Source organism: Streptomyces sp. NPDC005496 (assembly GCF_042872045.1).
In the GTDB taxonomy this organism is placed as follows: Bacteria; Actinomycetota; Actinomycetes; order Streptomycetales; family Streptomycetaceae; genus Streptomyces.
In genome coordinates, this window is sequence record NZ_JBIAJQ010000010.1 from 169,999 (window position 1) to 225,854 (window position 55,856).

General features: G+C 70.3%; 50 protein-coding genes and 4 pseudogenes (1 of these 54 running past the window's edge). 26 read left to right on the forward strand and 28 right to left on the reverse strand.

The window, feature by feature from the left end:
- Positions 1–121: 121 nt before the first annotated feature.
- From ACFYQQ_RS28930 to ACFYQQ_RS28940, 3 genes are all read right to left on the reverse strand, one after another.
- A complete protein-coding gene (locus ACFYQQ_RS28930) occupies positions 122–823 on the reverse strand; it encodes an SDR family oxidoreductase (protein WP_355793653.1) in 702 nt (233 codons plus the stop codon).
- A 128-nt stretch (positions 824–951) separates the two neighbouring features.
- Entirely contained in the window at positions 952–1,479 is a 528-nt protein-coding gene (locus tag ACFYQQ_RS28935; protein ID WP_355793651.1) for a hypothetical protein, read from the reverse strand.
- Positions 1,480–1,665: 186 nt separating this feature from the next.
- On the reverse strand, positions 1,666–2,181 hold the full coding sequence (locus tag ACFYQQ_RS28940; protein ID WP_355795441.1) for a hypothetical protein: 516 nt from the start codon (positions 2,179–2,181) through the stop codon (positions 1,666–1,668).
- Between the two features lie 388 nt (positions 2,182–2,569).
- On the opposite strand from ACFYQQ_RS28940, the gene ACFYQQ_RS28945 reads away from it, so the two are divergent.
- Positions 2,570–4,183 (forward strand): FAD-dependent oxidoreductase, encoded by a 1,614-nt coding sequence (locus ACFYQQ_RS28945; protein ID WP_388905588.1) that lies wholly within the window; start codon positions 2,570–2,572, stop codon positions 4,181–4,183.
- A 106-nt stretch (positions 4,184–4,289) separates the two neighbouring features.
- Here ACFYQQ_RS28945 and ACFYQQ_RS28950 read toward each other — a convergent pair whose 3' ends face one another.
- The 4 genes from ACFYQQ_RS28950 to ACFYQQ_RS28965 form a co-directional block, all read right to left on the reverse strand.
- Positions 4,290–6,452, reverse strand: a complete 2,163-nt coding sequence (locus ACFYQQ_RS28950; RefSeq protein WP_388905591.1) for a SpoIIE family protein phosphatase — start codon at positions 6,450–6,452, stop codon at positions 4,290–4,292.
- Positions 6,453–6,530: 78 nt separating this feature from the next.
- Positions 6,531–6,917, reverse strand: a complete 387-nt coding sequence (locus ACFYQQ_RS28955) for an STAS domain-containing protein (RefSeq protein WP_355781048.1) — start codon at positions 6,915–6,917, stop codon at positions 6,531–6,533.
- A 73-nt stretch (positions 6,918–6,990) separates the two neighbouring features.
- A complete protein-coding gene (locus ACFYQQ_RS28960) occupies positions 6,991–7,296 on the reverse strand; it encodes an STAS domain-containing protein (RefSeq protein WP_355781051.1) in 306 nt (101 codons plus the stop codon).
- The gene (locus tag ACFYQQ_RS28965) at positions 7,296–11,465 is read right to left on the reverse strand and encodes a SpoIIE family protein phosphatase (protein ID WP_356240191.1); all 4,170 of its coding nucleotides are present in this window, start codon (positions 11,463–11,465) and stop codon (positions 7,296–7,298) included. Before ACFYQQ_RS28965 ends, ACFYQQ_RS28960 begins: the two co-directional genes overlap by 1 nt.
- A 567-nt stretch (positions 11,466–12,032) precedes the next feature.
- Here ACFYQQ_RS28965 and ACFYQQ_RS28970 point away from each other — a divergent pair.
- Complete coding sequence (locus tag ACFYQQ_RS28970; RefSeq protein WP_356240194.1) at positions 12,033–12,365, forward strand: hypothetical protein; 333 nt, start codon at positions 12,033–12,035, stop codon at positions 12,363–12,365.
- Between the two features lie 337 nt (positions 12,366–12,702).
- Entirely contained in the window at positions 12,703–15,165 is a 2,463-nt protein-coding gene (locus ACFYQQ_RS28975) for an NB-ARC domain-containing protein (protein WP_355783090.1), read from the forward strand.
- Positions 15,166–15,171: 6 nt separating this feature from the next.
- Here ACFYQQ_RS28975 and ACFYQQ_RS28980 read toward each other — a convergent pair whose 3' ends face one another.
- Together ACFYQQ_RS28980 and ACFYQQ_RS28985 are read right to left on the reverse strand one after the other, a co-directional pair.
- On the reverse strand, positions 15,172–16,071 hold the full coding sequence (locus ACFYQQ_RS28980; protein WP_355783087.1) for a PIG-L family deacetylase: 900 nt from the start codon (positions 16,069–16,071) through the stop codon (positions 15,172–15,174).
- A gap of 212 nt (positions 16,072–16,283) precedes the next feature.
- Positions 16,284–17,408, reverse strand: coding sequence for an NAD(P)/FAD-dependent oxidoreductase (locus ACFYQQ_RS28985; RefSeq protein ID WP_355783085.1), 1,125 nt, complete (start codon positions 17,406–17,408; stop codon positions 16,284–16,286).
- Positions 17,409–17,462: 54 nt separating this feature from the next.
- Here ACFYQQ_RS28985 and ACFYQQ_RS28990 point away from each other — a divergent pair, with 54 nt between their 5' ends.
- The 3 genes from ACFYQQ_RS28990 to ACFYQQ_RS29000 all read left to right on the forward strand — a co-directional run bounded on the left by ACFYQQ_RS28990 (position 17,463) and on the right by ACFYQQ_RS29000 (position 18,955).
- Entirely contained in the window at positions 17,463–18,155 is a 693-nt protein-coding gene (locus ACFYQQ_RS28990; RefSeq protein ID WP_355783082.1) for a TetR/AcrR family transcriptional regulator C-terminal domain-containing protein, read from the forward strand.
- 117 nt (positions 18,156–18,272) lie between these two features.
- Positions 18,273–18,572 (forward strand): DUF1778 domain-containing protein, encoded by a 300-nt coding sequence (locus ACFYQQ_RS28995; protein WP_355783079.1) that lies wholly within the window; start codon positions 18,273–18,275, stop codon positions 18,570–18,572.
- Positions 18,569–18,955 carry a fic family toxin-antitoxin system, toxin component gene (locus ACFYQQ_RS29000; protein WP_355783077.1) on the forward strand — a complete coding sequence of 129 codons (387 nt, stop codon included), beginning with the start codon at positions 18,569–18,571 and terminating at the stop codon, positions 18,953–18,955. The genes ACFYQQ_RS28995 and ACFYQQ_RS29000 overlap by 4 nt, the downstream gene beginning before the upstream one ends.
- A 229-nt stretch (positions 18,956–19,184) precedes the next feature.
- Here ACFYQQ_RS29000 and ACFYQQ_RS29005 read toward each other — a convergent pair whose 3' ends face one another.
- On the reverse strand, positions 19,185–19,949 hold the full coding sequence (locus ACFYQQ_RS29005; protein ID WP_355783075.1) for a hypothetical protein: 765 nt from the start codon (positions 19,947–19,949) through the stop codon (positions 19,185–19,187).
- Between the two features lie 252 nt (positions 19,950–20,201).
- Here ACFYQQ_RS29005 and ACFYQQ_RS29010 point away from each other — a divergent pair, with 252 nt between their 5' ends.
- The 3 genes and pseudogenes from ACFYQQ_RS29010 to ACFYQQ_RS29020 form a co-directional block, all read left to right on the forward strand.
- Complete coding sequence (locus ACFYQQ_RS29010) at positions 20,202–20,642, forward strand: ALF repeat-containing protein (RefSeq protein ID WP_355783072.1); 441 nt, start codon at positions 20,202–20,204, stop codon at positions 20,640–20,642.
- Between the two features lie 229 nt (positions 20,643–20,871).
- A complete protein-coding gene (locus ACFYQQ_RS29015) occupies positions 20,872–21,648 on the forward strand; it encodes a hypothetical protein (protein WP_355783069.1) in 777 nt (258 codons plus the stop codon).
- A gap of 2 nt (positions 21,649–21,650) precedes the next feature.
- Positions 21,651–21,755 (forward strand): annotated as a pseudogene (locus ACFYQQ_RS29020) (IS5/IS1182 family transposase); the annotation flags it as partial.
- Between the two features lie 19 nt (positions 21,756–21,774).
- On the opposite strand, the gene ACFYQQ_RS29025 reads toward ACFYQQ_RS29020, so the two are convergent.
- From ACFYQQ_RS29025 to uppS, 3 genes are all read right to left on the reverse strand, one after another.
- On the reverse strand, positions 21,775–22,407 hold the full coding sequence (locus ACFYQQ_RS29025) for a DUF2461 family protein (RefSeq protein ID WP_355783067.1): 633 nt from the start codon (positions 22,405–22,407) through the stop codon (positions 21,775–21,777).
- Between the two features lie 255 nt (positions 22,408–22,662).
- Positions 22,663–24,126, reverse strand: coding sequence for an oxygenase MpaB family protein (locus ACFYQQ_RS29030; protein WP_355791868.1), 1,464 nt, complete (start codon positions 24,124–24,126; stop codon positions 22,663–22,665).
- A complete protein-coding gene (gene uppS / locus ACFYQQ_RS29035; RefSeq protein ID WP_355791870.1) occupies positions 24,123–24,833 on the reverse strand; it encodes a polyprenyl diphosphate synthase in 711 nt (236 codons plus the stop codon). Before uppS ends, ACFYQQ_RS29030 begins: the two co-directional genes overlap by 4 nt.
- Positions 24,834–25,218: 385 nt before the next feature.
- Between uppS and ACFYQQ_RS29040 the strand changes: the two genes are divergently transcribed.
- Both ACFYQQ_RS29040 and ACFYQQ_RS29045 read left to right on the forward strand, forming a co-directional pair.
- Positions 25,219–26,667 carry an FG-GAP-like repeat-containing protein gene (locus ACFYQQ_RS29040; protein WP_356240203.1) on the forward strand — a complete coding sequence of 483 codons (1,449 nt, stop codon included), beginning with the start codon at positions 25,219–25,221 and terminating at the stop codon, positions 26,665–26,667.
- Positions 26,668–27,033: 366 nt separating this feature from the next.
- A pseudogene (locus ACFYQQ_RS29045) lies at positions 27,034–27,417 on the forward strand (AraC family transcriptional regulator); the annotation flags it as partial.
- Positions 27,418–27,457: 40 nt separating this feature from the next.
- Here the strand turns inward: ACFYQQ_RS29045 and ACFYQQ_RS29050 are convergent.
- Complete coding sequence (locus tag ACFYQQ_RS29050) at positions 27,458–28,741, reverse strand: DUF3533 domain-containing protein (protein WP_355793475.1); 1,284 nt, start codon at positions 28,739–28,741, stop codon at positions 27,458–27,460.
- A gap of 563 nt (positions 28,742–29,304) precedes the next feature.
- On the opposite strand from ACFYQQ_RS29050, the gene ACFYQQ_RS29055 reads away from it, so the two are divergent.
- Positions 29,305–29,574 carry a hypothetical protein gene (locus ACFYQQ_RS29055; RefSeq protein ID WP_355793477.1) on the forward strand — a complete coding sequence of 90 codons (270 nt, stop codon included), beginning with the start codon at positions 29,305–29,307 and terminating at the stop codon, positions 29,572–29,574.
- Between the two features lie 200 nt (positions 29,575–29,774).
- Here the strand turns inward: ACFYQQ_RS29055 and ACFYQQ_RS29060 are convergent, their stop codons facing one another.
- Positions 29,775–31,004: an MFS transporter gene (locus ACFYQQ_RS29060; protein WP_356240206.1), complete on the reverse strand. Its 1,230-nt coding sequence runs from the start codon at positions 31,002–31,004 to the stop codon at positions 29,775–29,777.
- A gap of 100 nt (positions 31,005–31,104) precedes the next feature.
- Between ACFYQQ_RS29060 and ACFYQQ_RS29065 the strand changes: the two genes are divergently transcribed.
- The 3 genes from ACFYQQ_RS29065 to ACFYQQ_RS29075 all read left to right on the forward strand — a co-directional run bounded on the left by ACFYQQ_RS29065 (position 31,105) and on the right by ACFYQQ_RS29075 (position 36,171).
- Complete coding sequence (locus ACFYQQ_RS29065) at positions 31,105–32,190, forward strand: DUF5937 family protein (RefSeq protein ID WP_355785515.1); 1,086 nt, start codon at positions 31,105–31,107, stop codon at positions 32,188–32,190.
- 602 nt (positions 32,191–32,792) lie between these two features.
- Entirely contained in the window at positions 32,793–33,563 is a 771-nt protein-coding gene (locus ACFYQQ_RS29070; protein WP_356240209.1) for an ABC transporter ATP-binding protein, read from the forward strand.
- A gap of 52 nt (positions 33,564–33,615) precedes the next feature.
- A complete protein-coding gene (locus ACFYQQ_RS29075; RefSeq protein ID WP_388905606.1) occupies positions 33,616–36,171 on the forward strand; it encodes an ABC transporter permease in 2,556 nt (851 codons plus the stop codon).
- A 413-nt stretch (positions 36,172–36,584) separates the two neighbouring features.
- Here the strand turns inward: ACFYQQ_RS29075 and ACFYQQ_RS29080 are convergent, their stop codons facing one another.
- Positions 36,585–37,466: an NAD(P)H-binding protein gene (locus ACFYQQ_RS29080; RefSeq protein ID WP_355786098.1), complete on the reverse strand. Its 882-nt coding sequence runs from the start codon at positions 37,464–37,466 to the stop codon at positions 36,585–36,587.
- A gap of 125 nt (positions 37,467–37,591) precedes the next feature.
- Between ACFYQQ_RS29080 and ACFYQQ_RS29085 the strand changes: the two genes are divergently transcribed.
- On the forward strand, positions 37,592–38,494 hold the full coding sequence (locus ACFYQQ_RS29085) for a LysR family transcriptional regulator (protein ID WP_355786095.1): 903 nt from the start codon (positions 37,592–37,594) through the stop codon (positions 38,492–38,494).
- Between the two features lie 180 nt (positions 38,495–38,674).
- Here the strand turns inward: ACFYQQ_RS29085 and ACFYQQ_RS29090 are convergent, their stop codons facing one another.
- A complete protein-coding gene (locus tag ACFYQQ_RS29090; RefSeq protein WP_355786093.1) occupies positions 38,675–39,424 on the reverse strand; it encodes an SDR family oxidoreductase in 750 nt (249 codons plus the stop codon).
- 156 nt (positions 39,425–39,580) lie between these two features.
- The gene (locus ACFYQQ_RS29095) at positions 39,581–40,012 is read right to left on the reverse strand and encodes an Rrf2 family transcriptional regulator (protein WP_355786090.1); all 432 of its coding nucleotides are present in this window, start codon (positions 40,010–40,012) and stop codon (positions 39,581–39,583) included.
- Positions 40,013–40,471: 459 nt separating this feature from the next.
- Here ACFYQQ_RS29095 and ACFYQQ_RS29100 point away from each other — a divergent pair, with 459 nt between their 5' ends.
- The 3 genes from ACFYQQ_RS29100 (at position 40,472) to ACFYQQ_RS29110 (ending at position 43,731) form a co-directional block, all read left to right on the forward strand.
- Entirely contained in the window at positions 40,472–41,302 is an 831-nt protein-coding gene (locus ACFYQQ_RS29100) for an alpha/beta hydrolase (RefSeq protein WP_355786087.1), read from the forward strand.
- Between the two features lie 110 nt (positions 41,303–41,412).
- A complete protein-coding gene (locus tag ACFYQQ_RS29105; RefSeq protein WP_356240215.1) occupies positions 41,413–42,420 on the forward strand; it encodes a sigma-70 family RNA polymerase sigma factor in 1,008 nt (335 codons plus the stop codon).
- Between the two features lie 114 nt (positions 42,421–42,534).
- Positions 42,535–43,731 carry an FAD-dependent oxidoreductase gene (locus tag ACFYQQ_RS29110; protein ID WP_356240218.1) on the forward strand — a complete coding sequence of 399 codons (1,197 nt, stop codon included), beginning with the start codon at positions 42,535–42,537 and terminating at the stop codon, positions 43,729–43,731.
- A gap of 164 nt (positions 43,732–43,895) precedes the next feature.
- Here ACFYQQ_RS29110 and ACFYQQ_RS29115 read toward each other — a convergent pair whose 3' ends face one another.
- Entirely contained in the window at positions 43,896–44,384 is a 489-nt protein-coding gene (locus ACFYQQ_RS29115) for a GNAT family N-acetyltransferase (RefSeq protein ID WP_355786933.1), read from the reverse strand.
- 411 nt (positions 44,385–44,795) lie between these two features.
- On the opposite strand from ACFYQQ_RS29115, the gene ACFYQQ_RS29120 reads away from it, so the two are divergent.
- Positions 44,796–45,350: a GNAT family N-acetyltransferase gene (locus tag ACFYQQ_RS29120; RefSeq protein WP_355786936.1), complete on the forward strand. Its 555-nt coding sequence runs from the start codon at positions 44,796–44,798 to the stop codon at positions 45,348–45,350.
- A 196-nt stretch (positions 45,351–45,546) separates the two neighbouring features.
- Here ACFYQQ_RS29120 and ACFYQQ_RS29125 read toward each other — a convergent pair.
- Positions 45,547–45,990: pseudogene (locus tag ACFYQQ_RS29125) on the reverse strand (transposase family protein); the annotation flags it as partial.
- 32 nt (positions 45,991–46,022) lie between these two features.
- Positions 46,023–46,742, reverse strand: coding sequence for a DUF6082 family protein (locus ACFYQQ_RS29130; RefSeq protein WP_355786939.1), 720 nt, complete (start codon positions 46,740–46,742; stop codon positions 46,023–46,025).
- Between the two features lie 519 nt (positions 46,743–47,261).
- Here ACFYQQ_RS29130 and ACFYQQ_RS29135 point away from each other — a divergent pair.
- Positions 47,262–47,639 carry a hypothetical protein gene (locus tag ACFYQQ_RS29135; RefSeq protein ID WP_355786942.1) on the forward strand — a complete coding sequence of 126 codons (378 nt, stop codon included), beginning with the start codon at positions 47,262–47,264 and terminating at the stop codon, positions 47,637–47,639.
- Positions 47,640–47,644: 5 nt separating this feature from the next.
- On the forward strand, positions 47,645–48,313 hold the full coding sequence (locus ACFYQQ_RS29140) for a nucleotidyl transferase AbiEii/AbiGii toxin family protein (RefSeq protein WP_356240221.1): 669 nt from the start codon (positions 47,645–47,647) through the stop codon (positions 48,311–48,313).
- A 186-nt stretch (positions 48,314–48,499) separates the two neighbouring features.
- On the opposite strand, the gene ACFYQQ_RS29145 is transcribed toward ACFYQQ_RS29140, so the two are convergent.
- Complete coding sequence (locus ACFYQQ_RS29145; RefSeq protein ID WP_355785828.1) at positions 48,500–48,847, reverse strand: STAS domain-containing protein; 348 nt, start codon at positions 48,845–48,847, stop codon at positions 48,500–48,502.
- A 235-nt stretch (positions 48,848–49,082) separates the two neighbouring features.
- Between ACFYQQ_RS29145 and ACFYQQ_RS29150 the strand changes: the two genes are divergently transcribed.
- Complete coding sequence (locus tag ACFYQQ_RS29150) at positions 49,083–49,520, forward strand: ATP-binding protein (protein ID WP_355785831.1); 438 nt, start codon at positions 49,083–49,085, stop codon at positions 49,518–49,520.
- A gap of 169 nt (positions 49,521–49,689) precedes the next feature.
- Here the strand turns inward: ACFYQQ_RS29150 and ACFYQQ_RS29155 are convergent, their stop codons facing one another.
- A complete protein-coding gene (locus ACFYQQ_RS29155) occupies positions 49,690–50,094 on the reverse strand; it encodes an ATP-binding protein (protein WP_355785845.1) in 405 nt (134 codons plus the stop codon).
- Positions 50,095–50,326: 232 nt separating this feature from the next.
- Here ACFYQQ_RS29155 and ACFYQQ_RS29160 point away from each other — a divergent pair, with 232 nt between their 5' ends.
- Positions 50,327–50,692: an STAS domain-containing protein gene (locus tag ACFYQQ_RS29160; protein ID WP_355785834.1), complete on the forward strand. Its 366-nt coding sequence runs from the start codon at positions 50,327–50,329 to the stop codon at positions 50,690–50,692.
- Positions 50,693–50,707: 15 nt separating this feature from the next.
- Here the strand turns inward: ACFYQQ_RS29160 and ACFYQQ_RS29165 are convergent, their stop codons facing one another.
- Positions 50,708–51,076, reverse strand: a complete 369-nt coding sequence (locus ACFYQQ_RS29165; protein WP_355785836.1) for an ANTAR domain-containing protein — start codon at positions 51,074–51,076, stop codon at positions 50,708–50,710.
- Positions 51,077–51,319: 243 nt separating this feature from the next.
- Entirely contained in the window at positions 51,320–52,171 is an 852-nt protein-coding gene (locus ACFYQQ_RS29170; RefSeq protein ID WP_355785839.1) for an aldo/keto reductase, read from the reverse strand.
- Between the two features lie 87 nt (positions 52,172–52,258).
- Here ACFYQQ_RS29170 and ACFYQQ_RS29175 point away from each other — a divergent pair, with 87 nt between their 5' ends.
- Positions 52,259–52,558: a hypothetical protein gene (locus ACFYQQ_RS29175; RefSeq protein ID WP_388905620.1), complete on the forward strand. Its 300-nt coding sequence runs from the start codon at positions 52,259–52,261 to the stop codon at positions 52,556–52,558.
- Between the two features lie 711 nt (positions 52,559–53,269).
- Here the strand turns inward: ACFYQQ_RS29175 and ACFYQQ_RS29180 are convergent.
- The 3 genes and pseudogenes from ACFYQQ_RS29180 to ACFYQQ_RS29190 all read right to left on the reverse strand — a co-directional run bounded on the left by ACFYQQ_RS29180 (position 53,270) and on the right by ACFYQQ_RS29190 (position 55,247).
- A complete protein-coding gene (locus ACFYQQ_RS29180) occupies positions 53,270–53,608 on the reverse strand; it encodes a MerR family transcriptional regulator (RefSeq protein ID WP_355793719.1) in 339 nt (112 codons plus the stop codon).
- An 825-nt stretch (positions 53,609–54,433) separates the two neighbouring features.
- Positions 54,434–54,608 (reverse strand): annotated as a pseudogene (locus ACFYQQ_RS29185) (nuclear transport factor 2 family protein); the annotation flags it as partial.
- Between the two features lie 168 nt (positions 54,609–54,776).
- Positions 54,777–55,247 (reverse strand): Lrp/AsnC family transcriptional regulator, encoded by a 471-nt coding sequence (locus tag ACFYQQ_RS29190; RefSeq protein WP_388905623.1) that lies wholly within the window; start codon positions 55,245–55,247, stop codon positions 54,777–54,779.
- Positions 55,248–55,342: 95 nt separating this feature from the next.
- On the opposite strand from ACFYQQ_RS29190, the gene ACFYQQ_RS29195 reads away from it, so the two are divergent.
- A protein-coding gene (locus ACFYQQ_RS29195; RefSeq protein WP_356168934.1) for a TIGR03619 family F420-dependent LLM class oxidoreductase crosses the window boundary here: on the forward strand, positions 55,343–55,856 show its 5' portion. 362 nt of this gene lie beyond the right edge of the window; the window shows 514 of its 876 coding nt (coding positions 1–514); its start codon is at positions 55,343–55,345; its stop codon lies beyond the right edge, outside the window.

Consider the following 55,856-nt stretch of genomic DNA (forward strand, 5'->3'; position numbering starts at 1 on the left):
CCGGCATCGCCGCAACAGCACGCGACGCACCGTACGCGCAGCTAGCGGGCTCAACGCCTCCGCGGGCCAGGCGTGATGGGACGGAGGGCCGTATGCGAGAGGTCTCCTCGGCAGGTCCGCCCTAGCGCACCACTTCGAGCGCCGCGCCGCTGCCGGGACGCACAAGTGTCGCCCCTTCGCAGAGCGCCCGCACGATCACGTCCACTGCCTCCGCGACGGGCAATCCCTGCGGCAGCGGGGGCGCTTGGCCCACGACGGCGCGCCCGGCGAAGCCCGTGTCCATGTGGGGCAGGTTGACCTCCAGCACGCTCACGCCCCGGCGTCGCTGCTCGCGGCGGACCGCCGTCAGCCAGGTGGCCAGCGCGGCCTTGGCGGCGGCGTAGTCCGCCATCCGGGCCGGTGCCGCCTCGGCGACGATCCCGGTGACGGCCGCGAGGACGCCGCCCTCGGGCAGCCGGTCCCCGGCGGCCCGCAGGAACGCCATGGGGGCCAGCGCGTTTACCGCCATCAGGTGTTCGGACACCGCGTCGTCCACCTCCCCGGCCGGGCCGAAGGCCGCGATTCCGACGCAGACGACGACGCCGTCCAGGCCGCCCAGTTCCGCCACCGACCAGTCGACGGTCTTCGCACAGGAGTCGGCGTCCCAGGCGTCGAAGGTGCGGGCGGGAGCGTCCTCGCAGGCCGCCGAGACACGGGTGAGGGCCTCGCGGTCACGTCCGGCCAGTGCCGTGCGGGCACCAAGGGCGTGCAGCCGCACGGCGAGCGCCGCCCCGATCTCCCCGGTGGCACCCGGCACCAGAATCCGTGCGCCTTGTAGGTCCATGCCCTGCCTCGCGTTCCGCGCCGATGACCTGCACTACATGTCTGTTCGTCCATCGGCCGTCGGCCGGATGCAGACGCGGGCACACCGTGTCCTCTTGGGACTGTGGCGGGGTCGCAGGGGTGGTGTGATCAGAAGTCAGAGATCCCGGGATCGTCCGCATTCGACGTCGGCCCCTGTGGTCCACGCCGGGCGGGTGGGGCCTGCCGCAGGCGCTGTGTACGGACGCGGCGCGCGTACTCCACCGTCACCGCTGCCGGGACACCCGCCAGGTGGAGGGAGGCCCCCACCGGGAGCACCCCCGCCCACAGCGTCGGGGAGACGTACGCGGTGCCGGACGTGCCGTCCACCAACCTCGCACGGACCGGGTGCGGGCGGACATCGCCCTCGACGGTCACGTTGAACGACGCGTTGTCGTCGTCTGAGGTGAAAGTGCCCGTGCAGGACGTCGAGGTTCCCGCGTTGGCGACGGTGTTGTCGTGGGTCCGGCAGTGGGTTTCGGTCACGGTTCCGGGCTCCCCCCACAACGCCGCCCGCAGCTCTGCGGTGAAGTTCGTCAGCACGAGGTAGGCCAGAAGCAGCCCGATCAGGCAGGCCAGCGCCAGCCACCACGCGGGTCCGTCATGCTCCGGTTGCCCATCGCGAACGTCCGCACCCATCCCCCACCCCCGTGGTCGCCGACGGACACCATGGTGACCGCTCCGCAGCACGCACGGAAGCGTTCTGTGAACGTGTGCCTGCAGGAGGCCGCTGCAGGGAGACGGTCACTGCAGCGCTTCGATGGCCCGGCCGACGAGGGCGCGGGGGATTTTGCCCCTCTATCTGAGGTTTCCGACTCTGTACGCCTATGTTTCATCCAGTGCGACGGCGGCTGTGTCAACAAAGGGCCTGATCAGCCGTATATAGCAGCGCAGGACCTCCTGGAACTCCCGGCGGTTCTCACCGCTGGCGTTCTCGGCCGTGGCCGCCAGAGCGGTGCCGAGTGTGCCTGACATGATCAGCAGGTTTGACGCTGCCACTTGAACTGCGGAAGGCCCTTCCAGGTCGATCAGGGTCACTGCCCGGCGTAGTCGCTGATGCCGGTCGCGGTGAGCGGTCAAGGCAGCGTCGTATTCGGTAGTTGAGAGACCGTTGACTCCTCGGAGTCCGTCAGCGACGGCCTGGGCACGCTCAATGAGATCCAGGTATGCGGCCCGCCGGGTCTGCCGGACACCTTCGCGGCGCTGAGCGGCGGACGCGTCATTGACCTGGATCCGAGCAGCATGGGCGTTGCCTCTGCTGGTGAGCCAACTCGCCAATGAGCTGGCCGTGATCGCCGTGACGCTGGTGAGGGCGGCGACGAGCAGCGAGTTGTCAGGCACGTCGAGGAGTCTTTCCAAGAAGACCTGCGCTAGCCGTCGATTCCGTCACCCATACCCGTTTGTCCAGGTACGCACTGACGCCGGCCTCACGGCCTCGGGGTAGTCCAGTGGCTACAGCGATCTGTGCCAGCGCTGAGCTGTGCGAACGCTCTTTTCGCCTCGGTGGAGTGTCAGGCGGGAACGACGGGCGTCCCTCATACGGCACCGGGTCGGGAGCGGGCCGGTCGCCGTAATAGACCTCGTCCGCGAGGCCGAAATTCGTCGGTCAGCACAGCCGTGCCGCAGGGAACCTCGCGTGCAGGCGGCCACGCAACGGCGCAATTACAATGAATCATGGACGATTGATTCATAAGGCGACAAAGCGGCAATGCGGCCGAAGGAGATACCGGTGAACCACGCGTCCGAATCACGTCTGCCCGCCCTGGGGACGCACCTTACCTACGCTCCCGCCCCGAGCCGCGCCGAGACGCGGGAGCAGCTCTCCAAGGCAACGTACGACCTTCTCGTCATCGGCGGCGGCATCCTGGGCATCTCGACCGCCTGGCACGCCGCGCAGTCCGGGCTGCGGGTGGCTCTTGTCGACGCCGGCGACTTCGCCGGTGCCACGTCCTCCGCCTCCTCCAAGCTCCTGCACGGCGGTCTGCGCTACCTGCAGACCGGCGCGGTGAAGCTGGTGGCGGAGAACCACTTCGAGCGCCGTGCGGTCTCGCGCCAGGTGGCTCCCCACCTGGCGAACCCGCTGACCTTCTACCTCCCCGTGTACAAGGGCGGCCCGCACGGCGCCGCGAAGCTCGGCGCGGGCGTGTTCGCGTACTCGGCGCTGTCAGCCTTCGGCGACGGCGTCGGACGCCTGCTCTCCCCCGCCAAGGCCCAGCAGGACGTCCCGGAGCTGCGCACCGAGAACCTGAAGGCCGTCGCCGTGTACGGCGACGACCAGATGAACGACGCCCGGCTCGCCCTCATGACCCTGCGGGCCGCCGTCGAGTCCGGCGCCGTCGTCCTGAACTACGCCGAGGTCACCGGCCTGCGCTTCACGAGCGGTCGGGTGACGGGGGCAGAACTCAGAGATCAACGCTCGGGGGACGAGTTCGGGGTGGATGCCCGCCTGGTGCTCAACGCGACCGGCCCGTGGGTGGACCACCTGCGCCGGATGGAGGACCCGAACGCGGCGCCGTCCATCCGCCTGTCGAAGGGCGCGCACCTGGTCCTCAAGCGCACCTCCCCCTGGAAGGCCGCGCTCGCCACCCCGATCGACAAGTACCGCATCACCTTCGCCCTCCCCTGGGAGGACATGCTGCTGCTCGGCACGACCGACGAGGAGTACGAGGGCGACCCCGGCGAGGTCGCGGTCACCGAGAAGGACATAGCCCAGATCCTGGACGAGGCCGCGCTGTCCGTGCGGGACCGACAGCTGTCCAGGGACCTGATCACGTACGCCTATGCAGGCCTGCGGGTGCTGCCGGGCGGTCCCGGCGACACCTCGAAGGCCAAGCGCGAGACGGTCGTCACGGAGGGCCGCGGCGGCATGCTGTCCGTCGCGGGCGGCAAGTGGACCACCTTCCGCCACATCGGCCGCACCGTGCTCACGAAACTGGAGACACTGCCCGGCCACCCGCTCGGCGAGAACATCGAGCCGATCAAGGAGCTGCCGAAGAAGCTGCCGCTCCCCGGCATCGCGAACCCGCGCGCCGTCGCCCACCGCCTGCTCATCGACCATCCGGCTCCGGGCCCGCGCATGGCCGCGGACACCGCCCGGCACCTGGCCACCCACTACGGCTCGCTGGCCTTCGACATCGCCCGCCTGGCGAACGAGGACCCGGCGCTCGGCGAGCGCGTCCACCCCGACGCCCCGGAGATCTGGGCCCAGGTCGTCTACGCCCGGGACAACGAGTGGGCCCAGACGGCGGACGACGTCCTGCGCCGCCGCACGACGCTGACGATCCGCGGGCTCGCCACGGACGAGATCCGCCGCAAGGTGGAGGACCTGCTGCGAGCCGAGTAGCCGCGCCCGGCCCCGATACGGGCAGCGCGGCTACCCGTATCGGCCGGCCCAGGATCCACCTCGGCCGGCCCCGGCGCCTGGAAATGCCTGCGAGAGGGACCCGCCGTCAGTCACCGAGGGCGGGTTTGCCGGCGGTGATGACCAGGGCGGCCTGGTCGTCCTCCACTTCCCGGCCGCCCGTGAAGCCGCGGACGTCCTGGGTCACGGCCCGGACGATGTCGGCTGCGCCCGCCCCGCGCGGGACGGAGGCCATGGCCGCGGCCAGGCGGGCCTCGCCGTACTGCTCGGTGCCGGCGGCCCTGCACTCGGTGATGCCGTCGGTGTACAGCAGCAGGCTCTCTCCGGGGCGGAGTGTGAGACGGCGGGCGGTGAGCCGGAACGGCAGGCCGGTGCCGAGCAGTCCCCCAGGTGCCTCGACGGTGTCGACCACGTGGTCTGCGTCCAGCAGCAGGGGCAACGTGTGGCCGGCTCGCACGAGTTCGACGGCGAGTCCGTCAACGACCGGTGTGAGATGGCCGTAGACGAGGGTGACGAAGCCGCTGTTGTGGTGCGCGTGGCGGTCGTTGAGGGCCTTGTCGACGGCCTTGACGATGTCGACCGGGTCGTCGAGCAGCGAGGCGACGGCGCGGGCGGTGTGGCGGACCAGGGCGGTGGTGGTGGCGGCCATGGCGCCGCGCCCGCAGACGTCGCCGAGGATGAACGCCCAGCTGCCGTCGTCCCGTTGGAAGACGTCGTAGAAGTCGCCGCCGACCTCCAGTCCTTCTCCGGCCGGGTAGTAGAAGGCGGCGAGCTGGGCGCCGGGGACGTCGGGCAGGTCGGGCAGCAGCAGGCCGGTCTGCAGGTCGCGGGCGAGGGCGGCGCGCTGCGTGTACTGACGCGCGTTGCGGGCGGCGGAGGCGGTGCGGCGGGCGAGTTCCTCCGCCAGGGCGATGCGGTGGCCGTCGAAGGAGTGGCCGTCCGTGGACAGCAGGGTGACGGCGCCGAAGGGCCGCCCGCGGTCCATGAGGGGGATGCAGATGTATCCGGTGACGCCCAGTTCGTGCCAGGGGCCGGGGGTGGCGGGGGTGCGGCGTGCCACTTCGGTCAGTCCCGAGTTCAGGACCCGCGTGAGGGCTTCGTCCTGGGCCGGTGAGCGGGCGGCGAGCAGGCTGCGTGCCTCCTCGCTTCGCGCGGCGGTGGCGACCCGCTGTATGCGGCCGGCTTCCAGGATGTCGACGGTGGCCAGTGGGGCCAGTGCCGGGCTCGCCAGGGTTGCCAGGCGTTGCAGTGTCTGTTTCTCGTCCAGCCGGCCGGCCAGGGCGGTGCTGGCGGTCAGCAGGAAGGCGAGGTCGTCGCGGGCGGCCTCTTCCCGTGCGTCGGCTGCCTGCCGGGCCTGTTCGGCGTGGTGGCGCTCGATGGCGAGGGCGGCGGTGTCGGCGAAGACGTGGGCCAGTGCGAGGTCGGTGTCCTGGGGGGCGCGGGGGGTGCGGTGGTACATCGCGAAGGTGCCCAGGAGCCGGCCGTCACGGGCGAGGATCGGTGTCGACCAGCAGGCGGCGAGTCCCGCCCGGCCGGCGAGGTCGCGGAAGTCCTTCCACAGCGGGTCGGTGGCGATGTCGTTGACGATCACGTTCTTGCGCCGGTGTGCGGCGGTGCCGCACGAGCCGACTCCTTCGCCGGTGGCGATGCCGTCGATGGCCTGGTTGCAGAAGTCGGGCAGGCCGGGAGCCGCGCCGTGGCGCAGGTGCCGGCCGTCCTGGTCCGCCAGCAGTACCGAGACGATCACCTCGGGGGTCAGTTCCTGGATCGTCCTGCACATGCCGTCCAGCACGTCCGGCAGCGGTGCCTGGCGGGCGATCTGCTCCAGCAGGGCGCGCTGTTCGGCGGCCAGCCGCTGGGCGTGTTGGACCTGTGTGGTCTCCACGCCCACCATGCGGACGCCGATGACGTTGCCGCCGGCGTCGCGCCGGGCCTCGTAGGTGAAGTCGAAATACGCCTCGTGGGCGTCCTCGCCGACGCCGATGACGGCACGGGTGTCCCGGCCGACGTGCCGCTCCCCCGTCCGGTACACCTGGTCCAGGAGTGCGATGAAGCCCTGGTCGGCCAGCTCGGGCATGAGCTGCACCAGTGGCACGCCGGTGCGTTCGCGCCGTCCGCCTCCGATCGAGGTGAAGAAGGCAGGGTTCGCCGCTTCCAGCACGTGCGCGGGGCCCGTCATGGACGCGAACAGCGCGGTGGACGTCCCGAACAGCAGTGACAGGTCCTGGTCGGTGTCATGGATCCGGCGCACGCCGCTTTCCGCCCGCCGTTCGTGCTCAGCCCTCATGTCGTCCCCGTGCCGGCCGCCTGCCCGGGATGTCGCCGGCCGTCATCGATCGGTGCCGGCGTCGGCGGCGGTGCCGGTGCGGGCGGCCAGCGCGTCGGTGACGGTGGCGTGGACGGGCAGCACCGCAGAAACGCCGGTGACCGTCACCATGCGCATGAGGCGGTCGGGGACGTCCGCGAGGCGGAGCGAGCCGCCCGCCTTCTCCACTTCGAGGAGCAGGGTGATGAAGGCACTGAGCCCGGTCGAGTCGACGAAGTCCACTCCAGGCAGGTCCAGGACCAGGTGCCGAGCGCCCTGTTGCACGAGGTTGCGGACATAGGCGCGCAGGGTGGGCGCCGTATGCAGGTCCACGTCTCCGGTGACGGTGACGACGATGTGGTCGCCGATGTGGCGGGCGCTCATGTCGAGAGTGTCGAACACGTCTGTCATTACTCCTGGCTGGAGGTTTTGGGCTGTGCGCTGGTGGCGTCCTTGCCGCGGGCCGGGGCGGGTGGCGCACCGGTCATGGCTGCGGCGCGCTGTCGGGGCCGTGGACGGTGGCCAGGCCGTCCAGGCCGGAGACGGTGATGACGGGCTCCAGCAGGTCCGTGACGATGAGCTCCAGCCGGGCGGCGTGGGCGAACAGGACGCTCAGCCCGGCGCTGTCGAGATACTCCACCGCCGTCAGATCCACCACGAGGGGCCCCTGGCTGTCCTGGATCGCCTCGGCCAGAAAGCCGGCGTTGCTCATGTCGATCTCGCCGCTGACGGTCAGCCGGGGCGTGCCGTCCGAGCGTCTGCCGGGGGTGATGGTGAGAGGGGCGGTCATCAGACGATCCTCATCTGCATGTCGACGGTGGTGCCGGACGGGCCGGGGGTGAGGGTGACCTGCTGTGCCAGGGCCCGCATGAGGGCCACACCGCGGCCCCGGTGGGGGTTGAGGTCGGGCTGCGGGACCTTCCACCGGCCGCTGTCGGCAACCGTCAGGCGCAGGTTGTCGACGAAGGCCTCGGCGCGCAGCCGCACGGCTTCCCCCGGAGCGTGCCGGTGGCCGTGCTCGATGGCGTTGGCGCACGCTTCCCCGGCGGCGATGAGCACGTTCTGCACGGTGTGCACGGAGACGTCGCACTGGGCGAGCCAGCCGCGCAGCGCCTGGCGGACGGGCGCGAGCTGGGAGGACTCGGCCGGGAAGGTCATCTCCAGTGGTGCCGGGTGGCGGTAGAGGAGCAGCGCGACGTCGTCGTCGTAGCCGCCGTCCGGTGCGAGCCGCGACATCACCTCGGTGGCGAGGTCCTCGACCGGCGTGTCGCGGCCCTCCTGTACGGCTTGGCCGGCCTGGGCGATCCCGGTTCCGAGCGGGCGTCGGCGGCGTTCGACGAGACCGTCGGTGTACAGCAGCAGCGTGCCCCGCGCGGGCAGGGTGCACGCGGCTTCGGGGCGCTGCCTGCCCGGGCGGACGGCCAGGGGCAGGGACCGTCCCTCGTCCAGCAGCAGGGTGGTGCCGTCGGGGTGCGCGAGGATGCCCGGCGGATGCCCGGCGCTGGAATAGGTCAGCTGCCCCGTCGCGGGGTCCAGGACGCCGCAGAACACTGTCGTGCACAGGGCGCCCGGAACGCTGGCGGCGAACTGGTCGAGCGCCATGAGGGTCTTGGAGGGGCTGGTTTCCTGGAGCATCAGCGCGCGGCAGGCGCTGCGCAGCTGCCCCATCACGCTGGCTGCTTCCAGGCCTCTTCCGACGCAGTCTCCGACGACGATGCCCGTGCGCCCGTCCTGCAGGGCCACGGTGTCGTACCAGTCGCCTCCCACTTCCAGCGGCCGGGTCGCGGGCTCGTAGCGCACGGCGAAGCCGGCGGGGAGGGTGGAGGGGCCCAGGATGGCGCGCTGCAGGGCGATGGCGGTCTCTCGCTGCTGGTCGATCTGGTGGGCCCGGACCAGGCCCTGCGCCAGATGGCCGGCCAGCAGGGACAGCAGAAGCTGGTCCTCGGAGGTGAAGGGGCGCTCTTCGCCCAGGTCGATCCATACGGCGAGCGGGCCGTGGGGGTGTTCCAGCAGGACACCGGAACTGGTGCCTTCGACGACCGGGGTGAGCGGGGGCTGCCGGCGCAGTCCGGTCAGTGCGTCCCGGCGCTCGGCGGGCAGGTCCTCCCAGCGCAGGTTTGTGTCGGTGGCCGTGAGGGCCGGTACGTCCCCGCGTTCGAAGACGGCGGCCACCACGCTCCGCGCGCGCCACAGGGTCTTCAGTTCGGCGAGGGCGCCGGACAGTGCCTCGGGCAGACTGGCGGCCCGGGACAGGGACGTGCTCACGGCGGCCAGTGCGCTCTCGCGCTGGACGGCGTAGTGCTCGGCGGTGACGTCACGGAAGGTGCCGACGGTGACCTGGCGTCCGGTGTCGGGGTCCTGGGCCCTGTTGTGGGTGATGGCCACCCACAGCCGGTGGCCGTCGCGGTGGGTGACGGGAACGGTGGAGGAGCCCTGCGTACGTTCCAGCAGGTTGGTGAAGGCGTCACGAACCTGACGGTGGGCGTCGGGGTCGGTGGCGGCGTCGGGCCACCAGGGGTGGAGCGGTGCGTAGGGCAGGTCCTGGGGACCGTAGCCGAGGATGTCGGTGAATGCGGCGTTGATCTCCACGACGGCTCCCGACTCGTCGCAGACGAAGAAGGCCTCCTGGAGGGAGTCGATGAGCGCGGTCCGCCAGCGGACGTGATGGCTGCGCAGCCGGGCCAGTTCGAGGTTGGCGCGCACACGGGCCAGCAGCTCGGCGGCCGCGAAGGGTTTCACCAGGTAGTCGTCGGCGCCCGCCTGCAGTCCCTCGATCGATTCCTCCTGCCCGGCCCTGGCCGACAGCAGCAGTACGGGTACCGAGGCCGTACGCGGGTCCTTGCGCAGTCGCGCCACCAGTTCCAGCCCGTCCAGCCGGGGCATCATCACGTCGCTGACGACGAGGTCGGGGGTGTCGCGGCGGATGGAGTGGAGGGCCTGGGCGCCGTCGGTGACGGTGGTGACCTCGTATCCCGCTTTGGCCAGGATGCGGGTGAGGTACTCGCGCATGTCGGCGTTGTCGTCGGCCACCAGCACCCGGGCGTGGGCACCGGGGTGCGGGTCGGGCGCGGTGACGTCCGCCTCGGCCTGTTCCCTGGTGTCCTGCGCCGCGGTGGCCCTCTCGCTCGCCGGCAGCCAGCGCAGGGCCTCCTGGACGTAGGGGTCGGCGGTGGCGGATGCCGTGGCGGGGCCCGTGGCCGTGGCCACGGACTCGGGTGCCAGATGAGCCGTCCCGAGCGGCAGCCGGACGGTGAAGGCGGTGCCTTCGCCCTCCGTGCTCTCGGCCGTGATCGTTCCGCCGTGCATGGCGACGAGTTCTTGCACCAGGGCCAGCCCGATGCCGCTGCCCTCGTTCGAACGGGACCGGGCGTTCTCTATGCGGTGGAACCGTTCGAACAGCCGGGGCATCTCCGATTCCGGCACGCCGATCCCGGTGTCGGCGACGGTGACCAGGGCGTGTGCGCCCTCGCCGCGCACGCTCACCCGGATCGCACCGTCGAAGGTGAACTTGAGCGCGTTGCTCAGCAGGTTGAGGATCACCTTCTCCCACATGCCGCGGTCGACGTACACCGGCTCGTCCAGGGGCGGGCAGGACACGTCGAAGGCGAGCCCGGCCTTCTCCACGGCCGAGCGGAACACGCTGGCCAGTTCCGCGGTGACGGCGGCCAGGTCGACCGGCTCGTAGCGGGCCTGTGTGCGGCCCGCCTCGATGCGGGAGAAGTCCAGCAGTGTGTTGACCAGCTTGCCCAGCCGCAGCCCGTTGCGGTGGATGACGTCGAGTTCCTCCCGTACGTGGTCGTCGCCGGCGAACTGGGTGCGGAGCTCGCCGAGGGGGCCCATGATCAGGGTCAGCGGGGTACGGAACTCGTGGCTGATGTTGGAGAAGAAGGTGGTCTTGGCGCGGTCCAGTTCGGCGAGCTCCTCGGCCCGCCGCTGCTGCGCCTCGTAGCTGCGTGCGCTGCCGATGCCGGAGGCGATGTGTCCCGCGGTCAGCTCGACGAAACCCCGGTAGCTCTCGTCCAGCACGCGGTAGCGGTTCAGTGCCGCCACGCAGAAGCCGTACGGGGCGGCGCCCTGCTGCAGCAGCGGGACCACGAGCGCCTGCGCGGGCGGTTCGGGCCAGTCGCCGCGGGGCAGGTCCGCGAAGGCGTCGCCGGCGAGCGGGACCAGGACGCTCTCCCCCTTGCTGAGCGCGGCGACGGGCCACAGCGCGGCGGGGTCGTCGAGGGGCAGGGTGAGCGGTGCGGCCGGATGGCCCGCGTCGATGCCGGCCGCGCCGGCGAGCCGCGCGGTGGCGCCGTCGAAGAGATAGGTGAGGGTGAAGGGCAGGTCCCTGCGGTTGCGGACGAGCTGCCGGTCCACGAAGGCCAGCACCTCCTGCTCGGTGCGGATCACACTGGGGTCCGAACCCAGGTCCCGCAGGGTGGCCATGCGCCGCTCACCGATCACCCGGTCGGTGTCCTCACTGACCACGCACAGCATGCCCACCACGTCGCGGGCCTCGTCGCGCAGCGGGCTGTAGGAGAAGGTGTGGTACGTCTCCTCGCTGTAGCCGGAGCGCTCCAGGAACAGCAGCAGCCCTTCGTCCCAAGTGGCTTCACCCGTGCTGAGCACGGCTTCGATGCGCGGGCCGATGTCGTCCCAGATCTCCGCCCACACCTCGTTCGCGGGGCGGCCCAGCGCCCACGGGTATTTGCGGCCGAGGGTGTCACGCCGGTAGGCGGCGTTGCAGAAGAAGGTCAGCTGCTCGCCCCAGGCCATCCACATGGGAAACCGGGAGGACAGCAGAATGCTGACGGCTGTCTGCAGGCTCTGCGGCCACGTCCGTGGTGGGCCCAGGGGCGTGGCCGCCCAGTCCACCGCGGCGAGATCCGCGCCCACCTCACGGTCGGCGGCGAACACGTCACCGCCGGCCGTGGTCGCCTCCGGTCCGTGACCGGCCTTGTCCCCACGCTCCACGCGATACCCGTCCCCTCATGCCGGCTCCGCCCCACGGCCCCTGTTGTGCCGAACACGCACCCGGACGTCCTTCGCGGCCGCGTGCCTATGCCTGTCTGCCCCGTAACCGTAGTCCGACGCCCCGACGAACCGTCCGTTTTCGCAGGCCGAGGGCTTTTTCCGGTCCAGGCCGACATTCCCCCAGGCAAGCGGGATGATCCGGTACCGGGGGCGGCGGATGGTCCGAGGCGCTGGTCTGGCTGAAGGGCATGGATACGCGACACGATCGTTTCTTGTCGCGCGCGGGCACGCCGCGTCCGCGCAGGTAGTCGGCCGTCGCGTCCGCCTCGGAGCGGACCTCGTCGTCGCCTTGGCCGCCCGAGACGACGAACACATGCGAGGCGTGTCCGGTGCGCGGGTGGCGTCGATCGCGAGGGTGCGCTCCAGCCTGCTGGTCAGCAGCGGGCCGGGCCGGCCGCCGTCGAGCCCGGCGCCCAGGACGACGACATGGGTGGTTCCGCCGGGCAGCGGACAACTCATGCCCCTGCACCCTTAATCTGCGCGGCGCCCGATCGGTAACATGCGGACATGGCGACAAGTCTGGGCGAGGGTGATGGTTGCGAACTTCCCGCGACCGCTGTCTGCTGGCTCACCGACGACCCGCAACCAGGCCTGGTTCTGGTGGAGTTCGCCGATGTTTATGACCGTCCTCACCAACTGGTGGGCAAGACGGCCTACTTCGGCGGAGAGCTGTGGTCGTCCTCCTCCTATCCGTGCCCGACCAGTATCCAGTGCACGATCGAGGAGGTCGTTGACGGAGTCGCCACGGTGAGCACGTGGTGGTTGTCGGGCGGCCCCGACGACACACGTTTCGTCTTCGACGTCTGGTTGGACATTCTGAGGCCGACTACCGACGTCTGACGTGTCGGGTCTGGTGAAAGACCTCCTCAAGGGGCCGGAGTGCGCCAAGTCGGCCGGTGCGCGGCGGGAGATGGGACCGCGTCTGGGCGAGGAACCGCCGGACTGTTCGCGCCGCGACCTGCTGCTCAAGATCAAGGTGAAGCCCGTACGAGGCGGCCGTCAGAACCAGTCAGAGGGCAGGCAGGCCGGTCCCCGGTTGGTCACGGCCCGTCATACTTGCGGCCAGTAGGTCGTCCCCGGGCTCTGACCAGGCTGGTGCGGGGGCGTGCGACGGGGACCCGGGCAGTCGCGCGAGGCGAATGCGCCGGGCCCCTGAGGGGGCGTGGGGTGAGCGTGAATGCGTGACGTGGGGCCGGCCACGGCCGGGCAGGGGGAGCACGATTGGGGCGGGGAGGCCGGCGAACCCGCCATCGGGGGGTTCGGGCCGCTGCTGGCGGCGTGGCGTGCCCGGGCGGGGATGAGTCAGGAGCAGTTGTCCCACGCGTCGGGGGTGAGCGTGCGTGGGCTGAGGGATCTGGAGCGTGGCCGTTCCCGGGGACCGCAGCGGCGCACTGTGGAGGCGCTGGCCGCCGCGCTGGAGCTCGACGCCGCCGGTGCACGGGAGTTGGAGCGGGCCGCGAGCCTGGGCCGCCCCCGCCCTTGTACCGGGCGGGCCAAGGCGTCGGCCAACGGGCGGAGCGCTGCTGCACCTGGCGACGTGTCGGGTACGGGGCCGGCCAGCGGGCCCCGTACGGAGTCGTGCGGGGTGCCGGTCGTGCCGCACGCCCTCGCACTCCCCCGTGATTTGCGTGACTTCACCGCCCGTGGTCCGGTCCTGGCCCGGTTGCTGGAGCTGGCGGACGAACTCGACCCGGCGCATCCGCCGGTCGCGGTGATCTGCGGACAACCGGGCCTGGGCAAGACCGCGTTCGCCGTCCACGCCGCCCACCAGATGGCGTCCTGCTTCCCTGACGGGCAGTTCGCCGTGGACCTGCGCGGCATGGACCCCAGCCCCGCTTCCGCGCGTGACGCCCTCGCCCGGCTGCTGCGGGCACTGGGGGTGGCCGATGACGCCGTGCCGGCCGGTACCGAGGACCGCAGCGGTCTGCTGCGGTCCGTGCTGCACGAGCGCAGGGTGCTGCTGTTGCTGGACAACGCCGCCGACGAGGAACAGGTACGTCCGCTGCTGCCCGCCCACGGCCCCTCGCTCACCCTGGTCACCAGCCGTCACAGCCTGGCCGGTCTGGAAGCGGTCCACCGCACCGAACTGGGCTTGCTGCGCCGCGAGGAAGCTGTCGACCTGTTGACCCGTATCGTCGGGCCCGAGCGGGTGCGGCGGGAGGGCCAGGCAGCCCGTGATCTCGTGGAGCTGTGCGGGCACCTGCCGTTGGCCGTCCGTATCGCCGGGCAGCGGCTGGCGGCCCGACCGGGCGAGAGCATCGCCAAGCTGGTAGGCCAACTGTCTTTGGTGGAGGCCCGTTTGGACACCCTGCGCGCGGGATCCCTCCAGGTGCGGGCAGCCTTCGCCGTGTCCTACCGGCAGTTGAACCCGCCTGCCCGTTTCGTCTTTCGCCGTGCCTCGCTCGCCGCCCGGCCCGACTTCAGCCCCGAGACCGTGGCGCTGCTGGCAAACGTGTCCGCCCGTCAGGCCGCGCGGTGTGTGCAGGACCTGTCGGACGCCGGGCTGCTCCAGCCGCACCCCGGCGCCGAGCGCTACCGCTTCCACGATCTGCTCGCCCTGTTCGCGGGCGAGCAGGTCTCCGAGGAGGACGACCCGGCGCGGATCACCGCCGCCTTGGACCGCGCCGACCGGTGGATACTGCGCCGGGCGAGCGCTGCCGCTCTGCTCTTCGACGTCGGGGACCGTGCGGGCACCAGGTGTGCGGATCCCGATCCGGCCACCGCGCCCACCGACCGGGAGGCGGCCCACGCCTGGCTCGAAGCGGAGCGGGCCCAATGGCTCGCGGCCCTGGGCCGGGCTCAGGCGGCCGGCCGGCACCGGGAGGTCGTCGAGGTGGCCGAGGCAATGCACTGGTTCTCCGACCGCACCCTGCACTGGGAGCTGTGGACCGAGGTGTTCCAGCGGGGCGTGGACTGCGCGCGGGCACTGGGCAGCAGGCGGGACGAGGCCATCCAGCTCAACTACCTTGCCTGGTCCTACAACAAGTGCCTGCACGACCACACCTCGGCCCTGGCCACGGCCGAGGCGGCACTGGCTGTGGCGCGCGAGCTCGGCGACCGGCTGCAGACCGGATGGGCGCTGAACTACGCGGCCGAAGCACTCCACCGGTTCGGCCGCTTCGAGGAGTCCATCGCCCGCCTCCACGAAGCTGCCGAGCAGCTTCGCGACCGCAGCGACCCCCTCAGCCGCCTGGCGGAACTGACCACCCTCAACACGCTGGGCCGCCAGTTGCGCCAGGTCGGCCGCGCCGACGAGGCTCTGCTGATGCACCGGCGCAGCGAGGTTCTCTGCGGAGTGGGTGCGCGGGGCGAGTCCCAGGACCTCATCGGCCTGTATCTCGCCTCGTGCAGGCAGCACATCGGCAACGACCTGGCGACGCTGGGCCGTTGGGAGGAGGCCGAGGCCCCACTGCGTTTCGCGGTGGCCCGGTTCGAGGCGGCGCTGATGCCGGCGTGGTGTGAACCGGCGCGTCTGGACCTGGGCCGTGTGTTGCGCCGGCTGGGTCGTCACCGCGAGGCGCGGGAGGTCCTGACCCTCGCGCGTGAGGCCCTCGCCCGGCTGAACCACCCCCGCCACGGCGAGGCCACTGCCGAACTGCGCGACCTCGACGGGCCGGGGCATCGGGCGACTTCCCGGTGAAGGTACCTAGTGACGGATGCGTCCGGGCCGGTACGTCGAGGGGAGGGTGAACACGAACTCGCGGGGGTCCTCGTGGGCGCTCTCCATCTTCGCCGGCACGCTGTGGTAGCCGAGCGCGTAGAGGTTACGGTCAGGAGCCCAGGTGTTGTAGCAGTAGATCGCCTTGCGCTTGAGCGCCATGTGGGCCGGGGGGATGTTCAGTACGTAGGCGGCGCCGTCGGCCCGCCGGCTCCTGGGCTTGTCGTAGGCGTAGACGTAGTTGAAGCGCACGTCCTTCAGCACACCCTCCTGGATGAGGAAGTACGCGGCGTCCGCGAGCGCCTTGTGGGTGTCGGTCTCCTCCAGCCAGCCGGCGGTGAACTTGTGCGAGGCTCCGGGATACTGCTCCGCGAGCGCCTTGACCTTCGCCTTGACCGACTTCACGAACCGGTTGTAGGCGTCCACGGAGCTGTACGGGGAGTCCGGGAGCTTGAAGTTGATGACCTTGTCCACGCCGAGTGCCTTGGCGGAGGCCATGAACTCGGCGGTACGGGCGGGCACGATCATGCTGGTCCCGTCCGTCGGCCACGACAGGCCGTGGTGGCCGCCGGCGGCGCACGGGTGACGTGAGTCCTCGGTGGTCAACGGGCACGGGTCCTGGTTCATCCTCGTCGCCAGCTGGTCGTTCTCGCCCTTGGACACCAGCACCAGGTAGACGGGCCGGCCGGCGGCCTTGTGCTCCAGGATGGAACCCGCCAGGCCCAGAGCCTCGTCGTCCTGGTGCGGGGAGTAGAAAATGGCCGGAGCCGGCGCCGCCGAGGCTCGCGCCGGCGACCACAGTGTGCTGCCCGCCACCGCCGCGCCCGTCAGCGCACCGGCCGCCAGCACCTGGCGCCTGCTCAGCTGCTCCCCGTCGCCCATCGCCATGTCCGTCCTCTTCTCTGCATCGGGTCCGGTGTCGGGCCCGCCGGCAGAGCGCCTTCACGGCACGGTGCCCGGCAGGGCCCTTGCAGCCAGTCGACCATCGGCATGCCCGGCGTCCCAGGCAGTTGCTGCGGCAGAAGTACGCGCCGTCCTACTTCTGCCGGTCCCCAGTCCGGTTCTCCGGCGCAGGCCACGACTTCGGGCGCGCCGGATGGTCAGGCGGGCTGGACCTGGTCGAAGAGGGCAAGGGCTTGGGCGGGGTCCGGGCTCACGAGGCGTTCCAGACCGGCCGTCGTGATTTCTGCCCACTTGCCGGCCCGGGCCCACATCCGTTCCTCGAAGGCGCGGACGGCCTCGTCCACGTCTTCGGGGCCGGTGGCGATGGACTCGGCGAGTTCGGCGCCGTCCAGCATCGCGAGGTTCGCTCCCGCCCCGAGTGGGGGCATCAGGTGGGCGGCGTCGCCCAGGAGCGTCAGTCCGGGGACGTGGTCCCAGGTGTGGGCCACGGGCAGGACGTAGAGGGGGCGGTGGACGAAAGAGGTGCCGTGGCGCAGCAGGTCGAGGACCGGAGCGGCCCAGCCGTCGAAGAGGGCCAGCAGGCGCGAGCGCACGGCCTCGGTGTCGGACAGGTCGAGGTCCGGGTCCGTGTGCCAGTCCAGCGGTGCACGGAACTGGGCGTACACCTTGACGTGGCCGCCGCTGTTGCGCTGGGCGACGAGACCACGGTTGACGCCGTACGCTGCCACGGAGCCGTCGCCGATCAGCCGGGCGAGGTCGGGGTGGCGGGTGTCGACGTCGTCCAGGGATGTCTCGAGATACGTGACGCCGGTGTAGTGCGGTGTCACGGGTGAGAGTGCCGGGCGGACCCGGGACCAGGCGCCGTCCGCGCCGACCACGAGGTCGAACGTCTCCTGTCGCCCGTCCATGAACTGGACCAGTACGCCGTCCCGGACTCCGGGCACCACCTGCTTCACGCCCCTCCCCCACTGGACGTCCAGGGGGCCGAGCAGCAGGTCACGGAGTTGCCCGCGGTCGATCTCGGGATTGGCCCGGTCACCGGGACGCGGCCGCCAGTCGCGCAGGACGGTCCCGTCCGTGTCCAGGATGCGCATGGCCTGCCCCTCGGGACGAGACAGCTCCTGGAACTGCGGCAGCAACCCCGCCTTGTCCAGGGCGAGTTGCCCCAGCCCTTCGTGCAGGTCGAGCGTGCCGCCCGGCGGGCGGGCGTCCGGGGACGGGTCACGTTCCAGGACGGTGACCGGGTGGCCATGGCGGTGCAGGACACGGGCGAAGGCAAGGCCCGCGGGCCCGCTCCCGACCACGGCGATTCGATGTCTCATGTCGATACACTGTATTGCTCGATTACGGTGCATCGCAACGGTACGGTGGGACCCATGACTGTCTGGGACCGTCCGGAGCCGCCGCCCCGCCCCGTGCCACTCGACCGGGAGCGGATCGTCGCCGCCGCCATCGCGCTGGCCGACGAGGGCGGCCTCGACGCGGTGTCGGTGCGCAAGGTCGCCGCCCGCCTGAACGCCGGCCCGATGCGGCTGTACGGATACATCTCCACCAAGGAAGAGCTGTTCGACCTCATGGTGGACGAGGTCTACGCCGAGATCCTGCCCGAAGAGCGGCCCGATGACTGGCGGGAGGCACTGCGCATCCTCGCCCACCGCACCAGGCAGGCCGCCCTGCGCCATGAATGGTTGGCCGACCTGCTCGGCGGCCGCCCGGCCCTGGGTCCGCACGGCCTCGCCGTGGGCGAGGCCACGCTGTCCGCCCTGGACGGCCTCGCCGACATCGACACCGTCATGCGCGCCGTGGAGACCGTCGGCGCCTATTACACCGGCGCGATCAGGCGCGAGATCGCGAACCTGCGGGCCGAGCGCGCCACGGGCCTGTCCAAGCACGAATGGCAGCGCGCCCTGGGCCCGCATCTGACGAAAATGCTGGCCACGGGCCGCTTCCCAGCGCTGGCCAAGGCCGTGTACGACGGCACGGACGTGGACGCCGAGACATCCTTCGCGACCGGCCTGGACTGGGTCCTGGACGCGGTGGCCGTCAAACTCACCACCCCGCCGATGTGACGCTTTGCCCGAGCCCTCGGGTCGTGGGCACGGTGCAGGTAGTCGTTCTTCCCCTGCGGGCCCGCGGTCGAGAGGAACCACGAAACGTCACCTGGTATCGCTGGTACCGTGGATACCATGCCGGATTCCAAAACAGCGATGAGCCTGCGCTTTCCCGACCCTGCGCAGCGGGCTGCTATCGCGGCCGCCGCCAAGCAGGCAGGTGTCAGCATGCAGGAGTACATTCTCTCCGCCGCCTACGACCGCGCGACTGCGGTGGAGCGGCGCTTCCTGGCCGGCTTCCAGGAATCCATGGCCCGTAGTGGCGCGGCCTTCGCGGCCGAGCCCGGCAGCCTGGATCCCACCGCCGAGCAGCGGGCGGCAGAGCAGGAAGCGCAGCGAGAACTCGGGCAGCAGGGGCGAGGCCACGCCGCGTGACCCAGCCGGAACCGCTCCACCCACTCGACGTCACCTTCCTGCTGCATGCCGCCGAGCTCCTCGATGGCGATCCGCAGGTTGACGACTACGGACCGCTCTACGCCGCTGTCGCACGAGTCAATGCCGGCGCGATGGAGCGTGACATCTACGGATCCCTGCATCTCAAGGCCGCTGCGCTGCTGCAGACCCTGGCGAAACTGCCGTGCCTGGAGCACTCCAACGAACGCTTCGCCTGGCATGCGACCGAGGCCTATCTAATCCTCAACGGGCGTGGACTCGACTACCCGCCCAAAGCGGCCGTTGCGCTCGTACGGGACGCGGCCTCGGGAGCGCTCGGCGTCGCCCGGATCGCACGCCAGTTGCGCGAGTGGACCGTCGTCTGATCCTGATATGCCGTACGACGCGTCACCGCAGGCCATCCTGGTGTTGGTGCCAAGTCTTTTTCAGGCTGCTTTCGTGGGTCGCGTCCCGATACGTAGAAGACCGCCGCCTCGAACGAGGCGGCGGTCGGTCTCGCGTCGTTCCCGCTCCGGGCAAGATCCGTGTGCATACGGATCTTGGCCCCCCGGAGGGAAGTTGGCTGCTCAGTAAGGCAAGAGGCAGCCCAGGAAGTTACTGCACTACGACGTGGTCTTCGGCCGAAGTCGACGGCCCGGTGGTGGTGTTGCCGTAGTACGCCCAGCGCCACGTGCCCGTCTTGGACGCCTTCACGGTCGTCTTGAGGTCACCTGTTCCGTTCGCGTACACCTTCTTCACCGTGGTGTAGGAGGTGGCTCCGGACGCCTTGAACTGCAGGCTCACCAGGCGGCCTTCGTAGGAGGCGTACTTTCTCGTCTCCCAGTTGGCCCGTGTGATCTTTCCGGTCACGGTGATGGTGCTGCCCTGGGTCACCGGCTCGGGTGAGGCGTTCACGGTCAGACGGGAGTTGCGCTTGACGTAGACCGTGAGGTCCTCATCGTCGGTGTCACCGCCGCCGCCCTGGTAGTACACCTCGGCCGCGACCTTCCAGGCGCCGGCCTCGCTGTTGTGCATGTCCCACACGCTCGGGTCGAAGAACATCGTCTCGTTGAAGTCGCAGACGCCTGAGCTCACCCTGACGCAGTCGCTCGTCTCGACGGCGTGCCACAGCCGATCGCCCGTACTGCCGCGGTATAGGAACACCGCCGGCCACTTCCACTGGTGGGTGGTCGCCATCCTGAAGGAGGTCGGTGCCGCTACCTCGTTCGACACCCCGATCACGATCGGCTTGCCGTGGTTCACCTGGACGCGGGTGAACGAGGCCCCGCCCTCGGCCGCTCCGGCCGGTGCCGCTGCCACGCCGGTGAGCATCGCGGCCGCGCCGGCGGCCACGACAGCTCTCCAGAGCTTCTTCCCCACTTGATCCCCGATCTCTGTACCGATGGACGCCGGAGACTCGTCCTCCGGCGCGTTCTTCAGACAGCCGGCCTCCACACTGAGTTGCACACTCGCTGATCACGATCGGGCATCAGAGGGCGGCAAGAACAGTAGGAGCCAATGTGATCGCAGCGGGGAACGGTGACTGTCAGACCCAGGTGGCAGCATCGTCGAAGTGAGCGCCCTGAGGCGTTCTCAACTCACCTCCGTAGCATACGAAGAGGAGCATTCTCCTTGCGCCTGCATCACGTAGCGCCCGGCATCGCCGCGGGCATCCTCGCCCCGGCCCTCCTGCTCGCCACCCCGTCCTTCGCCGCCCCGGCGGCACCGACCGCGGTGGCGGTGGCCACGGTGTCCTCGTCCGCGGACGAGCCGGACGCCGACGACCTGAGGGTGGCCATAGCCCGGATCCTCGCCGACCCCGACAGCGGCCGGCGTGTGACACGGGAAGCCAACGCCCTTCTGGACGCCAACGACCCCGAGGCGATGCGCGCCTGGCTGGAGACCGGCTACCGGATCGCCCAGGCCGAGGACGACCGCGTCGCCATCGCCCGCATCCTCGCCGACCCGTCCATCAGCCCGGCCCTGCGCGCGGCGGCCAACGCCGCCCTCGACGACGGCACACCCGAAGCACTGCGCCACTTCCTGGAAGTCGGCAGGTACCAGGTCGCCTGACCGGCACTCGCCGCACCACAGCATGTCGCCCGGGTGACACCCACTGCCGCACGCCTGGTCGCCGCAGCGCCGAGATTCCGGGCGGGGCCGTCTGCACCTCTGTTGTGCGGGCGGCCTCGCCCGGCAGGTCCTGTGCAAGAGCTCGGCGCCCTCCGCCGAGCTCTGTGGTCTCGTCGCCCGGTGCGGCATGGGCCACTGAGACCTCCGACAACGGAAAGCACGTTCTTCGATGAGCACACGCCCCCTGCGTACCGAGCGCAGCAGTCCGCGGACCGCTTGCGTCGTGACCGACCTGCCGTTCACGCCTCAGCTCGTCAAAGCGGTGTTCAGGGACGTGACCTCGCTGCACGTCTCACGGCCGGCCGCGTGGGCCGCCGCGTCGGTGACACGGACCGTACTGACGGAGATCATCGACGGCGCGAGAAGCGCGGCGGCCGAGGAGGCCAGGAAGAGGCTGATCCCCAAGGACCTCATCTCGGCGATCGACCGGAACGTCGAGGTGGAGGTGGGATCGGCGTGGTACCTGCACAGCCCGACCTTCCACGGCCTGCTGGGCGAGGTGCGCAACGCCGATGGTGCGCTCGTGTCTCTTCGTGAGCGCCGCGGGGCGCGCACACCGAGCGGTGTGGCCGGCGCCCACCGGTTCGAAAGCGGGGTGAGAAGGCTGCTGGGGAGCCGGGGGGTGAGGGCGGTCCCGGCGATGGTCCGCGACCTGGACGGAATCGCGAGCGTGTTCCTGACGGCCCTGGCCCAGGACGCGGCCAACGTCGTCCGCGAGGGCGGGGTCAAGCGGTTCGGGACGGTCAGTCTGGTGGTGCCGGGCGAGCCGGCCCCGGCCCCGCTGCTCACGGACCCCCTCCTCGCCCTGTCCACCCGCCGCGGGGACGGGCGGACTATCGGCGGAAACGACGTCCTGGCCGCCGTCACGATGCAGCTGTTCGGCGATCTCAGACAACGCGCCATCACCGAGGCAGCCGAGATCACGCGGAACACGTCGGCCAACTGAAGATCGCTCGCAAAGGCACAGCCCACGGCTCCGGCCTGAGCCGCACCCGCTGGGTCGTCGAGCGGACCTTCTCCTGGCTCCACCAGTCCAAGCGCCTCCCGTACCGCGCGGCATCCCCCGTGACGGTCAGGCGGCGCGCTTCACGTGGCGGACCAGCCACATCAGCAGGGCGTCCAGGTCTGCGGCCGCCGAGAGGACCCGGTCAGCCGCCTCGGGGGTGTGCAGCCACTTCTCACAGCCGAGGGGACGGGCGGCGATCAGCGAACGGTAGCGCAGCAGGTCGGCACGGGGGTGGTTCGCCGGGTAGCCGCGTGGAGGGCGTTTCATCACGTCCCCGGAGATGTCATAGCCCGTCTTCCGCAAGTCCTCGACGATGGCCGACAGTTCGCGGCCGCTCCCCTCCGAGGCCACCGCTTTGCGGAACGCGTCCACCTGGCCGGGGTCGGGATACCACCAGGCGCCCTGGATCCGCAGGCCGTCCAGGGAGAACCGGAGACCGATCTCGATCTTGCGGCCGAGCCGGATCACCGCGCTCTGGTGCTGCCACCACCAGGAGTCGGTGCGGTAGTGCCAGACGGAGAAGTCCTCGTATCGGGGGTCGGCGTCCGCGACCTCGTTGAGCAGGGCGATCATCGGCTGCCGGACCAGGCGTTCGCGGTCCGCGCGACAGCGCTCGCGCATCGCGTGGGTCGGTTCGCCCTGGAGCTGCCACAACACGTCCATGGCCTGCTCCGGCCAGCCGGTGAACTGTCCGCGCATGCGGGAAGGTTAGCCCAGCACCTTCTGCACGCGGAGAGTGCGACGGGCAGGCAGGCGTGATGCCATAGGTGGTGGGGGGTGCTGCGTCGGGCTGGTCGGCGAGTCGGGGGCCGGTGGTCACCAGCGTCGGCGCTGTCCCTTCCGCCACCATCCCTGACGTCATTCCAGCCGTACGCCGCACCCTCTCGGCGCACACATGCCTACGGCGTTCTTCAGCCACCCCCCATCACGGGATCCCGGCGGTCGTCCGCGCCGTCAGGCGTCGGCGAGGAGGGGGTCGTACGGGGTGCTCGTGCGACGGCCCGACATGAAGGAGAGGAAGTCGCCCACGAAAGCGCTCCGGCCGTAGGCGCCGTCGGTGGTGGTGAGGTCGCGGTGAAAGGCGGTGCGGAAGAGGGTCCGGTATTCGTCCGCGTCGATGCTCCCGTTGCCGTCCTTGTCGGTGGCGTCGAAGAGCACTTCGGCGACGCGGATGAGCGCGGGCCCGGCGAGGGAGGGGACGGCGGCGGCGTACTCGGCGGCGCTGACGCGGCCGTCGCCGTCCGTGTCGAGGGCGGACTGGAGCTCGCGCCACCAGGCGGCGAAGGCGTCGTAGAGGCGGCTCTCCTCGGGTTCGTCGAGATCGAGGCGGGTGGAGAGTTCACGGGCCATGGCGGCGAGGTCGGGCCAGTCGAGGTGGCCGTCGCCGGTCTGGTCCAGCACCTTTTGGAAGAACTCCTCCGCCGAGCGCCGGCCTTCTTCCGAACTCGCCGAAGACGCCGGGTCCCGGTCAGGTTCGCTGGTCAGGGGGGTGAGCAGGCGGAGCAGGGCCGATGCCCGTTTCATGCGGGAGCGCAGGGCGGCGACGGTCCGGGCGCGGGGGTCGTCGCTGTCGGGTGACAGGGAGAGCGTTTCGATGATGGTTTCGGCGTTGATCCAGCCTTCGGGCAGGAAGCGGGCGAGTCCGGCGGCGAGGTAGGCGCCCTGCATGAGGGTCGGGGCGCCGGGCATGTCCGGCAGGCCGGCCCGGCGCCGGTAGGGCTCGGGGAGGGAGGCGACGGTGATCGCGCCGAGCAGCGGGCCGGCGACGGCCCTGCCCGCCGCCCACAGTGTCGGGGCGCCGTCGAGCAGCGCGGGGGCGGGCAGGTGATCGAAGAGCCGGTAGAGGATGACGCGGGCTGCCTCGGTGTTCTCCAGCTCGTTTTCGACGACCCGGTCGAAGTACTGCCAGAAGTCGGTCAGGTTGTCGGGGAGTTCGGCGGCGTCGCCGTCGAGGGCGGCGAGGAAGGAGCGGTACTCGGCGTACATCCGCTCCATGGTGTCCTGGCCCAGTGGCTGGCCGCTGAGCCGGCACATGGTGACGGCGCTCTCGAAAAGCGTGGCGACGACCCAGGCGCGGGCCGGACGGTCCATCGCGTCGTAGGCGCGGCCGCGGGAGTCCGAGCCGCTCATGCGGGCGTGCAGACGGTTGAGCCGGGCGGCCTCCCGTTCGCGTACTGCGGGGTCGGCACCGAACATGCGCCGCATGCTGAGGAAGGTGTTGCGCAGTCGGCGCCAGGGGTGGGCGACGAAGGTGGAGTTGTCGGCGAGGGCGGCGCCGATCTGCGGGTGGGCGGCCTCCAGCACCGTGGCGCGGATCATGGCCAGCGCCCAGCGCGGGTCGTCGAAGAAGGCGCTGAACTGGGACTGCGGGCCGAACAGGGGCGCTTCGTCGTCCGTTGCCGTGGCGTCGATGGTCATGATGGGTCTCCGTTCGTCCGGGGTGGCACGCCACCGAAGCGGCGGTCACGGCTCCGGTAGGTGTGCAGGCAGGCAAGGAAGTCGGGGGCCCGGAAGTCCGGCCAGAGCACCTCGGGGAAGATCCACTCCGCGTAAGCCACCTGCCAGAGCATGAAGTTGGAGATGCGCTGTTCACCGGAGGTGCGGATGACGAGGTCCACATCGGGGGTGTCGGGGAAGGGCAGGTGGTCCGCGAAGAGCTGCTCGGTGACCTCGTCGGCGGGTGTCTTGCTGCGGATCAGCGCTCGTGCGGCCTCGACGATGTCCCGGCGCCCGCCGTGGTCGAAGGCCACGGTCAGCGTCATCCCCCGGTTGTCGGCGGTCAGCACCGCCAAGTCATCGAAGTCCTGGGCCAGTTCACGGGGGATGCGGGGGTCGGTGACTCCGAGGAAGCGGCAGCGGATGTCGCGGGCCAGCAACAGTGGTGCGTGCTTGCGCACGACCCGGCGGACCAGACGCATCAGGTAGTCGACCTCGGCGCCGGGACGGTTCCAGTTCTCGGTGGAGAAGGCGTACAGGCTCAGCCACTGGACGCCGGCGGCCCTGGCTGCCTCGATGATGTCGATGACGGTGCTCTCAGCGGCCCGGTGGCCGGCCGTGCGGGGAAGCGAACGCCGCTGCGCCCAGCGGCCGTTGCCGTCCATCACGCATGCCACGTGCCGCGGCACCGCACGGGTGGGCCCGTGGTTGCGGCGCTGCCCTTCGCCGTAGTGCGTCCCGTTCGACTGCTCCTGCGCCGCGGCGCGGGCACGCGGGACGCCGCGGTCCCTCCCGTCCGGCCCCGTCCCGTGTGGAGCGACACGGTCAGTCGTACCGCGCTCGGTCACGCCCGCCCCGTCCTGCCTCGTCCATGCCCAACGCCCCACCGGAGCGTTCTCCTTCGGGGAGTCTGACAGTGGGAAAACGGCTGGTCGGGCAAATGAGTGACCGTCACCCTTGGCCCATTTGTCCGATCACTCAGGCACACGGGTCCTGTGCCCACTCGGCGGAAGGCACCGGTGGCCGGCCAGGCGCCCGTACAACCATCGGCCGCGGGGGCGGGTCTGCTGTGGCATGCGAAGACTCATCGTCGCCGGCGCCGCGCTGCCGGCCGCCCTCGCGGCCTCCGTCCTGCTGCCCCCGGCCGCCGCCCACGCCCGTACCCCGGCGCCCTCCGCCGACTTCAACGGCGACGGCTACGGCGATCTCGCCGTCTCCGCGCCCGGGGCAGCGATCGACGGGCACATCCTGGCCGGGGCGGTGGTCGTCGCCTACGGCTCGTCCGGCGGGATCAAGTCCTCGCGGACGACGATCGTCAGCCAGAACACACCGCGCGTGCCGGGTGTCGCCGAGGCGTTCGACCGCTTCGGTGCGTCCACCGCGGCCGGGGACTTCAACAAGGACGGCTACACCGACCTGGCGGTCGGCTCTCCCGGCGAGGACGTCCCGCGCGGTGACGACTGGGGCTCGGTCACGGTGCTGTGGGGCAGCCCGACGGGACTGGGCGCGGGCGGCGCGCTGAGCCAGCCGCTGGGCATCGAGCAGACCGGATTCGGCACCGCGGTCACCGCCGGGGACTTCGACGGGGACGGCCATGCCGACATCGCGGCGAGCACGGGCAGCGGCACCCACCTGTGGCTCTACCTCAACCGGAGCACCGGTCAGTCCGGCGAAATGGGCTTCGCACACAGCGACTTCGAGGCGTCGGCGGTGCCCGCCACCGGCACCGGCGTCACCGCGCTCGCCGCCGGGGACGTCGACGGTGACGGCACCGACGACCTGGCCGCCGTCACCAACCCGCTCAGCGGCTCCGGCGGCGCGCTCTACCTCTCCCCCGGAGTCCCGGCGAACCGCCGCGCGGCGGGCGACCTGCCCCCGGCACTCTCCCTCGCCATCGGCGATGTGGACGGCGACGGCCACGGCGACGTCGTGTCCGGACAGCCCTACGGGCGCGAGGAGGTGGAGGGTGCCCGGGACGGCGGCAGCGTGAGCGTGCTGCGGGGCTCGGCGCAGGGCGTCGACGGCCGAGGGGCGGTCGTGATCACGCAGAACACCGCCGGGGTGCCCGGGGTCGTCGAGGAGGGCGACCGCTTCGGCTGGTCCGTCGAGCTCGGCGACGTCAACCGGGACGGACGGGCCGACCTGGCGACCGGCGCCGTCGACGAGGGCGTGGGCCTGACGGGCTTCACCGGCTCCGTCACCGTGCTCCCCGGCTCCGCACGGGGCCTGACCGGAACCGGCTCGTACGCCTTCCACCAGGACACCCCGGGCGTGCCCGGCGTCGCGGAGTCCCGCGACTCCTTCGGCGAGGCCCTGGCGCTGGCCGACACCGACCGCGACGGGCGGCTCGACCTGGCTGTCGGCGCGCCCGGCGAGAACGGCTGGTACGGCGCGCTCACGTCACTGCGCGGCGACGGCGTGCGGATCACCTTCAGCCGCGGGGTCGGCTTCAGCGCGCAGACCGTCGGGCTCGCCACCGGCGAGGACTGGTACCCCGAGTTCGGTGCGCCGGTCAGCGGCTGAGCCCTGACATGGCCGGCTTCCATCCGGTGCTCGGCGCCTGGCCCCGGCGCCGAGCACCGGCGGTGCTCGCTCCCTCGCCACCCGGGCCTGTCCTGCCCGCCCAGTTCTGCTTTTTCCTACTGTGCAGCGTCGCTCTGCGGGCTACCGGCCTTGCGGGGACAGCCGCTTCTTCTCCCAGCGGCGCGCATGACCCGGGGCCCATGTCGGCTTGCTGCCGTTCCGTCGTCGCGTCGCACCCGACCCCGATCGCAGCCTCTTCGCTCTGGCGGGCCTCGACAACCGCAGTGCTGACGAATGAGCCACCCGGTGCACATTGGCCCGCGGCACAGGGCTCAAAACGCATAAGAGCCTGGGCCTTTAGGGACGGTGGTAGCCGACGACCACTTGCTCTCCAGGCTGGTGCTCGACCCTTCGCGCCAGCTGATCGGCGCGCAGTGCTCCGGTGCGCTGGTCCTGGCACGGCTGGGACTGCTGAACGGCATGCCGGTGAGCACGGACGTGAAGAGCCGGCCTTTCGTGGAAGCCTGCGACGTCACGGTGCTCGACACGCCGTTCCACGCCGAGGGGAACATCGCCACGGCGGGTGGCTGCCTGGCGTCCCAGTACCTCGCCACGTGGGTGATGACCCGCACGCTGGGAGAGGGTGCCGTGCGCGACGTCCTGGGCTACGTGGCTCCGGTGGGCGAGAGCCAGGAGACCGTCGAGCGCGCGCTGCGCGCTGTTCACGCCGGCGAGGCCGCACTGCGCTGACACCCCCGGTCGAATCAGCGCACGCGCTCGAAAGTCCGATTCACGAGCTGCGCACGGCCAGGCGGTCCAGCCCCTTGCGGTCGTAGTAGAACGTCATGGCGAACCCGAACAGCAGGGCGAGAGCAACGCCGATTGCGATCATGAACCAGCCTCGGGTCAGACCGGCGTCGGCCCGGGCGTCGAAGTAGAGGATGGACCGCACGCCGTCGCTGAGTTGCCGCATCGGTTCGAACAACGCCAGGAAGCGGTAGAAGTCCGGAACGGCGTGCAGGGGGATCGTGGCGCCCGAGGACGGCAGAGCCAGGGCGATGAAGACGAACATCGACACCACCTGGCCGACCCCGCCGAAGGCCGCGTTGATGGCCTGTACTCCCAGGCCCACAGCCAGGCTCGCGCAGTAGGAGAAGATCCACAGCAACGGCAGGTGCGATGCGTCCATGCCCAGAATCGCGATGGCGGCGATCATCAGCAGGCTGGTGGTCAGAGCGGCGATTCCCGCGGTCATGAGCATCTTCAGCAGCAGCGTCTGCGTGCGGCTGATCGGCACCGTCGGCCGCCGGGTGTGCCAGGGGCCGATCTCGTTGTCCGTGTAACCCAGACTCGCGTCGACCCCGCTGTTGATGATGTTTCCGCCCACGAATGCGGTGAGCACCAGGAGCAGGGTGAAGTAGAAGGCGGTCAGACCAAGGCCACTGTGCCTGCCGATGGGGTGGCCCACCCGAACAGTGACACCGATCGGGTCGCCCAGGAGCGTCCGAGTCGTGGCATCGGCGCCCTGGCCGGAAGCCTGCGACGTCAGCTGCCGCCCGATGGTCTGGGACACCTGATGAGCCGCGCGCTGGGAGATCTGACTGGCCAGGGAGGAACCGAGGCTGCCCAGCCCCGGGTTGGTCAGGACCGTGAGGGCGGGCCGCGCGGTGGCCCGGGAGGTCGTCAGCGCCGCCACCGACGTGCTGAAGCCGGACGGGATCACCAGGGCGCCGTAGACCTTGCCTGATGCCAGTTGGTCCTGCATCTGGGCATGGCTGAGCCGTCGCCACTGCACGGTACCCGCCGGGGTAGCGGCGATGACCGACTGGCGCACTTGCGCGCCCAAGGTCTGTTGCTGTCCGGGGAGCGGCGGCCCTTGGTCGGAGTCGACCAGAGCGATCGGCAGACGGCGCAGGTTCCCGTTCGGATCGAGGATGCCGCCCATGTAGAGCAGCGTCAGGAACAGCGCCACCAGCGCGCACAGGGCGGTCGGGACCAGCCAGAGCTTTCCATGACGTGCGACGGTGACGGCGCGTGCGAGCGGCTGCTTCTGCCCGGAATCCGGCGAGGTCATGGAACTCCAATGGGGACACGTCCTGCGCTGCCTGGGTCCGCCTGCCGGCTCGGCCGTTCGCAGAGCCACACGCTTGCATCGGCTGTCCGCACTCGCGAGGAGACGAGTACCGCAGGCTCTCCGGGGACGGTAACCGTCTGCTGACATGCCGTCACTGAACGACACGGACCGGTGCCGATCGCGGCGGACGGGTCGGCCGGGAGCTGATCTGCATGGGGAGACGGGGCGGTCCTGCGACAAGCGCTGCTCCAGAGCTGGGCTTCTTGCCGGGCGGCAGGAGTGCCGACGAGATTGAGAGTGCCTGGAAATCGGGGGTTCCCGCCACTACGAACCAGCGTCGGCGAAGCGAGCCAGGCACCCGGGAGACGAGCACTGAAGGCCGCGCCGCCGGACCACGATGTCCCCGACCAGGGAGCAGGTCATGCCATCCCTACATTTCCACGTGAACTCTTCGATGAGCCCTGACGAGGTAATGGGCGTGCTGACGAACTTCAGCCCTTCCCGCGTAGAGGATCGATGCCGAGCACTTCCAGGTCCACGAGCGGGGTGAAACCTGGGCGGAGGTGACGGAGGGGAACGACAAGTCGTGGGAACGCGCGCGTTACGAATGGGACCCCTCGGCGAACAAGGTCACCGTCACCACTCGTGACTCGGTGCCCTTCGGCTCGGGGGGCTGGCAGTTCCAGATGACTCCCACCAATAACGGCACCCGCGTCGACGTCAGGCTTGAACGGCACCCCACCTCGTTCAAATCAAAGGTGATGTCCTCGATCATCCCCTTCGCCGGGCCGGTGTTCCGCAAGTCCTTCAAGGAGCCACTGCACACCACGTGATCCCGCCGTTCATGTGCCAGGCTGCGTCAGCCTGGCCGAGCATGCGGTTGATCCAGCTCGGCACCACCCACGCTTTCGTGCGTCGTGGTCGCGATCCGAACTTCTCAACGAACGTGACGACGGTCTTCCCATGTCCGTGACGGCCTGCGCCTTCCGGCGCACCACGGCATCGTCGCCGTGCGAGCAGTTGAACTCTGCGATCAGATCCCGGGCAGCGCCTGCGCGTCCTGCCGCGTCGTGTCCGTCTCGGCGGCCACGGCGGTGGCGGAGAGCAGCGTCGCCCCGGCCAGAACACCCCACAGGGCGCCCGGGCCGTGCGGGGCGAGAGCGGTGATGACCGCCGGGGAGACGGCGAGGCCCAAGCCCGTGGAGAGCTCGAAGCGGGCGAGGACGCGCCCCAGGGCGTGTGCCGGGGCGAGCGTGGTGACCAGCGCCGTGGCGCTGCCGGCGTAGACGATCTCGCCGAGGGTGCAGAGGACCGACACGGCGGTGACGGCCGGGGCCGCCCAGCCGTCATCGAGGCAGGTGGCGGCGATGAAGCCGAGGTAGGACGCGGCGAGCAGCACGCCCGCGCCGGCCAGGACGGCCCGGCGGGGGAAGCGGGACAGCAGGACGGTGAGCGGGACCTGGAGACTGACCACCAGGAGCGTGTTGGTCACGAAGACGGCGGCCGGCCACACCGGGGAGGCGTGCAGATGGGTCACCAGCACCAACGGCAGCGCGATCTCGGGGACGTTGAGGCAGAAGACGTACACCACGTTGGCGGCCAGCAGTGCGCGCATCCGGGGCGCGGGAGCGGTGTCGGTTCCGTTCTCGGCCAGTGGTGCCGGACGTGCCCGCAGGTGGACCGAGCGGGCGAGCGCCGCTGCGGTGAGGTAGGCGATCCCGGTCGCGCCGGCCATCGCCCGCAGCGCGGTGGCGCCGCCCGCAAGGCAGGCGGTCGCGAGGAGTGCGCCCGCGCCTAGGCCCGCGTTGCGCAGGGCGCGGCTCGCCGCGAGGGCGGTGTCGCGCTGCCGGCCGTGGGTGAGCGTGGCCACGAGGGCCGCGTGGGCCGCTGGCCACGCCTGGTTGCCGATGCCCAGGAGGAGGGCCGCCGCCGCGAACAGTCCTGCGTGCCCGGCCGGCGCGGCCAGTAGCAGCGCCACACCCATCGCCCGTACCAGCATCGACGCCGCGACGACGGCACTGCGTGCGCCACCGTCCAGCCATCGGCCGACGGCGGGCATGCACGCCAGGCCGACGACGATGCCGACGGTCATGGTGATTCCGGTGGCCGGGGCGGACAGCCGCAGCACCATCACCCCGTAGAGGAGCAGGAAGGGCCGCAGCAGGCCGGTGCCGAGCGCGTCCACGGCCAGGGCGAAGGCGTAGCGGGGTCCCCCGCAGGCGCGGACGAGGGCGCGTGGCCCGATCGTGGTGGTGGATTCCATGGCGCCACGGTGCGTTCGAACCTGCGGGCCGGGCACGCGGGTTGACGGACATCGTCAACCCGCGTTCACGGCAGGGCCGTTGACCGGGGATGCTGGGCGGGTGACGTTGAGGATCGACATCGGCGGGCTGCCGGCTGGGCGGGTGCGCTTCGCTGCCTCCCCGCTGGCCGAACTGACCGCGATGCTGCACGTGCTGGCCGAGCCGGGGCACCATCCAGAGCATGCCGGCCGGGCCGGGGCCGTCTGGGCAGGGATGCCGTCCGGGCTGTCCGAGCGCCTGCGGGAAGCAGACTTCCTCTGGCGTTCCTCCCAGGCCGACTTCCTGCTGCCCGCCCGGCCTCGGCCCACCCTCGCGGAGGAGCTGGACGACGTGGACCGGATCGACGACGAGGCGTACGTGAGGGCCGCGCTCGTTACCACCTGCGGCAGCAGCCGGGTCCGCTACGGGGCGCCGTCGCCGCTCACCGACGCGAGCGCGCGGGAGCGCGCCCTGGACCTGGCGCAGGCCCGCGGCGTACGGCAGGAGGCCTTCGCGGAACGGCTGCTCGCCGACCCGGGCGCCGTACGGGGGCGCGTGCGCGACACGCTCGAACAGTGCGCCGCCGTCTTCTTCGACGCCGCGTGGGCGGGGGTCGCGGTACGGCTGGCCACCGACCTGCGCGTCAAGAACGACCTGCTCAGGCGTGAGGGTCTGGGCACGGCGCTCGCCTCGGTCTCCGGGGCGGTGGCCCTGGCACCGGACGGGGACTGCATCCTCGTGGACAAGCTCGTGGACAAGTCGACCTCCGCCCACGACAGCGGAGTCACCTTCATACCCAGCGTCTTCGGGAGCCCGCACCTTGCGGTGGTGCACGCGCCGGGATGGCAGCCAGTGGTGCAGTACCCGGTGGCCGAGGCGAGTGCGTCGGAGCCGCTGTCACTGGAGACGGTCACCCTGCGGCTGGAGGCGCTCTCGCACCCCGTGCGCCTGCGGCTGCTGCGCAGCCTGGCCCGCGGCCCGCACACCACCCGCGAGCTGGCCCACGCCTGGGAACTCACCCCGCCGGAGGTGTCCCGGCACCTCGCCGTCCTGCGCCGCGCCGGCCTGCTCACCGGCCGGCGGCGCGGCCGCTACGTCCGCTACACCCTCAACCTGCCCGACCTGACGGCGCTGGGTGCCGACCTGCTGACGGCCGTACTGCGCTGACTCGCCGTCCGACTTCTGCACGGTCACCGTGAAGTAGCCCGTGTGCCCGGCGTCCGCACCGTTGGGGAAGGAACTGGACGGTCGCCGACCAACTCATCTGCGGGGCACCGGGGATTGTGGATGTTCAGCCTGACCCATCAGCAGGAGCGGCAAGTGGGCAAGGGCACTATCCAGCATGCTCCACAGTGCAAGACGGGCTTGGTCGCCGCTGTAGGGCGAGGTGGATGGCACGGGCTGGTCCGGCTCGGTACTACCGAGACTGCTCGAAGCTTTCTGCATCGTCATGCCGTGAGCAACGAGCCGTGGCCCGAGATTCGTGTGAGCTGAATGGGTATCCCGGTTCAACGAGTTCGGCCCGGCTTGTGTGGACCCTGAGTTGGCATCGGCAACGGCATCAGCCGGGAGACGCCGAAGGCCTCACCCTCGACACGGCCCGCCCGTCCCTCTCAGGGGTGCCGTCATACCAGAGGAGGAGGAGCGGGGGGCGTGGTCCGACTCAAGAGGGCCCTTGGAACGGGCACGGGGACTGACGATCCGCGGCCGCGGGGCGGACACGATGAGGTGGTCCCCGATGCCCATCCCATGCCACAGGAGCCCTTCTCGTGACCACCACGCCCACCGCTCACCGCGCCACCGCCGTGGCCGCCCGCGCCACGGACCTGTCCAAGGTGTACGGACAGGGCGAGACCCAGGTGGTCGCGCTCGACCGGGTCACCGTCGACTTCCGGCAGGCCGAGTTCACGGCGATCATGGGCCCCTCCGGGTCCGGCAAGTCCACGCTCATGCACTGCGTGGCCGGCCTGGACACCTTCAGCTCCGGTTCCGTGCGCATCGGCGAGACCGAGCTCGGCTCGCTCAAGGACAAGCAGCTCACCAGGCTGCGCCGGGACAAGATCGGTTTCATCTTCCAGGCGTTCAACCTGCTGCCGACCCTGACCGCGCTGGAGAACATCACGCTCCCCATGGACATCGCGGGCCGCAAGCCCGACAAGGTGTGGCTGCAGAAGGTCATCGACATGGTGGGTCTGCACGACCGGCTCGGTCACCGCCCGACCCAGCTCTCCGGCGGTCAGCAGCAGCGCGTCGCCGTCGCCCGGGCGCTCGCCTCCCAGCCGGACATCATCTTCGGCGACGAGCCGACCGGAAACCTCGACTCCCGGGCGGGTGCCGAGGTGCTGGGCTTCCTGCGCAACTCCGTACGCGAGCTGGGCCAGACCGTCGTCATGGTCACCCACGACCCGGTGGCCGCCGCGTACGCGGACCGGGTGGTCTTCCTCGCCGACGGGCGGATCGTCGACGAGATGATCCACCCTTCCGCGGACGGCGTCCTGGACCGCATGAAGGAGTTCGACGCCAAGGGCCGGACCAGCTGACCATCCGCCGATCCGTCGACCTCCGGCTCTCACCACAGGACTGACAACACACATGTTCCGTACCGCCCTGCGCACCGTGCTCGCGCACAAGGCCAGACTGCTGATGACCGTGCTCGCCGTCATGCTCGGCGTGGCGTTCGTCTCCGGCACCCTGGTCTTCACCGACACCCTCGGCAACGCCTACCGCAACCAGTCGGCCAAGAGTTACGACGACGTCGCCGTCGCCGTCACCACCTACGGCGTCCAGGACGACGGCAAGAAGTCCGGCATCGACAACGCGACCCTGGACAGGATCCGTGGTCTGGACGGCGTCGCCGAGGCCACCGGGCGGGTGTCCGGCTTCGCCGGGGTCGCCGACCAGGACGGCAAGCTGATCGGCAACGGCTGGTCCAACACCGGCGCCAACTACGCCCCGGGCAAGACCGGTAAGAACGCAGCGGATCCGGCGTACACCTTCACCGACGGCTCGGGCCCGGTGAGGGACGACCAGATCGCTCTCGACAAGGACTCCGCGGCCAAGGGCGAGTACGAGGTCGGCGACACCGTGCGGGTCGCCACCAACGGGCCCGTGAAGGAGTACACCCTCGCCGGTGTCTTCACCACCGAGGACGGCGCCGTGAACGCGGGTGGCAGCCTCGTGCTGTTCGACACCGCCGTGGCGCAGAAGCTGTACCTCCAGCCGGGGTACTACCAGGACGTCACCATCGCCGCCGAGCCGGGCGCCTCCGACGCGAAGCTCCTCGACGCCGTCCGGCCGCTGCTGCCGAAGGACTCCGAGGCGCAGACCGGCCGCGAGCTCGCCGACAAGCAGGCGAAGGACATCGAGTCGGGGCTGAGCAGTCTCAACAAGATGCTGCTGGCCTTCGCCGCCATCGCCCTGTTCGTCGGCGTCTTCCTGATCGCCAACACCTTCACCATGCTGGTCGCCCAGCGCACCAAGGAACTCGCCCTGCTGCGGGCCGTCGGCGCCTCCCGCCGGCAGGTCAAGCGCTCGGTGATCCTCGAGGCCATGATCGTCGGCGTGATCGCCTCCGTCGTCGGCTTCGCGCTCGGCATCGGACTCGCCACCGGACTGCGGTCCGCCATGGGCTCGTTCGGCGCCAAGGTCCCGGCCGGACCGCTGATCGTCTCCCCCACCGCGGTCCTCTCCGCCCTCGGCGTCGGTGTTCTGATCACCGTTCTCGCTGCCTGGCTGCCCGCCCGCCGGGCCGCGAAGATCCCGCCGGTGGCGGCCATGGGCAGCGCCCATCTGCCCGCCAGCACCAAGTCGCTGGTCGTGCGCAACACCCTGGGCGGCATCATCACGCTGGGCGGTGCCGCGGCAATCTTCGGCGGCGCCGCCGTCGGCGAGAACACCGGCCGCATGTTCATCGGTGCCGGTGCCTTCCTGGCGCTGATCGGCATCATCGTGCTGATCCCGCTGCTCTCCCGCCCGGTCATCGCGCTCGCCAAGCCGCTGCTGCACCGCGGGTTCGGGGTGTCCGGCAAGCTCGCCGGCAAGAACGCGGTGCGCAACCCGCGCCGTACCGGGGCCACCGCCTCGGCGCTGGCGATCGGTCTCACGCTGGTCACCGGCCTCACCGTCATCGGTGTCACGCTGGGCCAGGCCATCGACAAGATGACCACCGACAACATCCGCGCCGACTACATGGTCACCATGGCGAGCGGCGGGGGCCTGGACAAGTCCGCGCTGAGCGCGCTGAAGAAGGCCGACGGCGTCACCGCGGTCTCCCCGCAGCAGGCCACCTCGGTGAAGGTCAAGGGCACCTACCACTCCGCCTCCGCGGTCACCCCTGGCGACGTGCAGCAGGTCTTCGACCTGAAGCTCCTCTCCGGATCGCTGGACACCCTCGGCAAGGGCGGGATCGCCGTCGCCGAGAAGACCGCCAAGTCCAACGGCTGGAAGGCCGGCGACAAGCTGCCCGTGACGGTCGGCGACGACCAGGGCGGCGGCAGGTCGGCCACGAAGACCATGACGGTCGGCGCGATCTACCAGGACAACGAGTTCCTCTCGCCGGTGGTGGTGCCGACCTCGCTGGTCGCACCCTTCGAGCCCAAGCCGTACATCCCCGAGATCTGGGTGAAGACGGACGGCGGCGCGAGCAAGGCCAACGAGCAGGCGCTCGTGAACGCGCTCGGTGACAACCCGGCCATGAGCGTCATGGACCGCCAGGACATCCGCAACACGTTCGGCGGCATGATCAACACGATGCTGAACATCATGTACGGGCTGCTCGCCATGGCGTTGCTGATCGCGGTGCTCGGCGTCGTCAACACCCTCGCGATGTCCGTCTTCGAACGCCAGCAGGAGATCGGCATGCTGCGGGCGATCGGCCTGGACCGCGGCAAGGTCAAGCGCATGATCCGCCTGGAGGCGGTCATCATCTCCCTCTTCGGCGCGGTGATCGGCGTCGGTCTCGGTACGTTCCTGGCCTGGGCGATCGGCGAGACGATCCGCTCCAGCATCCCGAACTACGCACTGGTCCTGCCGTGGGAGCGGATCGGCATCTTCCTGCTGCTGGCCGGAGTCGTGGGTGTGCTGGCCTCGCTGTGGCCGGCCCGCAGCGCCGCGCGGCTGAACATGCTGACTGCGATCAAGACGGAGTAACGGCACGTACGCGCAAGAGCCCCCGCGACCGGACCGGTCGCGGGGGCTCTTGTGTCTGCCCGGTCAGTGCCAGTCGTGGGTGCGCGGCGCGCGTCCGGTCTCCCTGCTCGGCGGGGTACGCGGCCTGGTTGTTGCCGGTCCGCAGCTCCAACCAGCAATTCGACGCCGCCACTTGCCGGTTGGCGTGGAACTTCCGAGGTCGCCACCATCTTCGTAGGCGACGTGGACTGTGCCTCCGCGAGGCTCAACCCCGGCTTCGCCCACGGGTGTTACTCCCCCACTGTCCACGTCGCATCAGGCCAGGCTCTGATCGCGGACGCGCGGCTTCGCCTTGACGGTGTCGACGGGTGGTGGAGCGCCTCCTGAGCGACCGTCCCGCGAGGCTGTGCCGGGCCCTGACGGGGGCGTGCTGGTCAGGGCTGGAGGGCCGGCTTCAGGACGTTGTGGCACCACTGGCGGAAGCCGGTGGCGGTGGCTGAGGCCGGGTCGCGGGGTTCGGCGTCGTAGATGCCGTTGTTCTGCGCGCCCACCATGTCGGCCATGTCCTGGGCCAGCGAGGGGCTCGCGCCGTGCTGCACCATCTGGGCCTGGAAGTCCGTGAGCGGTACTTGCTGGTAGCGCACCGTGCGGCCCACGGTTTCGGAGATGATCTCGGCCATGGCGTCGGGGGTCAGGTTGTCGGGGCTGACCAGGGGGACGCGGGCCTGGCCGTTCCAGGTGGTGTCCAGCAGAAGGGATGCCGCCGCGGCGGCCACGTCCTGGGTGGCGACGGTCAGCAAGGGCCGGTCCGCGGTGTTCGCCATGGAGAACACGCCCTGCTGGGTGATCTGTTGGGCCTGGCGGAGGATGTTCTCCATGAAGAACGGCAGTGCCAGCGCCCGGTAGTGCACGCCTGTGTTTTCGATCAGCTCGTCCATGTGGAGCGCGGCCGACAGCAGTCCGGCCTCGCCGTTGTAGCCGTGCCCCAGGGAGGTGACGTGCACCATCCGCACACCCCGGCTTGCGGCTTCCTGGGCGGCGGCCCGGGTGAAGTCCAGGTAGTAGCTCTTGGCGGGGCCGGCGTCCTGGAAGCGGGCCGGGGGTACGAGCCAGAACAGGCGATCGGCGCCTTCCAGTGCCTTGGCGATCGTGTCGGGGTCGGCGTGGGAGCCCTCCACCACTTCCGCCTGCGCGTGTATGTGTTCCGGGAGGCGGGAGGCGTCGCGGGCGATCACGCGGACGGCTTCACCGCTGTCCAGGACGCGATGAAGGACCTGTCGGCCGATGTCTCCGGTCGGCGTGGTGATGACGATCATGAGTGCCTCCATGGGTGGCGGGCGACGGCGAACCACAGGGGCGTGCCGGGCGGTCGCTTTCGAGTGAACCCGGCGCAGCGGTGCAGGTGAAGGACCATCTCGGTAGCCATTGATACCCTGGCGGTATGAATGATCTGGAGGTGCGGCAGCTCCGCTACTTCGTCGCGGTCGCGGAGGAACTGCACTTCGGGCGCGCCGCCGGCCGGCTGGGCATGGCGCAGCCTCCCCTGTCGCGGACGATCCGGGATCTTGAGCGACAGCTCGGTGTGACGCTGTTCGAGCGGACCACCCGGCAGGTGAAGCTCACTGGTGCCGGGGAGGTCCTGCTGCGGGATGCCAGGACCGCCCTGGAGGCGGTTACCGCCGCCGCCCACCGGGCCCGGCACGCCGGTAGCGCCTCGCCCCGGTTGCGGATCGCCCTCAAGGCCGACATCGACGGCGGCCTGCTGCCGCAGATCCTGGATGCCTACAGCGCCGACCCCGCGGCCCTGCCGCCCGAACTGGTGCTTGGAGGGTTCGGCGAGCAGCCCCAGGCGCTGCGCGACGGTCTCGCCGATGTCGCGCTGGTGCTCCGCCCCGTGGACGAGCGGGGGCTGGACAGTGAGCCGCTGCTGACCGAGCCGGTCCTGGTCGCTTTGGCGGCCACCGATCCGCTGGCCGCCCGTACCGAGTTGCGCCTGGCCGACCTGTCCGGCCGGAGCCTGCCCGGTGGCGCGCCTGCCGACAGCGGCCGGATGGCGCCGCCCTCGCCCGGGGCGACAAGACCTGCCTCCAACCTGTCGGAGATCTTCAGCCTCGTCGAGACCGGCAGCATCGTGTTCTTCGCGCCCGCGTCAGTTGCCCGGCAGAACCCGCGTCCCGGTATCGCCTACCGGCCGGTCAGCGATCTGCCTGATTGCACCCTGGCCGTCGCGTGGCCTCAGGAGGCCCGTTCCACGGCCGTCGCCGCCTTCGTACGCGCCGCCTGCACGGTCACGGTCGCCCACCACGCACAAGCGGGAGCCCATGTGCAGAGCACGACCGCCTGAGGCCGGCGATGGGCGCCGACACCGGCTGTGGGTCAGGCTGACAACAGCGACTTGGCATGGAGTCACTCAAGGAGTGCCTTGAGGCGGCCATGGCTCGGTGGCCGCGTACGCAAAGGGGCCGGGCGTGGCGGCCGGGATCGGGGGCGCCGGCTCCTGGCGTATCGAGGTCGCGTGCCCGCTTCAGACCTGGTTGAGGCCGCCGTCGACGAAGAGTTCGGTACCGGTGACGAAGCTGCTCTGGTCGCCGGCGAGGAAGAGCGCCGCGGCGGCCGCCTCGTCGGGGCGGCCCATACGGCCCAGCGGTACCTGGCTCGCGAAGAAGCCCCACAGCTTGGCGGCCTCGTCCGCGCCGGGGGCCAGACCCGCGTTGCCGGGGGTCTCGATGGGGCCGGGGACGAGGGTGTTGACACGGATCTTCCGGTGCTTGAGTTCGTTGGCCCAGGTGCGGGAGAACGAACGGATGGCGGCCTTCGAGGCGGCGTAGACGCCGAACGCCTCACCGCCGGAGGTGGCCGCGGTGGAGCCGGTGAGGATCACCGAGGCACCGTCGTTCAGCAGCGGCAGCGCCTTCTGGACGGTGAAGAGGGTGCCTCGCACATTGATGCCGAAGGTGGTGTCGAAGTGCTGCTCGGTGACCTGCTCCAGGGTGGAGAACTCACCGCCGCCCGCGTTGGCGAACAGCACGTCCACGCGTCGTCCCTGATCGGCGACGGCGGCGTAGAGCCGGTCGATGTCGGCCGGGTCGGAGACGTCGCCTCGGACCGCGGTGGCGTTCGGGCCGATCTCGACCAGGGCGGCGTCCAGTGCCTCCTGGCGTCGCCCGGTGATGAAGACGTGCGCTCCTTCGGCGGCGAAGCGCTTGGCGCTGGCCAGTCCGATGCCGCTGTTGCCGCCGGTGATCACGGCGGTCTTTCCGTCGAGCTGTCCCATGATGGGAACTCCAGTTCTATATGGAGGGCCGGGATCGGCCCTTGAAGGTTGACGGTGTCGCCGCCCGGCAGAGCCGGACGGGAGGAGAGGGACACGAGGAGGGGTCGCCGGCGGCATGCCGGTCCGGCCCCGGAGGGTGTGCGCGACGCGAGGGAGCTAGCGCGAGGCGAGGACGTCCTGCAGGACGTCGGCCAGAGTGATCCGCTCCAGCTCGGTGCGGACGGCTTCCTCGACACGGGCGTACACCGGGCGCATCGCGGGCTGGATACCGGAACCGACCGGACAGCCGAGGTTGGGTTCCGAGCGGTGCATGGCGAACAGCGGCGGTGGTTCGATCGCCTCGTACACGTCCCGCAGGGTGATGTCCTCCAGCGGTCTGGCGAGCACCCAGCCGGCGTCGGCGCCGCGTCGCGAGTGGACCAGTCCGGCGTCGCGCATCCGGCCGAGCAGGCGCCGGATCACGACGGGGTTGGTGTTGACGCTGCCCGCGACACCCTCGGACGTCGCCGTTCCGTCGCCGATCCGACGGTGCAGTTCGATCCACGTCAGCGCGTGCGCCGCCACGGTGAGCTGGCTGTTGCCCGCCATGCGATCACCTCCTTGGACGTAACAGTAATTGTTACATCGGGGGTCGTCAAGCGACCGCCGGCGTCACGGCGGGTGAGGACTCCTCGACGCGGGTGACGCGGGCTGCGGCCTCCGCGCTCGCGCCGGTTCGCGGCGGGCGTCCGCCGGAAAGTTGCCGCCCCTCCTGGACCGACGCACCCTGGAAGGGGAGTTCGGCACGGTCTGTCTGGGCGCGAGCCTGGGCGAAGCGACCTGCGCCGGCACAGCGAAGACATGTCGCCCACCACACAAAAGTGACGACCTCCATGACTCCCGGCGGGTTCCGGCTGCCGAGCGCACTGCCGGTCCCCCGTTCCCCTTGGGCCGATCGGCACCAAGGCACTCGTCTTGGGCGTAGAGGACCTCGCCGCAGCGACGCGATCCGCCCGCGTGAGGAACAGAGCGCGGGAGGGAGCGACCAACACCCGGAAAGAGATACCCATGAGCACGGTCACCACCGCGGACGGCACGAGCATCTACTACGTCGACTGGGGGCCGCGGGACGCGAAGCCGCTCGTCTTCCACCACGGCTGGCCGCTGAGCCATGTGGACTGGGACAGCCAGCTGCTGTACTTCCTGTCCAAGGGCTACCGGGTCGTCGCGCACGACCGTCGCGGTCACGGGCGCTCCGGCCAGCCGTCGTCGGGCCATGAGATGGACACCTACGCCGCGGACGTGGCCGCCCTGACCGACGCGCTGAATCTGCGGGACGCCGTGCACATCGGGCACTCCACCGGCGGCGGTGAAGTGGTCCACTACGTGGCGCGTGCGGAGCCCGGGCGCGTCTCCAAAGCGGTGATCGTGTCGGCGGTGCCGCCCGTCATGGTCAAGAAGGACAGCAACCCCGAGGGAACCCCGATCGAGGCGTTCGACGAACTGCGCGCCGGGCTCGCCGCCAACCGCGCCCAGTTCTACATCGACGTGGCGTCCGGGCCCTTCTACGGCTTCAACCGGCCCGGCGCCGAGGTGAACCAGGGGCTGATCGACCGGTGGTGGGCGCAGGGGATGACGGGGGCCGTGAACGCGCACTACGAGTGCATCAAGGCGTTCTCCGAGACGGACTTCACCGAGGACCTGCAGAAGATCGAGCTCCCGGTGCTCGTCATGCACGGCACCGACGACCAGATCGTGCCCTACGCGGACGCGGGACCCAAGAGCGCCGAGATCCTGCGGAACTCGACCTTGAAGACCTACGAGGGGTATCCGCACGGGATGCTGTCCGTGTACCCGGATGTCCTCAACTCCGACATCCTCGACTTCGTCACGGCGTAGCCGGCCGCCTCCGGGCAGGTGCGGGTCCCGCGTGTACGGCGGCCGCGGCGAACTGCCGGGCGCTTACGGCCATCTGATGGTCGAAGGAGCCGTCTGCGTAGGATCCTGGAATGGCCCTGCCCTTCAGCGACATCGACCAGTTCGAGGCGGCGAGGCCGCGCCTCGAAGCCATCGCCTACCGCATGCTCGGCTCGGCGAGTGAGGCGCAGGACGTCGTCCAGGAGAGCTATCTGCGATGGCAGGCCGCCGATACCGCGCGCATCGACGTCCCCCAGGCCTGGCTGACCAAGGTGCTCACCAACCTCTGTCTCAACCAGCTCACATCGGCCCGCGCCCGCCGTGAGACCTACGTCGGTCAATGGCTGCCGGAGCCGTTGCTCGAAGGCGACCCCATGCTGGGCCCGGAGGAGACGGCCGAGCAGCGGGAGTCGGTGTCGTACGCCGTAATGGTCCTGCTGGAGCGGCTCTCGCCCAGGGAGCGCGCGGTGTACGTCCTGAGGGAGGCGTTCGCGTACTCCCACCGCGAGATCGCCGAGATCCTCGATCTCAGCGTGGACGTGAGCCAGCAGACCTACCATCGCGCCAAGAAGCACGTGGCGCAGGGCAGGGCGCGGGGGCCTCTGGGCGGACCTGTGGGTGAGGGCGCTTCCAGCGCCGTCCCCGGCGAGGAGGGGGCCGGTATCGACGCGTCGGCCGCGCGCCGGATCGTGGAGGAGTTCCTCGCCGCTGCGACCAGCGGCAGGATCGAGCCCCTGATCGAACTGCTCACCTCGGACGCCGTCGCGGTCGGAGACGGCGGCGGGAAGGTACCGGCCCGGGCCAGTGCCTGGGAGGGCGCACGCGCGGTGGCGAAGTTCCTGCGCGGGATGTTCAAGCCGGCCAAGGCCAAGCGGGACCTGGTCGGCGGTTCCCCCGACCTGTACGCAATCCGCGCCAACGGCGGGCCCGCGCTCGTCGCGGTGGTCGACGGGCGCGTCTTCGGCATCATGTGCCTGGAGCGGACGCCGGAGGGCATCGTCGCGATCCGCAGCCAGGTCAACCCGGACAAGCTGCAGCGCGCGACGCAGCGCTGGGCGGCCGGCGGCTTCGGCTCTCCCGTGCTGACCGCAGCCCTGTAACCCCTCGTGTGACGCACGTCACGTCTTGCTCCTGTCAGGAATCGGCGGGCTGTCCGGTTCAAGGGGCGTGACCGCGCCAGGGGGTGCGGGAACCGCGCAGACAGGAGCCAAGAGATGCAGCACCGGATCATCGTCCTCGGGGGCGGCTACGCCGGGACGACCGCGGCGGGCCGACTCGCCAAGCGGCTGCGCCGTGAAGACGTCACCATCACCCTCGTCAACGCCGAACCGGACTTCGTGGAGCGGGTCCGGATGCACCAGCTGGCCACGGGCCAGGACCTCAAGGAGCGTCCGCTGCGCGAGATGTTCGCCGGCACGGGCGTGGAGCTGAAGGTCGCACGGGCCACCTCCATCGACGTGGACCGCAAGACGGTGACCGTCGAAGGGGCACAGGGCACGGCGGAGATGCCCTACGACACCCTCGTCTACGCCATCGGCAGCCGCGGCGCCGACCACGGCGTCCCCGGTGTCGCCGAGCATGCGCACCAGATCGCCGGCCGCACCGGCGCGCTCGAACTGCGCGAGCGCCTGGCCCGCCTGGCCCCGGGTGAGGAACTCCTCGTCGTGGGCGGCGGTCTGACCGGCCTGGAGTTCGCTACCGAGGTGGCCGAGGCCCGCCCGGACCTTGGCACCACACTGGCCACGCGCGCGGAGCTGGGCGACTGGCTCTCCCCCAAGGGCCGCGCCCACCTGCGCAAGGTCGTCGACGGGCTCGGGATCCGCGTACTGGAGAACACCGCGGTGACCGCCGTGGAGGCGAACCGGGTCACGACCGAGGACGGCCGGACTCTCTGCGCTGCCGTCACGGTGTGGACCGCGGGCTTCGCCGCCCATCCGATGGCGGCGGCGACCGGTCTCGAACTCGCCGACGACGGCCGCATCATGGTCGACCGGACGATGCGCTCGCTCTCCCACCCGGACGTGTACGCGATCGGTGACGCCGCTCAGGCGATCGGCGCCGGTGACAAACCCTTGCGCATGTCGTGCGCTTCGGGCGTCCCCATGGCCTGGCAGGCCGCCGACGCCATCGCCGCGCGCCTCACCGGCGGCAAGCTGCCGAGCGTGTCACTGAGCTATTTCAACCAGTGCATCTCCCTGGGCCGCAGGCAGGGTCTGATCCAGTTCGTCACCGCCGACGACCAGGCGGTGGACCGCGCCCTGACCGGCCGCTTGGCGGCCCGGTACAAGGAGGTGGTCTGCAAGGGCGCCGCCTGGGGCACCAGCCATCCGACGCTGGGCATGCCGGTACGGCGCCGGCGCGTGGTGGCCGCCGGCCTCCCGTCGAAGGAGACGGAACGGGTGGCGTCCTGACGCACGCGTCATCCGGCACGGCACGGATGTCACGGACTCCCGCGTGGCACCCGTGCCGGCCGGCCGCCGCGTCGTCGCACAGCTGCCTCGGTCATGGCACCTGGCCACAGGACACCGAAGTAGCGGGCGCGGTCGCGGACGGCGGCGCGCTGCCCGGCGCGCGTTCAGCTGTCCGCGTCCGCCGGAGCGTGGCGCAGCCAGGTGTAGTCGACGGGCTGGGCGGCGTTCCAGTCCTTGGCGAGTGCTGGATCCACCGGCACGAACCCGGCACCCAGATAGCACCGGAGGGCCCTGTCGTTGTCCGGGTGCACACGCACGTACACGTCGTCGAAGCCCGCTTCGATCGCTCCCGCCAGCAGGCCCCGTACGAGGTGGCGCCCCAGACCTTCACCGCGTCGTGCGGGTTCCACGATGAGCCGGGCCAGCTCCACCTCGTTCTCCTCGGCATCGAGCCACAGTTCCCCGTAGGCGAGGAGCCTGCCGTCTTCGACGAGCACGTAGGCCCGTACGTCTTCGTCCGTCCGCCACGCAGAAACCGTCTGCTCACGCACGGGGAACTCGCCGCCTCCGCACCACATGACGACTTCCGCCTCGGAGGTCGGCCACCGGGCCACCGAAGCGGCGTCAGCGGGGGCGGAGCGACGAAGATCCATGACGTGTATCCATCCTGGGCCGGGACCGGCTCGGTCTGGTGGCAGCAGTGGTCGCCTGATCCAGGCACCACGCCGGCGAGACTACGTGGGGCGCCCCGCCATTCGCCTCCCGATAAGGGCCCGTGGCTCTTCCCCGGCCGGCGGCGTCAGCAGCCGTCAGCTCTCCGACGCACGCCGCAACGCAGCAGCCGTGTGCGGTCAGGTGGGCTGGCACGCCTGGGTGCGGAGGCGCACGGCTTGCTGGAGAGGGCCGCCACCATGTCGCCAATCCCTGCTTGCGCCGACGGACGATGTCAGGTCCTGTGGGTCACTTGTGCCTGCTCCGGTGCCGGCTGCAAGGGAAGTCACCAATCCCGGTTCGACCGCCTGGAGCCTGCCGGTGCCGTGGGATGCCTGTGTGAAGATCGCGCAGTGAACGATCTACGCTTCCGTCTGGCTCATGACGCTGATCTCGCCGCTCTGGTGCGTCTGCGTGACGACGCTGCTCGCTGGATGCTCGACCGAGGAGTCACTGATCAATGGCGGCCCGGTGAGCTGGGAGAAGACCACTTCCGCAGGACCCTGCTCAAGGGGGAGATATGGCTCGCGGAAGCAGCTGACCGCGTGGTCGGGGCCTGGGAACTCTGGTGGGAGGACGAGGATGCCTGGGGAACGCAACCGCCCACGGCCGGCTACGTACACCGGCTGATGGTGGACCGCGGAAGCGTTCCGCCCGGCACAGGCCGGGAGCTTCTGCGCGTCGCGGAGCGCCGCGTGGCCGAAGCGGGTCGGCTGTTGGTCCGCCTCGACTGCCTCGCCACCAACGAACGCCTGAACGCGTACTACCGCAACGCCGGCTATCAAGTGGCGGGCCACAAGGAAGGCAAGCCGCAGCCGGGCGGCCCGCCCAAGTCGTTCACGCTCCTGGAAAAGCCCGTACAAAATCAGTCCGGGCAGACCGAAGCACGCGCACGTGTCGATACCTGAGGAGCGCCCGTTCGAGAGGTGACGGCAGCCGCAGGATCCACGGCGATTCATGCCTCCGGGAAGGACTCGTTCAAGATCCCGTCCAGCGGGCCACGGGAACGCCTCGGCTGGTGTTCCCGCCCTGGGCTCGACCAGCCTCAGCAAGGCTGAGGACCAGCCGTTATCCCGTGAGAGCGAGATTGTGGAGGCGTGCGATGCGGCCGACCACGACAACGAGTCCACTGTCGGCGTCGATCACGACCTGGTGGTGGTGGAGTACCGATTAGTTCTTGGACTGCTCGGCTACCTCGTGGTCACGGGTGGGAACCAGGGTGCCATCCACGATCAGGACAGAGTCCTTGGAGAACCGGCTCCGCCGCCGCAGAGACATCAGCGGGCCGAGGTGGTCGATCATCCGGTCTGCCGCAGAATTCGAGATGCCGAACAGCAGGGCCAGCTGGCGCATCGTCAAGTTCGGGCGCCAGTAGGCCGCGACCAGCAGCACTCGGTCCTCCAGAGGCAGGCTCCAGGGCCGTCCCCGGCCAACCGCGTCGGCCCCCTCACGCCGCAGCGCGGTCATCAACTTCCCGAAGCAGCGCGGGCTCAGCCCGGAGAACGGGCCTATCCAAGACGGCTCCGACGCCGTGATCACACCAGTCACGCCGTGATCATCCAACTCGGGCCCAGCGGCCCTCAGCGCCGACTGCGCAACAGCGATCCGAGTGCCAAGCCGGTACCCAGGCCGATCAGGGCGCCGGCCGCCGTCCGCCATACGGGCGGCGCTCCTGCGGCAGGCACGTCGGGCGGACTCGGGGGGAGGGCCGAGCGCGTCGGCGGTCCGGCAGCAACAGCGCGAGCGTGCTCCTCGCCCACGATGGCCAGGAAGCGACGACCGATACGGCTTCCTGACGAACTGGCGGTCCATGAGGTGCGGGCCCTGCTCCAGTAGTGCCGGCCGGCCTCTCCGGTGAACATGCCGGACAGCATGTCCCGCAGGAGGGGCTCGCGAATGGTCCCGATCTCGTAACCCATCCACGCGTAGTTCATCATGAGGTCGGCATAGACATGCCGCTTCCGCTCATGGGGATCGGCGATGTCCGTATCGCCCCAGACAGGCTGGTAAAGCGCCATGTCCTCAAGTTCCAGGCGAACCAGTTCAAGGTAGTAGCCGCGAATCCCCTGGACCTGCTCCGCCCTGGCCTGCCGGTTCTGAACAGTCAGCGAACCGGCAACACCGGCCAGCGCGAGCGCCGAGACGATCGCCGACGTGAAGCCGTACGCGGCGCCGATCTGACTCAGCCTGTTCCAGTCCACGCCCTTGGAACCGGCGACGTCCTGCAGCACGAAAGGCGACAACAACAGCGCCGCCAGCACGGCCGCCGCAACTGCGACCAGCCCCAGAGCCCTGCCCACCCGGCGAGCCACTGATGCTCCCGCCGCAGACCGTTGACGAGCTATCAGGTAAATCACCCCCAGGCGAGCCTGCCCCAGTGGCTAGGCCGAACCATGGGGCAGCCTATGCGCAGCCGTCATGCTCGCCAGCGCCCGCCTGCACCAGATCACCTTCGCCGACCAGGCGAGCGCCTCTTGCCGAGCTGCCGCTCGGGCGCTGCGGCACACCGCCCCCTCGCGCTCGTCTCCGCTCCCCCGCCACCGGCCGCTACGGCAATCCCCCAACCACCTGCAAGCGGTCATTGCGCCCGGGGCCCGCGCATCCACCGCCAGCCCTGTCCGTCTGCGGCCTTGAACGCCAAGGCCACCATGGGTGCAGGTTTTCGCCCGCGGGATCGTCCTGACCGTCGTGCCGGCATGCGACCGCCAGGCACCCGTGACCGGGACAGCCACTTCCCATCGGGGCCGAGGTGTTCGTCCCTGCTTGGCAGTCGTTGAGCCAGTAGCTCACGGCGTCGTCGCAGCGGCCATAATGAGGGGATGGCAGTCAGTCGACACACTTCTTCGCCCGAGTCGGACCTGGCGGAGGATCTTGTGCTCTACCGGGAGAAGTTCCGGCGGCGCCTTCCCTCGGCTTTGAGGGATCTGCAAGGGCCCGTCCAGGGTGTGGTGGAGCTGCCTGTACACGTGGCGTGGTCAGGCATGACGTCCTATGACCTGGCGAACCCACGCCAGCGTATGGGGCTATACCGCACGGTCCTGCATGAGGGCCTACGAGATGATCTTCCCGAATACCTGAACGAGGATCTTCTTCTCCAGCTGTGGCCGACCCTGCGTTGTCTGGTGGGCCGCACAGTTCGCTCTGTATGGGAAGACGCCTTCCCCGAGCTGGCTGCCCGGGGCAGGGCGGCCGCGTGAGAGACATGCCGGAGCTTCATGCACGGCTGCTGGCTGACGTGATCGCACTGGGCTCCCCCTATCCGCTGGTTCTCACCGGCGGATATGCGGTGAGGGCGCACCGGCTCGTGAGCCGGCCCAGTCAGGATCTGGATGTCGCCACGGAGAATCCGGCTCCCATGGCTGATATCGCCACGGCGGTCCACGAGGGTCTGCAGGAACGGGGATGGCGGGTGCGGTCGTTGGAAACGGCTCCGCTGTCCGCCCGCTTCACCGTGTCAGATCCGGCAACGGGGCAGGAATGCGAGGTGGACATCCTCAAGGAGATCTTCTGGGGTCCTATCGCTCACACCGCGTACGGGCCCGTTCTCGCAGAGGAGGACGTCATCGGGACGAAGGTGCGGGCGTTGGCCGACCGTGGCGCACCCCGGGACCTCATCGATGTGTTCGCGGCCTCGCGCCGATGGAACAACGTCGATCTCGAAGAATTCGGCCGTCGGCATGCGCGTGGGCGCTTCGAGCAGGAAGACCTGCAGGCCAACCTCGCGGGCGCCGAGTGGACGGACGACGAGGCTTTCGCCGCTTACGGCCTCGATGACTTGGCCATCGGGGCGCTGCGGGCCTGGGCCGTGGAATGGGCCGACGACCTCGCAGCCCGACTCCTTGAGGAAGCCGACCGTCCCGAGAACGATTGACCGCCAGTCCGGCGCAGGCCGGCTCGCGTAGCCCCGTCGGCGTGAGGCTCTTGCGGCCGCACCCTCGCGTCACCCGGCGTCCGCCTCGTCATCGGCGGTGCCTTCCTGCCGGTGCAGCACCGGACCGCTCGCCTGAACACGCCCCGGCCGTGGAGCGGCGTGCGGTTCTCGGTTCTTTCGGGTGTCTCAGGCGGCCAGAGCGAGGGTGAGGGTGGGGTAGAGGAGGAGGACGTCGTCCAGGCCGACGATGTGCAGGACCTCGTGGACCTCCGCGGGGACCGCGGCCAGCCGGATCCAGCCGCCGCCCAGCGCCGCGGCGCGGTTCGCGCCGACCAGCGCGTTGACTCCGCTGGAGTCCATGAAGGTGACCTCGCTGAAGTCGACCACCGTCCGGTGGCCGGGGATGCCGTCGCGGTCGGCGAACGCCTCGCGCAGAGCGCCGGCGGTCGTGAAGTCGATCTCCCCGGCCAGCTGCAGCACGCAGACCCCCTCACCGGTGGCGTGACGGGAGATGGCCAGATGGGAGGCTCCCATTGCGTGTTCCTCCCCTGTCCGGTGACGGCAGCGCGGGTGCGCCGTCTGCGCCCACGCAAACGGAACGCGCGGTGCTCTGTCAACCACTGCCCTGTTAATCTCACGATCCACTTACACAGCACTACGGGCCCCCTTCCTGCCGTGGCAGCCAGGGGCGGCGCGGAAAATAAGCAGCACTCGCCGGGGTACTCGAGCGGACCGGGCATGTGACGCACTCGACGCGAGGTGAGGGCGAATGGACCAGACGGCAGGCAGCGCGGCGCCCGCGCCCCCGGTGCCGCCCGCATGCGCCGCCTACGACGGAGACACCTCCTGCATCGGCGCCGCCCGCCGCTTCGCCACCGCCTACCTCCACCATGCGCACACCCACTACAAGACCCCGCTCACCGACCGGACCGTCCAGATGGCGCAGCTGGTCATCAGCGAGCTGGTCACCAACGTCTGCCGGCACGCTCCCGGCCCCCTGCGCCTGGACCTGCGCCGCCACCCGGACAGCCTGGAGATCACCGTCTGGGACAGCGTGCCCGCCGTCCCCACCGTCCACGGACCCGACCCCAGCCGTATAGGGCAGCACGGACTGGAGATCGTCGTGGCCGTGTGCGAACGCTACGACGTCCAGCCGGTGCCCGGCGGTAAACGCACCACCGCCGTCCTTGCTCTCGGCCATCCCTGACCGGCCCGCTTTCCTCAACCCGCCCGCTTTCACCGAAGGCGCCGGCCTCGGCCCTGGCCGCCACGAGGGATCAGGTCCCATCGGGCCGAAAACCGCCCTGAAGCGGCTGTGCCGCCTCGGCCCGCCGGTCCTTTCGGCCCGCCCGGCGGGCAGGTGTTTCGCGAGCTGGTCAGTCCCCAGAGGTGCCGGACAGGGCGAGACGGGCTGTGATGCGCTTGCCGGCCGGCTCCGCTTCGATGCTGAGACTGGTGGTGACTGCTTTGACGATCTCCAGACCGTGCTGGCCGATCCGGTCGGGATCCGCGGCCTGGGGGGCGGGAACCGTCGGGTCGCTGTCCCACACCACGACGTACACGGCCGCCGCGGTGATGCGCAGTTCCAGCATCACGGGGCCGGGGGCGTATTTACGGGCGTTGGTGACCAGCTCACTGACCACCAGCTGGGTCAGCTCCACCACGCGGGCCGGCGCCCGGAGGTGGTGTTCACCGCGGGCCTGGTCGAAGAAGACGGCCGCGTGGTGGCGGGCTTGGGCAATGCAGCCGTCGCGCCCGTCCAGGGCGTAGGCGGCATCCATCAGGTATTTTTCGGGCGTCACAGAGGCGGCTCCGCCCCTGCGGCTCGCGCAGTCGTCGTTCTCATTCCCCGGTCACGTACGCACCGGTACCCGCCGTACTCATGCATACGCCACCCACGCCGCACCGGCCCTGCCGGGCTCGGACACCTCGCTGCACTCCGGGGCCGGGATGGGGCACAATCGTTCCCGCCTGTCCCGGCCCGGGCCGGGCGATGAGCGTTTCGAGGAGCCCGTGACCACCACCCCGAGAGCGGACCAGCCCAAAAGGCTCTCCGCCACCTGCTCCGAGAGGGACGGCATCCGGATCGTGGCCCTGCGCGGTGAACTCGACCACGACGTGCAGGACGTAGCCGGTCAGGCTCTGCTCGCCGGCGACGGCCACCCGCCGGTTCGGACCGTCGTGGACCTCAGCGGCGTGACCTTCATGGACTCCAGCGGCATCAACGTCCTGGTCACCGCCCATCAGCAGGCGGCCGGCTCCCAGGGGTGGCTGCGTATCGCCGCCGCGCAGGACTCCGTGCTGCGCGTCCTTCAGATCGTCGGCCTCGACCACGTCATCGACTGCCACCCCACTCTCGAGCAGGCCCTGACCGGCTGAGCCGCCCAGGCCCTCTCAGCTCCTCGGCCGCTGTCCGGACGACACGTTCTGATCCTGGACGTCCTGGCAGCGTGCGCGTACCTGCGCGGCGGACTCCAGCTCCTGCCGCACCTGTGCGGGCAGCGGATCGCCCAGGGCCCAGCCGATCAGCGTCGCGGCGATGGCGTGCAGTTTGGTGTTGGTGCGCTGGGAGACCTCGCGCAGCACCTCGAACCCGGCAGCCGGTTCGAGCCCGTACACCGCGATGAGGACACCGATGGCCTGGTCGACCACGGCATGAGAGTCGACGGCTTGCTGGAGCTGCGCGTTCCGTGATTCCAGGCGAGTGATCGCCGTCTCGAACGTGCCGTCGGTGCGCGCCCACTGTTCGCGCGAGGTCGTCATCACGGGTCTCCACATCCAGGGCAGGGTCTCCTGTAACGCCTGCCCTTCGGCAGGCCCGACACCCCCGAGCAGGGGGAACATTCCAAAGCGCGAAGTGGTCACCGTCCGGGCAGCCTGCTGCGCCGCAGCCATGTGGTCACGGCGGGCTCTCTCCGGGTGAGCCGTGAACAGGGCAACGCCCGGCGGGCGGCCCCGCGTGTCCACTTCCTGTTGGCGTAGGGGCGGTGAGGGCGCTTTCGGTGTTCAGCTGTCGAGGCGGTGCCCTCCAAGCCTGGTGACCATCTGGGGGTCGTGGTGGTCGAAGAACAGCGATGCACCAGTGTCGAGGCCGGCGACCCGGGCCATCTGCTCGTCGGTCAGCCGGAAGTCGAAGACGTCGATGTTCTCGGCCATGCGCTCGGCGCGCACGGACTTGGGGATGGCGACGACGCCGCGCTGGGTGAGCCAGCGCAGTACGACCTGGGCGACGGACTTGCCGTGCTCCTTGCCGATTCCCGCGAGCAGGGGATTGGTGAACAGGTCGTTCCTGCCCTCGGCGAAGCCTCCCCAGGACTGGATCTGCACCCCGTGTTCGCGCATGAGGTCCTGGTAGGAGGTGCGCTGGAAGAAGGGGTGGGTCTCGATCTGGTTGACGGCCGGGGTGATCTCGTTGTTGACGATCAGGTCGATCAGCCGGTCGGGGTAGAAGTTGGCGACGCCGATCGCCTTCGCGAGGCCCTCGCGGTGCAGTGCCTCCATGGCACGCCACTGGCCGTAGACGTCGCCGTAGGGCTGGTGCATCAGGTACAGGTCGAGGTGGTCCAGGCCCAGCTTGTTGAGGGAGGTCTCGAAAGCGCGGCGGGTGTTGTCCTGGGCGGGGGCGTCCTGGACCCACAGTTTGGTGGTGACGAACAGTTCCTCGCGCGGGATGCCGCTGGAGGTGATGGCGCGGCCCACGGCTTCCTCGTTGCCGTAGGCGGCGGCGGTGTCCAGCAGGCGGTAGCCGGCGGCCAGGGCGTCGGTGACGGCCCGCTCGGTGTCCTGGGCGGGGATCTGGTAGACGCCGAAGCCGAGAAGTGGCATCCGGGCGCCGTTGTTGAGGGTGACGGTCTCCATGAGCGGGTGTCCTTACCGGTGGGAGGGGGTGGTCACGGGCGGATGAGGGACTCGATGACCTGGTGGTCGGCCATGGCCCGGTAGGCGTTGGGGCTCTGGTCGAGGGGGAAGCTCTGGTCGACGACGCGGCCCGGGGGTCACAGTCACGGTGCCGTCCAGGACGTCGGGCAGCAGGAGCGGGATATACCCACCTTCCATCACCCGCGCGTCGGCGCCACCACGCTCACCTCCCAGTCCACGCGACTGGACGGCACACCCGGCCGGCGCACCGGCGTCTGCACCGCCGAACCCGCCGCCCCGACCACGACGCCATCAGAGGATTTCGGTGCCGGCGTTCGGGCGGGAGGCGGGCAGCGTCGGCCGCTGCGGTCACGGTCACGGTCCTGACGAGGTGGTCCACTGCGGCTGAAAGAGGGAGAGCGTGGCGCATCTGGTGCGGCAGCAGAGCGTGAGCGCGTTTGTGGGGTTTCACGCGTTCGGACTGCAGGAGTCCGATGACGCGGAGCTAGCTGTTCCGTTCCCTGACGACTTCCACCGTGATGGCTTCGTCGGCACCCGTACGGGGCGCTTGGACATCGGGGGCGGCGATCACGCGCATACCGCGACGGTGGAAGTAGTGGTGTGGGACGCGGCGCCGGCGCCGCAGAATCCGGCCCGTTGGGATGAGCAGGCCGAAGTGGACTTGGAGTCGACGAGCGGTCAGGTCGCGGTGTGGTCGATGCACGGGCCGGGCGGACGACGTCATCACACTGGCGGACTCGGGCGGCTCGTGGCAGGTGCGGGTCAGCTGTACCGGCCGGGCCGCGGCAACCGCTCTGCCGGAAGGCGAAGGAACCGGGTCCGGTGTGGAGCGCTATCTCCTGCAGTTCTGGCCGACCGGCAGGTGAGAGGCCAGGGACCCGGCGCCGGCTGGGCCGGACGGTTCCGCCGTCCGCGCCTGCCTGGGGCAGGCGCAGCACGCTCAAGGTCGTCTGCGGGGCCTGGCACGCGCCGGACAGGACGCGCACCCGTTGCACACCCTGTCAGCGCAGGACGTAAAACCACCGCACAGCGAGGGCGTGCTCGCGGTTCCCGCCGACGCTGACAGACACGCTCATCTCATGCCGCTGTCACCGATTTCGCGGAGTCGGCGGCGCGGCGGTATGCGGCGTTCAGGCGCTGGGCTTCCTCGAGCTGGTCTTCGAGGATGACGATCCGGCAGGCGGCCTCGATGGGCATGCCCTGGTCCACGAGTTCCCGGGCGCGGGCGGCGATGCGCAGCTGGTAGCGGGAGTAGCGGCGGTGACCGCCCGCGGAGCGGAGTGGGGTGATGAGGCGGGCTTCGCCGATGGCACGGAGGAAGCCCTGGGTGGTGCCGAGTATCTCGGCGGCCCGGCCCATGGTGTAGGCGGGGTAGTCGTCGTCGTCGAGACGGCTGAAGGAGTCGTCTGCTGTCATCGCACCTCTCTGTGGAACGCATGGAGGGGCCCTGGTGCCGCGTGGCACCAGGGCCCCGAAGGGGCTACTACACCATCAACCGGCCCTGATACTGCGCCGGCCCTGTGTTACCGCAGACCCGACCTTGAACGTCGTCGGGGCGCGGGGATCGCGGTTGCTCGACCGGAGACCACCTCACTATCGATGTCCTGCGGTACCCGGGTTCCAGACTTCTTTCCGGGCGATCCTGATGGCGCTCGGCTCCTCCGTTCTTCCCTCTTGGTGCACTACTGGCCACTCCCCGGTACGCGCGCCTGCAGCCGACGCCTTTACCGGGGAACCACTGACTACTGCGCTGCTGGTACTGCGAACTGCACAGAACTGGTACTGCATTGCTGCTCATGGCGGCCCCTGATCACTGCGGGCCACCCGGTCCGGTCGTCAGTCCCGTCACCGTCCTGCAACTGCTCTGGCTCCGGTACTCCACCACCGCACCGCCCTGCAAACTGCAAACTGCGTACAACTGCCCGCCAGTTCATCTCTGTCGGGCTCACTTGATCTCGACTACAAGAGGAACCATAACCACACCAGAACTGAATGTCTACTCTGGCTGAGATAGATTTTCGCGCCCTCGAAGGTGAGGTGAGTCCGTTCGGCCAGCCGGTGCGCAGGTCGCCCTGGTCGCGGACGTCCGTCAGTACTTGATGTCAAATCGGCTGATCGACGTTGGCGGGACCCCGGCCGGTGAGACAGACCGGCACAGCGCCGACCCGCGCTGTGCGGGCCGGTGGCCGTCACCAGGGAAGAACTGCGCCAGGCCCGGCACCTGCGCCGGGTGCCTCGTCAGGGCAGAGCTTGGGCCTGATGCGGTTCGACGTCTGGCGCGAAGAAGGGGGCGAGCAGGTCGAACGAAGCTGCGCCCGCGCCTTTGGTCGCCCAGGTACCGATCCTTGGCCGCGTATATCGCGTCTCTGCCGGTGAGGGCTGGCGCCGGCAAGCCCGTGGTGGAGGGCATCGTCATGCCGGCGCCGTGATTCCGGCGGTGGATCATGCCGACGGCCACCCGACGTCGCTGTCCGCAGGGCGCGCGGCTCGGCCAGTGACTGGCGTCGGCGGTCTCTGGGGCTCTTGGAATCGTTGCCGCTGCCGGGCGCCAGGCCGGGGTCCGGCGGTGGAGTGGTATCCGCGTCTACCTGACGTTGGTCCCCCGAGGTCCCCCGGGGCCGCGCAGCGGGAGTGTTCGGCTGAGGACGAGGTTGGTGGTGGTGCTTCCAAACTCGGCCAGCTCGTCGACGATCTCCTCCAGGTGGGCCGTCGATGTGGCCGCCACTTTCATGACGTAGCAGTCGTCTCCGGTGGTGCGCAGGCACTCCAGGATCTCCGGGCGCTCCCCTAGCAGCCGGCGCAGCGGCTCGTGCCGGGTTCCCGGCCCCGGGTACTTGAGCCGGACCACCGCCATCACCGGGTAACCGGTCCGCTGGAGGTCCACCTCCGCGCGGTACCCCGTGATCACCTCGGCCTCCTCGAGCCGGCGCACTCGCTCCTTGGTCGCCGACGCGCTCAGGTTCACCCGCCGTGCCAGCTCGGTGAACGGGATCCTGCCGTCCCGTTGGACTTCCGTCAGGATCGCCCAGTCCGTCGCGTCGAGACTCTCGGTCATCCGCCCATTTTACCGGCGGATCCACGGCTGAACTGCCTCTGAACAGGCGGGAATCCCTTCTGGCGGCCCCTACGTCCTGCCTAGGGTTGGGCCTTGTGAAGATCGGAGTGAACGTCCCCAACTTCGGCCCGGGCACCGACCCCGGCATGCTGCGCAGCTGGGCCCAGACCGTGGAGGGCCTGGGTTTCGACCTGATGATGGTCTCGGACCACGTAGCCATCACGCCGGACGTCGCCGAGCGCTACCCGGCACCCTTCTACGAGCCCTTCACCACCTTGTCCTGGCTGGCCGGCCTCACCACCCGTGTCCAGCTCGGCACGACGGTCCTCATCGCTCCCTACCGGCATCCTCTGCTCACCGCCCGCATGGCGGCCAATCTGAATGAGCTGAGCGGCGGCCGGCTGGTCCTCGGTGTCGGAGTGGGCTGGGCACAACAGGAGTTCGCCGCCCTCGGCATCCCGTTCGCACGGCGCGGACAGCTGACCGACGACCACCTGCGGGACATCCGGGCCGCCTGGAAGGACACCGCGTCCTACGGAGAGCGCCACATCCCGGTGTGGGTCGGCGGAAACAGCGACGCGGGGCTGCGCCGGGCCGTACGGCTCGCGG

Coding starts and splice junctions, on each gene's coding strand:
- ACFYQQ_RS29190 (WP_388905623.1), bottom strand. CDS start 55,247: ATGACCGAGAGTCTCGACGCGACGGACTGGGCGATCCTGACGGAAGTC.
- ACFYQQ_RS29040 (WP_356240203.1), top strand. CDS start 25,219: ATGCGAAGACTCATCGTCGCCGGCGCCGCGCTGCCGGCCGCCCTCGCG.
- ACFYQQ_RS29150 (WP_355785831.1), top strand. CDS start 49,083: ATGGACCAGACGGCAGGCAGCGCGGCGCCCGCGCCCCCGGTGCCGCCC.
- ACFYQQ_RS29145 (WP_355785828.1), bottom strand. CDS start 48,847: ATGGGAGCCTCCCATCTGGCCATCTCCCGTCACGCCACCGGTGAGGGG.
- ACFYQQ_RS28975 (WP_355783090.1), top strand. CDS start 12,703: ATGCGTGACGTGGGGCCGGCCACGGCCGGGCAGGGGGAGCACGATTGG.
- ACFYQQ_RS29180 (WP_355793719.1), bottom strand. CDS start 53,608: ATGACAGCAGACGACTCCTTCAGCCGTCTCGACGACGACGACTACCCC.
- ACFYQQ_RS29060 (WP_356240206.1), bottom strand. CDS start 31,004: ATGGAATCCACCACCACGATCGGGCCACGCGCCCTCGTCCGCGCCTGC.
- ACFYQQ_RS29110 (WP_356240218.1), top strand. CDS start 42,535: ATGCAGCACCGGATCATCGTCCTCGGGGGCGGCTACGCCGGGACGACC.
- ACFYQQ_RS29105 (WP_356240215.1), top strand. CDS start 41,413: ATGGCCCTGCCCTTCAGCGACATCGACCAGTTCGAGGCGGCGAGGCCG.
- ACFYQQ_RS29165 (WP_355785836.1), bottom strand. CDS start 51,076: ATGACGACCTCGCGCGAACAGTGGGCGCGCACCGACGGCACGTTCGAG.
- ACFYQQ_RS29140 (WP_356240221.1), top strand. CDS start 47,645: ATGCCGGAGCTTCATGCACGGCTGCTGGCTGACGTGATCGCACTGGGC.
- ACFYQQ_RS29085 (WP_355786095.1), top strand. CDS start 37,592: ATGAATGATCTGGAGGTGCGGCAGCTCCGCTACTTCGTCGCGGTCGCG.
- ACFYQQ_RS29155 (WP_355785845.1), bottom strand. CDS start 50,094: ATGGATGCCGCCTACGCCCTGGACGGGCGCGACGGCTGCATTGCCCAA.
- ACFYQQ_RS28970 (WP_356240194.1), top strand. CDS start 12,033: ATGGCGACAAGTCTGGGCGAGGGTGATGGTTGCGAACTTCCCGCGACC.
- ACFYQQ_RS28985 (WP_355783085.1), bottom strand. CDS start 17,408: ATGAGACATCGAATCGCCGTGGTCGGGAGCGGGCCCGCGGGCCTTGCC.
- ACFYQQ_RS29135 (WP_355786942.1), top strand. CDS start 47,262: ATGGCAGTCAGTCGACACACTTCTTCGCCCGAGTCGGACCTGGCGGAG.
- ACFYQQ_RS28930 (WP_355793653.1), bottom strand. CDS start 823: ATGGACCTACAAGGCGCACGGATTCTGGTGCCGGGTGCCACCGGGGAG.
- ACFYQQ_RS29095 (WP_355786090.1), bottom strand. CDS start 40,012: ATGGCGGGCAACAGCCAGCTCACCGTGGCGGCGCACGCGCTGACGTGG.
- ACFYQQ_RS29100 (WP_355786087.1), top strand. CDS start 40,472: ATGAGCACGGTCACCACCGCGGACGGCACGAGCATCTACTACGTCGAC.
- ACFYQQ_RS28980 (WP_355783087.1), bottom strand. CDS start 16,071: ATGGCGATGGGCGACGGGGAGCAGCTGAGCAGGCGCCAGGTGCTGGCG.
- ACFYQQ_RS28995 (WP_355783079.1), top strand. CDS start 18,273: ATGCCGGATTCCAAAACAGCGATGAGCCTGCGCTTTCCCGACCCTGCG.
- ACFYQQ_RS28960 (WP_355781051.1), bottom strand. CDS start 7,296: ATGACCGCCCCTCTCACCATCACCCCCGGCAGACGCTCGGACGGCACG.
- ACFYQQ_RS29025 (WP_355783067.1), bottom strand. CDS start 22,407: ATGCGCGGACAGTTCACCGGCTGGCCGGAGCAGGCCATGGACGTGTTG.
- ACFYQQ_RS28990 (WP_355783082.1), top strand. CDS start 17,463: ATGACTGTCTGGGACCGTCCGGAGCCGCCGCCCCGCCCCGTGCCACTC.
- ACFYQQ_RS29090 (WP_355786093.1), bottom strand. CDS start 39,424: ATGGGACAGCTCGACGGAAAGACCGCCGTGATCACCGGCGGCAACAGC.
- ACFYQQ_RS29170 (WP_355785839.1), bottom strand. CDS start 52,171: ATGGAGACCGTCACCCTCAACAACGGCGCCCGGATGCCACTTCTCGGC.
- ACFYQQ_RS29015 (WP_355783069.1), top strand. CDS start 20,872: ATGAGCACACGCCCCCTGCGTACCGAGCGCAGCAGTCCGCGGACCGCT.
- ACFYQQ_RS29050 (WP_355793475.1), bottom strand. CDS start 28,741: ATGACCTCGCCGGATTCCGGGCAGAAGCAGCCGCTCGCACGCGCCGTC.
- ACFYQQ_RS28935 (WP_355793651.1), bottom strand. CDS start 1,479: ATGGGTGCGGACGTTCGCGATGGGCAACCGGAGCATGACGGACCCGCG.
- ACFYQQ_RS29030 (WP_355791868.1), bottom strand. CDS start 24,126: ATGACCATCGACGCCACGGCAACGGACGACGAAGCGCCCCTGTTCGGC.
- ACFYQQ_RS29080 (WP_355786098.1), bottom strand. CDS start 37,466: ATGATCGTCATCACCACGCCGACCGGAGACATCGGCCGACAGGTCCTT.
- ACFYQQ_RS29075 (WP_388905606.1), top strand. CDS start 33,616: ATGTTCCGTACCGCCCTGCGCACCGTGCTCGCGCACAAGGCCAGACTG.
- ACFYQQ_RS28955 (WP_355781048.1), bottom strand. CDS start 6,917: ATGACAGACGTGTTCGACACTCTCGACATGAGCGCCCGCCACATCGGC.
- ACFYQQ_RS29115 (WP_355786933.1), bottom strand. CDS start 44,384: ATGGATCTTCGTCGCTCCGCCCCCGCTGACGCCGCTTCGGTGGCCCGG.